The sequence below is a fragment of the Tabrizicola flagellatus genome, assembly GCF_008271465.1.
Taxonomy (GTDB): Bacteria; Pseudomonadota; Alphaproteobacteria; order Rhodobacterales; family Rhodobacteraceae; genus Tabrizicola; species Tabrizicola flagellata.
This window is the reverse complement of sequence record NZ_VMDU01000001.1, coordinates 1-56,142: the sequence shown is the minus strand read 5'-3', so window position 1 is coordinate 56,142 and position 56,142 is coordinate 1. Positions and strand designations below refer to the sequence as shown.

General features: G+C 67.9%; 53 protein-coding genes and 3 tRNA genes (1 of these 56 only partly in view). 25 read left to right on the top strand and 31 right to left on the bottom strand.

Annotation, left to right across the window (positions count from 1 at the left end):
• Positions 1-583, bottom strand: the beginning of a protein-coding gene (locus FL625_RS00270) for a helix-turn-helix domain-containing protein (RefSeq protein ID WP_149586638.1). It extends 641 nt beyond the left edge of the window; 583 of the gene's 1,224 nt are visible here — the first part of the coding sequence; its start codon is at positions 581-583; its stop codon lies beyond the left edge, outside the window.
• A gap of 119 nt (positions 584-702) precedes the next feature.
• Entirely contained in the window at positions 703-1,935 is a 1,233-nt protein-coding gene (hemA, locus tag FL625_RS00265) for a 5-aminolevulinate synthase (protein WP_149586637.1), read from the bottom strand.
• Between the two features lie 194 nt (positions 1,936-2,129).
• On the opposite strand from hemA, the gene FL625_RS00260 reads away from it, so the two are divergent.
• Together FL625_RS00260 and FL625_RS00255 are read left to right on the top strand one after the other, a co-directional pair.
• Positions 2,130-3,515, top strand: a complete 1,386-nt coding sequence (locus FL625_RS00260) for a dipeptidase (RefSeq protein WP_149586636.1) — start codon at positions 2,130-2,132, stop codon at positions 3,513-3,515.
• On the top strand, positions 3,515-3,955 hold the full coding sequence (locus tag FL625_RS00255; protein ID WP_149586635.1) for a GNAT family N-acetyltransferase: 441 nt from the start codon (positions 3,515-3,517) through the stop codon (positions 3,953-3,955). Before FL625_RS00260 ends, FL625_RS00255 begins: the two co-directional genes overlap by 1 nt.
• A 52-nt stretch (positions 3,956-4,007) precedes the next feature.
• Here the strand turns inward: FL625_RS00255 and FL625_RS00250 are convergent, their stop codons facing one another.
• From FL625_RS00250 to FL625_RS00240, 3 genes are all read right to left on the bottom strand, one after another.
• A complete protein-coding gene (locus tag FL625_RS00250; RefSeq protein WP_149586634.1) occupies positions 4,008-4,271 on the bottom strand; it encodes a DUF1344 domain-containing protein in 264 nt (87 codons plus the stop codon).
• Between the two features lie 206 nt (positions 4,272-4,477).
• A complete protein-coding gene (locus tag FL625_RS00245; protein WP_149586633.1) occupies positions 4,478-4,699 on the bottom strand; it encodes an RND transporter in 222 nt (73 codons plus the stop codon).
• A gap of 180 nt (positions 4,700-4,879) precedes the next feature.
• A tRNA-Asp gene (locus tag FL625_RS00240) sits at positions 4,880-4,956 on the bottom strand.
• 88 nt (positions 4,957-5,044) lie between these two features.
• Between FL625_RS00240 and FL625_RS18025 the strand changes: the two genes are divergently transcribed.
• A complete protein-coding gene (locus FL625_RS18025) occupies positions 5,045-5,212 on the top strand; it encodes a hypothetical protein (RefSeq protein ID WP_160147703.1) in 168 nt (55 codons plus the stop codon).
• A gap of 146 nt (positions 5,213-5,358) precedes the next feature.
• Here the strand turns inward: FL625_RS18025 and FL625_RS00235 are convergent.
• Positions 5,359-5,435, bottom strand: a tRNA-Asp gene (locus FL625_RS00235).
• A 60-nt stretch (positions 5,436-5,495) separates the two neighbouring features.
• Complete coding sequence (locus FL625_RS00230; protein ID WP_149586632.1) at positions 5,496-6,431, bottom strand: pirin family protein; 936 nt, start codon at positions 6,429-6,431, stop codon at positions 5,496-5,498.
• A 372-nt stretch (positions 6,432-6,803) separates the two neighbouring features.
• Between FL625_RS00230 and FL625_RS00225 the strand changes: the two genes are divergently transcribed.
• The 6 genes from FL625_RS00225 to FL625_RS00200 all read left to right on the top strand — a co-directional run bounded on the left by FL625_RS00225 (position 6,804) and on the right by FL625_RS00200 (position 14,809).
• Entirely contained in the window at positions 6,804-8,792 is a 1,989-nt protein-coding gene (locus tag FL625_RS00225; RefSeq protein ID WP_149586631.1) for a CocE/NonD family hydrolase, read from the top strand.
• Between the two features lie 100 nt (positions 8,793-8,892).
• Positions 8,893-10,488, top strand: coding sequence for an ABC transporter substrate-binding protein (locus tag FL625_RS00220; protein WP_149586630.1), 1,596 nt, complete (start codon positions 8,893-8,895; stop codon positions 10,486-10,488).
• A 10-nt stretch (positions 10,489-10,498) separates the two neighbouring features.
• Positions 10,499-11,455, top strand: coding sequence for an ABC transporter permease (locus tag FL625_RS00215; RefSeq protein ID WP_149586629.1), 957 nt, complete (start codon positions 10,499-10,501; stop codon positions 11,453-11,455).
• On the top strand, positions 11,452-12,267 hold the full coding sequence (locus FL625_RS00210; RefSeq protein ID WP_149586628.1) for an ABC transporter permease: 816 nt from the start codon (positions 11,452-11,454) through the stop codon (positions 12,265-12,267). Before FL625_RS00215 ends, FL625_RS00210 begins: the two co-directional genes overlap by 4 nt.
• Positions 12,260-13,894, top strand: a complete 1,635-nt coding sequence (locus FL625_RS00205; protein ID WP_149586627.1) for an ABC transporter ATP-binding protein — start codon at positions 12,260-12,262, stop codon at positions 13,892-13,894. Before FL625_RS00210 ends, FL625_RS00205 begins: the two co-directional genes overlap by 8 nt.
• 81 nt (positions 13,895-13,975) lie before the next feature.
• Positions 13,976-14,809: an alkaline phosphatase family protein gene (locus FL625_RS00200; protein ID WP_149586626.1), complete on the top strand. Its 834-nt coding sequence runs from the start codon at positions 13,976-13,978 to the stop codon at positions 14,807-14,809.
• A gap of 17 nt (positions 14,810-14,826) precedes the next feature.
• Here the strand turns inward: FL625_RS00200 and FL625_RS00195 are convergent, their stop codons facing one another.
• Complete coding sequence (locus FL625_RS00195; RefSeq protein ID WP_149586625.1) at positions 14,827-15,132, bottom strand: hypothetical protein; 306 nt, start codon at positions 15,130-15,132, stop codon at positions 14,827-14,829.
• Positions 15,133-15,375: 243 nt separating this feature from the next.
• On the opposite strand from FL625_RS00195, the gene FL625_RS00190 reads away from it, so the two are divergent.
• The gene (locus FL625_RS00190) at positions 15,376-17,394 is read left to right on the top strand and encodes an AfsR/SARP family transcriptional regulator (RefSeq protein ID WP_149586624.1); all 2,019 of its coding nucleotides are present in this window, start codon (positions 15,376-15,378) and stop codon (positions 17,392-17,394) included.
• Between the two features lie 15 nt (positions 17,395-17,409).
• Here the strand turns inward: FL625_RS00190 and FL625_RS00185 are convergent, their stop codons facing one another.
• The gene (locus tag FL625_RS00185) at positions 17,410-17,790 is read right to left on the bottom strand and encodes a hypothetical protein (RefSeq protein WP_149586623.1); all 381 of its coding nucleotides are present in this window, start codon (positions 17,788-17,790) and stop codon (positions 17,410-17,412) included.
• Between the two features lie 144 nt (positions 17,791-17,934).
• On the opposite strand from FL625_RS00185, the gene FL625_RS00180 reads away from it, so the two are divergent.
• From FL625_RS00180 to FL625_RS00170, 3 genes are all read left to right on the top strand, one after another.
• Complete coding sequence (locus FL625_RS00180) at positions 17,935-18,993, top strand: YcaO-like family protein (protein WP_149586621.1); 1,059 nt, start codon at positions 17,935-17,937, stop codon at positions 18,991-18,993.
• A gap of 13 nt (positions 18,994-19,006) precedes the next feature.
• A complete protein-coding gene (locus tag FL625_RS00175) occupies positions 19,007-20,683 on the top strand; it encodes a peroxidase family protein (protein WP_149586620.1) in 1,677 nt (558 codons plus the stop codon).
• Positions 20,684-20,820: 137 nt separating this feature from the next.
• The gene (locus FL625_RS00170; protein ID WP_149586618.1) at positions 20,821-21,306 is read left to right on the top strand and encodes a hypothetical protein; all 486 of its coding nucleotides are present in this window, start codon (positions 20,821-20,823) and stop codon (positions 21,304-21,306) included.
• A 6-nt stretch (positions 21,307-21,312) separates the two neighbouring features.
• Here FL625_RS00170 and aroB read toward each other — a convergent pair whose 3' ends face one another.
• Both aroB and FL625_RS00160 read right to left on the bottom strand, forming a co-directional pair.
• On the bottom strand, positions 21,313-22,431 hold the full coding sequence (gene aroB / locus FL625_RS00165; protein WP_149586616.1) for a 3-dehydroquinate synthase: 1,119 nt from the start codon (positions 22,429-22,431) through the stop codon (positions 21,313-21,315).
• A complete protein-coding gene (locus FL625_RS00160; protein WP_149586615.1) occupies positions 22,428-22,973 on the bottom strand; it encodes a shikimate kinase in 546 nt (181 codons plus the stop codon). The genes aroB and FL625_RS00160 overlap by 4 nt, the downstream gene beginning before the upstream one ends.
• A gap of 202 nt (positions 22,974-23,175) precedes the next feature.
• Between FL625_RS00160 and FL625_RS18175 the strand changes: the two genes are divergently transcribed.
• The 4 genes from FL625_RS18175 to FL625_RS00145 are packed head-to-tail and all read left to right on the top strand — an operon-like array spanning position 23,176 to position 27,140.
• Positions 23,176-23,313 carry a hypothetical protein gene (locus tag FL625_RS18175; RefSeq protein WP_200833842.1) on the top strand — a complete coding sequence of 46 codons (138 nt, stop codon included), beginning with the start codon at positions 23,176-23,178 and terminating at the stop codon, positions 23,311-23,313.
• Complete coding sequence (locus tag FL625_RS00155; protein ID WP_235019263.1) at positions 23,300-24,868, top strand: hypothetical protein; 1,569 nt, start codon at positions 23,300-23,302, stop codon at positions 24,866-24,868. Before FL625_RS18175 ends, FL625_RS00155 begins: the two co-directional genes overlap by 14 nt.
• 6 nt (positions 24,869-24,874) lie before the next feature.
• Complete coding sequence (locus FL625_RS00150) at positions 24,875-25,819, top strand: site-specific tyrosine recombinase XerD (protein WP_149586613.1); 945 nt, start codon at positions 24,875-24,877, stop codon at positions 25,817-25,819.
• Positions 25,820-25,835: 16 nt separating this feature from the next.
• Positions 25,836-27,140 (top strand): HlyC/CorC family transporter, encoded by a 1,305-nt coding sequence (locus tag FL625_RS00145; RefSeq protein ID WP_149586611.1) that lies wholly within the window; start codon positions 25,836-25,838, stop codon positions 27,138-27,140.
• Here FL625_RS00145 and FL625_RS00140 read toward each other — a convergent pair.
• Both FL625_RS00140 and FL625_RS00135 read right to left on the bottom strand, forming a co-directional pair.
• Positions 27,112-27,678 carry a flavodoxin domain-containing protein gene (locus FL625_RS00140; protein WP_149586609.1) on the bottom strand — a complete coding sequence of 189 codons (567 nt, stop codon included), beginning with the start codon at positions 27,676-27,678 and terminating at the stop codon, positions 27,112-27,114. The genes FL625_RS00145 and FL625_RS00140 overlap by 29 nt on opposite strands.
• Before the next feature lie 65 nt (positions 27,679-27,743).
• Positions 27,744-28,535, bottom strand: coding sequence for a gamma-glutamyl-gamma-aminobutyrate hydrolase family protein (locus FL625_RS00135; protein ID WP_200833841.1), 792 nt, complete (start codon positions 28,533-28,535; stop codon positions 27,744-27,746).
• 198 nt (positions 28,536-28,733) lie between these two features.
• On the opposite strand from FL625_RS00135, the gene copM reads away from it, so the two are divergent.
• Both copM and denD read left to right on the top strand, forming a co-directional pair.
• The gene (gene copM, locus FL625_RS00130; RefSeq protein WP_200833840.1) at positions 28,734-29,117 is read left to right on the top strand and encodes a CopM family metallochaperone; all 384 of its coding nucleotides are present in this window, start codon (positions 28,734-28,736) and stop codon (positions 29,115-29,117) included.
• Positions 29,118-29,170: 53 nt separating this feature from the next.
• Entirely contained in the window at positions 29,171-30,127 is a 957-nt protein-coding gene (gene denD / locus FL625_RS00125) for a D-erythronate dehydrogenase (protein WP_149586604.1), read from the top strand.
• Between the two features lie 17 nt (positions 30,128-30,144).
• On the opposite strand, the gene FL625_RS00120 is transcribed toward denD, so the two are convergent.
• Entirely contained in the window at positions 30,145-31,347 is a 1,203-nt protein-coding gene (locus tag FL625_RS00120; RefSeq protein ID WP_149586602.1) for a pyridoxal-phosphate-dependent aminotransferase family protein, read from the bottom strand.
• A gap of 100 nt (positions 31,348-31,447) precedes the next feature.
• Here FL625_RS00120 and FL625_RS00115 point away from each other — a divergent pair, with 100 nt between their 5' ends.
• From FL625_RS00115 to FL625_RS00105, 3 genes are all read left to right on the top strand, one after another.
• The gene (locus FL625_RS00115; protein ID WP_435532691.1) at positions 31,448-33,223 is read left to right on the top strand and encodes an ABC transporter ATP-binding protein; all 1,776 of its coding nucleotides are present in this window, start codon (positions 31,448-31,450) and stop codon (positions 33,221-33,223) included.
• Between the two features lie 39 nt (positions 33,224-33,262).
• The gene (ygfZ, locus tag FL625_RS00110) at positions 33,263-34,030 is read left to right on the top strand and encodes a CAF17-like 4Fe-4S cluster assembly/insertion protein YgfZ (protein WP_149586601.1); all 768 of its coding nucleotides are present in this window, start codon (positions 33,263-33,265) and stop codon (positions 34,028-34,030) included.
• A 235-nt stretch (positions 34,031-34,265) separates the two neighbouring features.
• Complete coding sequence (locus FL625_RS00105; RefSeq protein WP_128514362.1) at positions 34,266-34,592, top strand: DUF6280 family protein; 327 nt, start codon at positions 34,266-34,268, stop codon at positions 34,590-34,592.
• Between the two features lie 83 nt (positions 34,593-34,675).
• On the opposite strand, the gene FL625_RS00100 is transcribed toward FL625_RS00105, so the two are convergent.
• The 4 genes from FL625_RS00100 to FL625_RS00085 form a co-directional block, all read right to left on the bottom strand.
• Positions 34,676-35,680 carry a hypothetical protein gene (locus FL625_RS00100; protein ID WP_149586599.1) on the bottom strand — a complete coding sequence of 335 codons (1,005 nt, stop codon included), beginning with the start codon at positions 35,678-35,680 and terminating at the stop codon, positions 34,676-34,678.
• Between the two features lie 98 nt (positions 35,681-35,778).
• Positions 35,779-37,140: a TolC family outer membrane protein gene (locus FL625_RS00095; protein WP_149586598.1), complete on the bottom strand. Its 1,362-nt coding sequence runs from the start codon at positions 37,138-37,140 to the stop codon at positions 35,779-35,781.
• Positions 37,141-37,227: 87 nt separating this feature from the next.
• Positions 37,228-37,881, bottom strand: a complete 654-nt coding sequence (locus FL625_RS00090) for a protein-L-isoaspartate O-methyltransferase family protein (protein WP_149586597.1) — start codon at positions 37,879-37,881, stop codon at positions 37,228-37,230.
• Between the two features lie 112 nt (positions 37,882-37,993).
• The gene (locus FL625_RS00085; RefSeq protein ID WP_149586595.1) at positions 37,994-38,920 is read right to left on the bottom strand and encodes a hypothetical protein; all 927 of its coding nucleotides are present in this window, start codon (positions 38,918-38,920) and stop codon (positions 37,994-37,996) included.
• A 149-nt stretch (positions 38,921-39,069) separates the two neighbouring features.
• Here FL625_RS00085 and FL625_RS00080 point away from each other — a divergent pair, with 149 nt between their 5' ends.
• Positions 39,070-39,252, top strand: coding sequence for a hypothetical protein (locus FL625_RS00080; RefSeq protein WP_149586594.1), 183 nt, complete (start codon positions 39,070-39,072; stop codon positions 39,250-39,252).
• 4 nt (positions 39,253-39,256) lie between these two features.
• Here the strand turns inward: FL625_RS00080 and FL625_RS00075 are convergent, their stop codons facing one another.
• The 12 genes from FL625_RS00075 to FL625_RS00020 form a co-directional block, all read right to left on the bottom strand.
• On the bottom strand, positions 39,257-40,618 hold the full coding sequence (locus FL625_RS00075) for a phosphohexomutase domain-containing protein (RefSeq protein WP_149586593.1): 1,362 nt from the start codon (positions 40,616-40,618) through the stop codon (positions 39,257-39,259).
• Between the two features lie 4 nt (positions 40,619-40,622).
• The gene (locus FL625_RS00070) at positions 40,623-41,495 is read right to left on the bottom strand and encodes a dimethyl sulfoxide reductase anchor subunit family protein (RefSeq protein ID WP_149586592.1); all 873 of its coding nucleotides are present in this window, start codon (positions 41,493-41,495) and stop codon (positions 40,623-40,625) included.
• A 1-nt stretch (position 41,496) separates the two neighbouring features.
• The gene (locus FL625_RS00065) at positions 41,497-42,225 is read right to left on the bottom strand and encodes a 4Fe-4S dicluster domain-containing protein (RefSeq protein ID WP_149586591.1); all 729 of its coding nucleotides are present in this window, start codon (positions 42,223-42,225) and stop codon (positions 41,497-41,499) included.
• Positions 42,222-45,080 (bottom strand): molybdopterin-dependent oxidoreductase, encoded by a 2,859-nt coding sequence (locus FL625_RS00060; RefSeq protein ID WP_235019262.1) that lies wholly within the window; start codon positions 45,078-45,080, stop codon positions 42,222-42,224. Before FL625_RS00060 ends, FL625_RS00065 begins: the two co-directional genes overlap by 4 nt.
• Complete coding sequence (locus FL625_RS00055) at positions 45,077-46,153, bottom strand: acetate/propionate family kinase (protein WP_149586589.1); 1,077 nt, start codon at positions 46,151-46,153, stop codon at positions 45,077-45,079. The genes FL625_RS00060 and FL625_RS00055 overlap by 4 nt, the downstream gene beginning before the upstream one ends.
• Positions 46,153-46,893 (bottom strand): sulfite exporter TauE/SafE family protein, encoded by a 741-nt coding sequence (locus tag FL625_RS00050; protein ID WP_149586588.1) that lies wholly within the window; start codon positions 46,891-46,893, stop codon positions 46,153-46,155. Before FL625_RS00050 ends, FL625_RS00055 begins: the two co-directional genes overlap by 1 nt.
• Positions 46,894-46,935: 42 nt before the next feature.
• Positions 46,936-48,711, bottom strand: coding sequence for a sulfoacetaldehyde acetyltransferase (gene xsc / locus FL625_RS00045; protein ID WP_149586587.1), 1,776 nt, complete (start codon positions 48,709-48,711; stop codon positions 46,936-46,938).
• A 134-nt stretch (positions 48,712-48,845) separates the two neighbouring features.
• On the bottom strand, positions 48,846-50,297 hold the full coding sequence (gene pdxR / locus FL625_RS00040; RefSeq protein WP_149587123.1) for a MocR-like pyridoxine biosynthesis transcription factor PdxR: 1,452 nt from the start codon (positions 50,295-50,297) through the stop codon (positions 48,846-48,848).
• A gap of 81 nt (positions 50,298-50,378) precedes the next feature.
• On the bottom strand, positions 50,379-51,230 hold the full coding sequence (locus FL625_RS00035) for an SH3 domain-containing protein (protein ID WP_149586585.1): 852 nt from the start codon (positions 51,228-51,230) through the stop codon (positions 50,379-50,381).
• A gap of 600 nt (positions 51,231-51,830) precedes the next feature.
• On the bottom strand, positions 51,831-52,481 hold the full coding sequence (locus FL625_RS00030; RefSeq protein ID WP_149586584.1) for a COG3904 family protein: 651 nt from the start codon (positions 52,479-52,481) through the stop codon (positions 51,831-51,833).
• A gap of 150 nt (positions 52,482-52,631) precedes the next feature.
• Entirely contained in the window at positions 52,632-53,993 is a 1,362-nt protein-coding gene (tpa, locus tag FL625_RS00025; protein ID WP_149587122.1) for a hypotaurine--pyruvate aminotransferase Tpa, read from the bottom strand.
• Between the two features lie 109 nt (positions 53,994-54,102).
• Complete coding sequence (locus FL625_RS00020; RefSeq protein WP_149586582.1) at positions 54,103-55,116, bottom strand: NAD-dependent epimerase/dehydratase family protein; 1,014 nt, start codon at positions 55,114-55,116, stop codon at positions 54,103-54,105.
• Between the two features lie 131 nt (positions 55,117-55,247).
• Between FL625_RS00020 and FL625_RS00015 the strand changes: the two genes are divergently transcribed.
• Positions 55,248-55,321, top strand: a tRNA-Cys gene (locus FL625_RS00015).
• A 233-nt stretch (positions 55,322-55,554) separates the two neighbouring features.
• Positions 55,555-55,770, top strand: coding sequence for a helix-turn-helix domain-containing protein (locus FL625_RS00010; protein WP_149586581.1), 216 nt, complete (start codon positions 55,555-55,557; stop codon positions 55,768-55,770).
• Here FL625_RS00010 and FL625_RS00005 read toward each other — a convergent pair.
• Positions 55,765-56,142: integrase core domain-containing protein (locus tag FL625_RS00005; RefSeq protein WP_149586580.1), on the bottom strand; the 378-nt coding region annotated here is incomplete at its 5' end. The two genes, FL625_RS00010 and FL625_RS00005, sit on opposite strands and share 6 nt — an antisense overlap.

The following is a 56,142-nucleotide window of genomic DNA, read 5'->3' as shown; positions in this document are numbered from 1 at the left end:
GATCGATCTGCGCGACCACGGTCGGTGCCTGATCCACGGGGGCGAGTTGAACGCGCTGGACTTCCTGCAGCACCGACCAGCCGCCATAGCCGATGGCGCCGATCAGGGCGACCAGCACCGCGATGGACCCGACCGCACCGGGTTCGATCCGGCTCCAGATCGCTTCGCCACGCGGAATGAAGCTTGCATTCGGATCAGCAAGGGGATCGGCGACATCGCGCCGCGCCCGGGCCTTGGCGATCTGCTGCGGCGCAGCGGCGGCCGAGAGGCCGTGCGACACGGAATAGCCGGCCTCGGCGCAGAAGCGTTCGAAGGCCCATTCCGGGTCCATCGCCAGATAGCGGGCATAGGACCGGACGTAGCCCGCCACGAAACCGGGCGTCTCGAAGGCCGAGAGGTCGGCGTTCTCGATGGCCGCAATGTAGGTGGCCTTGATCTTCAGCTCTCGCTGAACATCCAGCAGCGACTTGCCCAGCGTGGCTCGCTCGCCACGCATCAGGTCGCCCAGACGCAACTCGAAGTCGTCAAAGCCCTTTGGCTTGTCCTCTTCGGTCGTCGAAGGTTTCGCCCTCCAACCGATCATGCGCGCCCTGTCCCCTTCGGTGCACCACTCTACGCGGTCGCCTTCCCCAGCGACTCACTGCCTTGTTCTATTGGGCAATCCTTACCACAGGACAAGGCCTTTTCCACGGGGCAAACAGTTCAGGCAACCGCCTCGGCGCGATTCAGCGCACATTGCGCCCAAAGCGCATCCATCGCGCGCACCAGCCGGTCGATCTCGTCCGGCCCATGCACCGGCGAGGGAGTGAAGCGCAGCCGCTCGGTCCCCCGCGGGACGGTGGGGAAATTGATCGGCTGGACGTAGATGCCGTGGTCCTCAAGGAGCATGTCCGACAGCATCTTGCAATGCACCGGGTCGCCGACATGGACCGGGACGATATGGCTGCCATGGTCGATGATCGGCAGGCCCAGCGCCTTCAGCCGGGTCTTCAGGATCCGGGCCTGGGTCTGATGCTGCGCCCGCAGCGCCCGCCCGCCCTCGCCCTTCAGGAACCGGACCGAGGCCGCCGCGCCGGCCGCCACCGCGGGCGGCAAGCTGGTGGTGAATATGAACCCCGGCGCATAGGACCGGATGGCATCCACCATCCTTGCCGAGGCGGCGATATAGCCGCCGAAGACGCCATAGGCCTTGGCCAGCGTGCCGTTGATGATGTCCACCCGGCCCATCTGGCCATCACGCTCGGCCACCCCTGCCCCGCGCGGGCCGTACATGCCCACGGCATGGACCTCGTCCAGGTAGGTCAGCGCGTCGAATTCCTGCGCCAGGTCGCAGATTTCCCTGATCGGGCCGAAGTCGCCGTCCATCGAGTAGATCGATTCGAAGGCGATCAGCTTCGGCGCCGCCGGGTCGTCCGCCGCCAAAAGCTCGCGCAGGTGGGCCAGGTCGTTGTGCCGGAAGATCCGCTTCGCCCCGCCCCCGCGCCGCACGCCCTCGATCATCGAGGCATGGTTCAGCGCGTCGGAATAGATGATGAGGCCCGGAAAGATCGTCCGCAGCGTCGAAAGCGTCGCGTCGTTGGCGATATAGGCCGAGGTAAAGACCAGCGCGGCCTCCTTGCCGTGCAGGTCGGCCAGCTCGGCCTCCAGCGCCTTGTGCCAGACCGTCGTGCCGCTGATGTTGCGCGTGCCGCCCGACCCCGCGCCGGTGGCCTCCAGCGCCGCGTGCATCGCAGCCAGCACCTCGGGATGCTGGCCCATGCCGAGGTAATCGTTGCCGCACCAGACCGTGATGTCCTTCTGCGTCCCGTCCGGGCGGGTCCAGACCGCATGGGGAAACTGGCCCTTGGCGCGCGCGATGTCGATGAAGGTGCGATAGCGCCCCTCGTCGTGCAGGCGTTGCAGGCTGGCGTCGATCGCGTCGTCGTATCTGGTCATGCGTTCCGGTTCCTTGTGCGACGGTTCTGTCCCATCCGCCGCAGGGGTGCCTTGATGTCGGTCAATTGGCGCCTCGGCGCCAGAGGGCGAATTGTCACCCCCTTCGTTCCAGCCCCTCTTAGCGCAGCCCGCCCGCTCTGGACAGTGCCAACCCCGCTGCTAGGCTGGCTTCCGATCACATCCCGGAGAACAGCATGCCCCCCGCCCCGTCGCTCGACGCCGTGCTTGCCCGCATCGACGAATCCCTGCCGCAGTCGCTCGACCGGCTGATGACGCTTCTGCGCATCCCCTCGATCTCGACCGACCCCGCCTACAAGGCCGATTGCGCCCGTGCGGCGGAACATCTGGCCGCCGACCTGTCCTCGCTCGGCTTCGACGCCCGCGCCGCCGCGACCCCCGGTCACCCGATGGTCGTGGCCCATGGCGGCGAGGGGCGCCGGCATCTGCTGTTCTACGGCCACTACGACGTGCAACCCGTTGATCCGCTTGAGCTCTGGCACCGCCCGCCCTTCGACCCCGAGGTGCAGGAAACACCGAAAGGCCGCGTGATCCGCGCGCGCGGCGCCTCGGACGACAAGGGGCAGTTGATGACCTTCATCGAGGCCTGCCGCGCCTGGAAAGAGGTCCACGGCCGCCTGCCGGGCAAGCTGACGATCTTCCTGGAAGGCGAGGAGGAATCTGGCTCGCCCTCGCTCATCCCCTTCCTCGAACAGCACCGGGACGAGCTGTCCTGCGACCTCGCGCTGATCTGCGACACCGGGCTTTACGACGAACATACCCCGGCGATCACCACCATGCTGCGCGGCCTGTGCAAGGCGGAATTCACCATCCGCGCGGCGAACCGCGACCTGCATTCCGGCATGTATGGCGGGCTGGCGCAGAACCCCTTGCACCTGATGGCGCGGCTTCTGGCGGGCCTGCATGATTCGCAGGGCCGGGTGCAGGTGCCGGGCTTCTACGACGACGTGGACGAACTTCCCGACGCGCTGCGGAGCCAATGGCAGGCGCTGGCCTTCGACCATGCCGCCTATCTGGCCGAGGTCGGCCTCTCGGTCCCCGCCGGCGAACAGGACCGCACGCCTCTGGAGCGCATCTGGTCGCGCCCGACCGCCGAGGTGAACGGCATGTGGGGCGGCTATACCGGGGCGGGGTTCAAGACCGTGCTGCCCTCGGAAGCCCATGCCAAGGTCTCGTTCCGCCTCGTCTCGCGCCAGGACCCCGAAAAGATCATCGCGGCCTTCAAGGCCTGGGCCGAAGCGCAGATGCCCGCCGATTGCGAGATCCTCTGGCACGGCGGCAGCGACGGCGCGCCTGCGAGCGTGATGGAAATCTCCGACCCCGCCTTCGAATCCGCCCGCGCCGCGCTGACCGAGGAATGGGGCAAGCCCGCCGCCTTCATCGGATCGGGCGGATCGATCCCGGTCGCGGGCTATTTCAAGACCATCCTCGGGATGGACGCGATGCTGATCGGCTTCGGCAAGGATGACGACAACATCCACAGCCCGAACGAGAAATACGACGTGGAGTCCTTCCACAAGGGCATCCGCGCCTGGGCCCGGATCCTCGCGCGGCTCGCGTGATGGTTGAAATACGCGACGCAACCCCTTCGGACGAAGGGGATTTCCTGCGACTCTGGCAGGGGTTCACCGAAGGCTACAACCTCACCCTGCCGGATGGGGTGACGGCCTTCACCTGGGCGCGGCTGATGGACCCCGCCAACCCCCTGACCGCGCGGCTGGCCTGCATCGACGGCGTGCCGCAGGGCTTTGCCATCCACCAGCACCACCCCTCGACTTGGGTGATGGGCGACGACGGCTATCTGGAAGACCTCTTCGTCGCTCCCCAGGCGCGCGGACAGGGGCTTGGCCGCGCCCTGATCGAGGATCTCATCGCCATCGGCCGGGCGCGGGGCTGGCAGCGGCTCTACTGGCTGACCGAGATCGGCAACACCACGGCGCGCAGGCTCTACGACAGCTTCTGCGCCGATGACGGGCACATCCGCTACCGGATGCGGCTCTGAACGAAAACGGGGGCCTGTCGGCCCCCGTTCCCCGTTCCGTCCCGATGGACGGTCACGATTTCTGGATGGTCACGGCGCTCGCCTCGTGCACCGCGCCCTTCATGTCCCAGATCACCGACACCTTCTCGCCCGCCTTCAGGCCGGGATCCTTGAACCCCTTGGGCAGGACGTAGCTGACCCCGTTGTCCAGCGTCAGGGTCATGGTCCTGGCGTCGAAGCTCTTGACCATGCCCACGGTCGTCGTCGGCGCCGCGATCGCGGCCGAGCCGATGGCGGTCATCAGGACAAGGGTGGCAGGAAGGATGAAGGAACGCATGTTCAGTCTCCGGTTTCGGCCCGCAGCGCGGGTCCGCAGTTCGGGTGTCATCCCGGTCCGTCGCGTCGGTGAGAGGTTTCACCCGGCGGACCCTGACGCCCGGCCCGTCAGATACACCCGACCGGATGTTGCGCACAGGGGGTCTCACAGAGGTGTTCCCGGCCGAAACTACCCGTGATCCGCGCAATTTTCTTGCGCCTGCGGCCCTAGCTCCGGACCAGCGCCATCCGCACCAGCTTGGCGATCAGCAGGAGCCATGGCGCCGCGTGCAGGGCGAGGTCGAACCAGTCGATCGGCTTCACCAGCTCGCCCGCCGCCAGCATCTTCAGCTTCTCCCAGATATGCGGCTCGGGCAGGAACGGCGCGAGGCCCAGGGTCAGGGCGGCAAGGATCAGGATCGACAGGGGGATCTGGTCAAGAAGGGCCATGGGCAGGGGTCCGGTTCGCTGAAAGGGGGCGCGGCTGGCGGGGAGACTATCCCGGTCGGCCCGTCGCCGCCAGCAGGCCCGGGCCGGGCATTCCGTCGCACGAGACAGGCCGAACGCGGCGCAGGCAGGCACCGGCCCCGGGGCTGGCGTTCCGTCTTCCCTGCATGTTCTGGGGAAAGCTGGCGCGGTGGACGGGGCTCGAACCCGCGACCCCCGGCGTGACAGGCCGGTACTCTAACCGACTGAGCTACCACCGCGCGTGGCGGGTCAGATAGTAGGTCGCGCGGTGGGCGTCAAGCGGGAAAGGTGCCGGCACCGCCGCCACGTTCCGCAGGGTTGGAGCCGATGCCTGCCGAAGCCGGCGCTCCGCCCCGACGGCGATACGCGATCAGCGTCGCCATCGACCGGGACGAGGCCGGGACCGTCTCCCGCGGCGTCAGCGTCTCCACCCGGGCGCGCCTCTTCGCCATCGGCGGGATCCAGGTCTCCGCCGCAGCACTCCCCCTGCCCTGACTCGTCTCGTGTGGACAAGAGAGGAGACGCGGAGGCGGAGGTTAAGAAACCCCTAACGTCCGCGATCAATGCACTGAAATCACGACGAAATCGCGAAATGTCCACCGTGGACACCTGCTGGGCTCGTCAACCAATCAGGGGAAGGCTGGCGCGGTGGACGGGGCTCGAACCCGCGACCCCCGGCGTGACAGGCCGGTACTCTAACCGACTGAGCTACCACCGCGCGTGGAGGGCGGGATAGACGCTTCCCCCGGGGGCGTCAATGGGGGAAGCGCGGGTTTTTCTACCGGTCGGGGGCGGGAATGAACTCCGCCTCGTCGCCGGGGGGCAGGCGGAAGCGGCCGTGCATCCAGTCGCCGGCCCGCCAGGCCTCCTTGGCGGCCTCGATCTTCTCGCGGGAAGAGGCGACGAAGTTCCACCAGATGAAGCGGGGGCCGTCCATCGTGGCGCCGCCGAGGAGCATCACCCGCGCACCCTGCGGGCCGGCCTTGACCGAGACCCGGTCTCCGGGGCGGAAGACCAGCATCCTGCCGGCCTCGAAGGTCTGGCCAGCGCAGGTCACCTCGCCGTCAAGGATGTAAACGCCCCGGTCCTCGTGGTCGTCGGGCAACGGGATCGCCGCGCCGGGGGCGAGGCGGGCGTCGGCATAGAAGACCTCGGACGGCATCTCGAGTCCCACCCGTTCACCCCAGGCGTGGCCGAGGATCAGGCGGACCTGTTTCCCCTCGCCTTCCAGTTCGGGCAGCTGGTCCTTCCCGACATGGGCGAAGGCAGTGGCATCTTCCTCGCGGTCCTTCGGCAGGGCGAGCCAGGTCTGCAGGCCCAGCATCGACATCGGCTGGCGCCGGGCCTCGCCATCGGTGCGTTCGGAATGGGTGATCCCCTGCCCCGCGAGCATCCAGTTCACGGCGCCGGGTTCGATCCAGGCGTCGGTGCCCAGGCTGTCGCGGTGGTGGAGGCGGCCCTTCAGCAGGTAGGTCACGGTGCCGAGGCCGATGTGGGGATGGGGTCGCACGTCGATGCCGTCGCCGGTCAGGAACTCGGCCGGGCCCATCTGGTCGAAGAAGATGAAGGGGCCGACCATCTGCCGCTGGGCCGAGGGGAGGGCACGCCGGACCTCGAACCCGCCGAGGTCGCGGGCGCGGGGGACGATGACGGTCTCGATGGCGTCGACCTGGGTGCCGATCGGGATCGAGGGGTCGAGAAGCGGGTTCCACATGGGGTGTCTCCTTTGCAGGGGAAGGTAGCCCCCCGGGGGTAAATTTTCATCAGGCTCGTGCCGCGCGGTCTGTGTGCGGGGGTGAACAGGCGAGGGTGTCCACGGTGGACAATCTCCGTAAAGTATTTGGAATCAATTGGTTGGTCGCGGACGTTAGGGGTTTCTTTACATCTGCGGAATTTGGAATTTGAGGCGGCTCGTCGTCGACTTCGTCGCTCCTCGCTGGGACTGCGGGCGGCTCGTGGTCGACTTCGTCGCTCCTCGCGGGCGGCACCGCGACGAGAAGCCGAAGGCGCACGAGGAGCTCACACGGCGCTTGAATTGTACGACCGGATAATATCCGATGCGGTCAGAGAATCGGAGGGGTGGCGCGTGACGGTCAGGTCTGAGTTTCCCGAGGCGATCACCGAAATCGAAGACCTGGCCATTCCGATGCCGGACGGCACACGGCTTTCGGCCCGGGTCTGGATGCCTGCCAACGCCGCAGCAAGACCCGTCCCGGCTGTGCTGGAATACATCCCCTACCGCAAGCGCGACGGGACCCTGCCGAGGGACGAGCTGATGCACCCCTATGTCGCCGGGCACGGCTATGCCTGCGTGCGGGTGGACATCCGGGGCAACGGCGACAGCGACGGGCTGATGGAGGACGAATATTCGGCGCAGGAGTTGCAGGACGCCTGCGACGTGATCGCCTGGCTGGCCCGCCAACCCTGGTGCTCGGGCAGCGTGGGGATGATGGGCAAGAGCTGGGGCGGCTTCAACTGCCTGCAGACGGCCTTCCTGCAACCGCCTGCGCTGAAGGCCGTCATCAGCGTCTATTCCACCACGGACCGTTTCGCCGACGACATCCATTTCAAGGGCGGCGCGCTTCTGGGCGAGAATTTCGGCTGGGGGTCGGTGATGCTGTCCTATTCTTCGCGTCCGCCCGACCCGCTCTTGCGCAACGACTGGCGCGAGACCTGGCTGCGGCGGCTGGAGAACCAGCCCTTCCATGCCCCCGGCTGGGCGGCGCACCAGACGCGGGACGCCTACTGGAAGCACGGCTCGATCTGCGAGGACTGGGACCGGATGACCACGCCGATCCTGTCCATCGGCGGCTGGAACGACAATTACATGAATACGGTCGCGCATCTGATGGAGCAGGCGCGCGGGCCGGTGAAAGGGATCATCGGGCCCTGGGTGCACCAGTATCCGCACACGGCGGTGCCGGGGCCGCGGATCGGCTTCCTGCAACTGGCGATCCGCTGGTGGGACCGCTGGCTGAAGGGTATCGAGAACGGGGCCGAGGATGATCCGGCCTTCCGCGCCTACCTGCTGCATTCCGCGCCGCCAAATCCGAGTGCAAAGCATCGGGATGGCCACTGGATCGCGGAGGCTGAGTGGCCGACGCCTCGGGTCGGCCGACAGGTGTTGCCGGTTTCGGACGCGGGCCTCGGGGTGGCGGGGGCGCTGTCCGCCAGCGTCTGCACACCGCAGCATCTGGGGATGGCGGCGGGCGAGTTCTTCCCGATGGGGCTGAATGCCGAGATGGCGGGCGACCAGCGCACGGATGACGCGCTGTCGGTCTGTTTCGATGGCGCGCCGCTGGCCGAACCGCTGGAGCTGCTTGGCGCGGCGAAGCTGTCGCTGCGGCTGGCGTCGGACAAGCCCATGGCCTTCCTCGTGGCGCGGCTCTGCGACGTGGCCCCGGACGGGTCCTCGGTGCGGATCGCGCATGGCATCCTGAACCTCTGCCACCGCCGCAGCGCCGAGGCGCCGGAGCCGATGGAGCCGGGCGTGCCGGAGGATGTGGTGCTGGTGCTGGACCAGATGGGCTATCGCGTTGCGGCGGGTCATCGCCTGCGGCTGGCCCTGTCCACGACCTACTGGCCCTTTGTCTGGCCCTCGCCCGAGGCCGCGACGCTGGAGATCACGCAGGCCAGTCTGGACCTGCCGGTTCATGAGGGCACGCGGACGGAATGGGAGCCGCCGCCGGCCGAGACCGCGAAGCCCTGGGCGCACCGGGTGCTGCGGCCGGGGTCGGCCAGCCGCCGGGTGGAGAGCGACCTGATCGCCGGGACCCATGCGCTGGTCGTCGCGGAGGACACGGGCGACACCGAGAACCTGGACCACGGGCTGGTCAGCGGCGAGACGACGACCGAACGCTGGGAGATCGCGGCCGATCCCTTGTCGGCGCGGGCCGAGATCACCTGGGAACAGCGGCTGTCGCGCGGCGACTGGCGGGTCAGGACCCGGGCCGAGACGGTGATGAGCGCCACAGCGTCGCATTTGCGCATGCAGGCGAGGCTCACCGCTTGGGAGGGTGAAACGGTCGTCTTCCAGCGGGACTGGGACGAGGAGGTGGCACGGAAGTTTGTGTGAGGGCGTGCGAAAAAACGTTTGTCGCAAGGGCCGGATCGCAGTCTATTGATTCAACAGTCAACAAAAGAATCCCCCAAAGCGGGGCAACAGGGAGACGAGGATGAACGACAAGGTGAACCAGCTGGACTGGATGGTGGCGCAGGCAAAGGCGGGCCGAATGAGCCGGCGCGAGTTCGTCGGGCGGACGACGGCCCTGGGCGTCTCGGCGGGGCTTGCCTCGGCGCTGTTCGGCAAGGCGGTGCAGGCCCAGGCCAAGAAGGGCGGCGTGCTGCGCGCCGGCATGCAGGGCGGGGAATCGACGAACAGCCTCGACCCGGCGCTGGCCGCGTCCGAGGTGCCCTTCGCGGTCAACATGACCTGGGGCGAGATGCTGGTGGACGTGGCACCGGACGGGTCGATCGACTACCGGATCGCCGAGGAGATCAGCTCGAACGCCGATGCGACGGAGTGGAAGTTCAAGATCCGCCAGGGGGTCGAGTTCCATGACGGCAAGACGGTGACGGCCGAGGACGTGGTGGCGACGCTGAAGCGGCACACCGACGAGAAGAGCCAGTCGGGCGCGCTGGGCATCGTGCAGGGCATCGCCGAGATGGTGGCGGAAGGCGACATGGTGACGCTGAAGCTGGCCTCGGGCAATGCCGACCTGCCCTATCTGATGGCGGACTATCACCTGGTGATCCAGCCGGGCGGCGGCATCGACAACCCGGCCGCGGGGATCGGCGCCGGGGCCTACAAGGTGACGGTGAACGAGCCCGGCGTGCGCCATGTGTTCGAGCGGCATCCGAACTACTGGGACGCGGCCAATGGCGCGCATGCCGATCAGGTCGAGATCATCGTCATCAACGACAATACCGCGCGGACGGCGGCGTTGCAGTCGGGCCAGATCCACATGATGAACCGGGTCGATCCGAAGATCGTTGCTCTTCTGCAGGGGGCCCCTGGCATCACGATCGAGCACGCACCGGGCCGCGGGCACTATGTGTTCATCATGCATTGCGACAAGCCGCCCTTCGACAACAACGATCTGCGGATGGCGCTGAAGCTGGCGATCAACCGCAAGGAGCAGGTGGAGAAGATCCTCGGCGGGCTGGGGTCGGTCGGAAACGACTTCCCGATCAACGCGGCCTATCCGCTGTTCGACGACACGATCCCGCAGCGCGAATACGATGCGGCGGCGGCGGCGGAGTATTACAAGAAGTCCGGCCACGACGGCAGCCCGATCATCCTGCGCACGGCGCCCGGGGCCTTCCCCGGCGCGGTGGATGCGGCGAACCTGTTCGCAGCCTCGGCCAACGCGGCGGGCATTCCCCTGCAGGTGCAGCTGGAACCCGACGACGGCTACTGGTCGAACGTCTGGAACGTGCAGCCCTTCTGCGCCAGCTACTGGGGCGGTCGTCCGGTGCAGGACCAGATGTATTCGACGGCCTACCTCTCCACCGCGGAATGGAACGACACCAAGTTCAAGAACGCGAGGTTCGACGAACTTCTGGTGGCGGCGCGGGCCGAGCTGGACCAGGACAAGCGCAAGGCCATGTATTCGGAAATGGCCCATATCCTGCGCGACGAGGGCGGCCTGATCCTGCCGATGTTCAACGACTGGGTCGAGGCGCGGCGCGAGGAAGTGGCGGGCTGGCAGCCCGACCCGAACGGGGAACTGATGAACGGCAAGGCGCTGATCAAGTGCTGGCTGGCCTGAGGCCCGGTCCGTGCATCCGATCCTGAAACTGGTGGTCCAGCGCATCGCGCTGGGCCTCCTCCTGCTGCTGGCGGTGTCGGCTGTGATCTTCCTGGGCGTAGAGGCGCTGCCGGGCGATACCGCGCAGGCGATCCTCGGCCAGTCGGCGACCCCGCAGGCGCTGGAGAACCTGCGCGAGAAGCTGGGGCTGAACGAGCCGCCGCTCACGCGCTATTTCACCTGGCTCGGCGGGGTCCTGACCGGGGATCTGGGCAAGTCGCTGACCAACGGCGTCGACATCGCCCAGGCGATCGGGCAGCGGCTGGGCAACACGCTGTTCCTGGCCGGATGCGCCGCCGTGATCGCCGTGCCGCTGGCGATCCTTCTGGGCCTGATCGCCGCGCGCTATGCCGGGCGCTGGCCGGACAAGCTGATCTCGGCCGTCACGCTGACCACGATCAGCCTGCCCGAATTCGTCGCGGCCTATTTCGTCATCTTCCTCCTGACCCAGCTTTTCCCCGTCTTCCAGCCGGTCGCCATGGTCTTTCCCGGCATGAGCTTCTGGGCCAAGCTGCACGCGATCGCGCTCCCCGTCATCGTGCTGGTGCTGGTCGTCCTGGCCCACATGATGCGGATGACCCGGGCGGCGATCCTGAACGTGATGCAGTCGGCCTATATCGAGACCGCCGAACTCAAGGGCCTGTCGCCGATGACCATCATCTGGAAGCACGCCTTCCCGAACGCCATCGCGCCGGTCGTGTCGGTGGTCATGCTGAACCTCGCCTACCTCGTCGTCGGGGTCGTCGTGGTCGAGGTCGTCTTCGGCTACAACGCGCTTGGCCAATACCTCGTCGATCACGTCACCAAGCGCGACCTGCCGGTGGTGCAGGCCGTGGGGCTGATCTTCGCCGCCGTCTACATCTTCCTGAACATGCTGGCCGACATCATCGGCATCCTTGCCAACCCGCGCCTGAGGCACCCGAAATGAGGATGCCGCTTTCCGCCCTGATCGGTCTGGTCCTGACCGGAACCTTCCTCTTCATCGCGATCTTCGCGCAGTGGATCGCGCCCTATCCGCTGGACGACAGTTCCGGCGGCCAGTGGGAAGGCTTCTCGGCCGCGCACTGGCTGGGCACCGACACCATCGGCCGCGATATCCTGAGCCGGCTGATCTATGGCGCGCAGGTCACGATCTTCGTGGCGCTGGCCTCATCGCTTCTGGCCTTTGCGCTGGGGGCCTTCTTCGGCTTTCTCGCCGCGGTCAAGGGCGGCTGGATCGACCAGCTTCTGTCGCGGCTGGTCGATCTGATGATGGCCATCCCCTCGCTGATCGTGGCACTGGTCATGCTGTCGGTCCTGCCCCTGAACCTGACCGTGCTGATCCTGGTCATGGGCATCCTCGATTCGACCCGCGTCTTCCGGCTGAGCCGCGCCGTCGCGGTGGACATCGCGGTGATGGACTATGTCGAGGCCGCACGGCTGCGGGGCGAGAAGGGCGGCTGGATCATATTCCGCGAGATCCTGCCCAATGCCCTGTCTCCGCTGGTGGCCGAGTTCGGCCTGCGCTTCATCTTCGCGGTCCTGTTCATCTCGACGCTCTCGTTCCTCGGCCTCGGCATCCAGCCGCCGCTGGCGGACTGGGGCGGCATGGTGAAGGAGAACAAGGATGGCCTGATCTACGGCAAGTCGGCGGCGCTGTTGCCCGCGGCCGCCATTGCGGCGCTGGCGATCAGCGTGAACCTGGTCGCCGACTGGATCCTGACCCGGACCTCGAGCCTCAAGGGAGGGCGCGGTGGCTGATCCCCTGTTGCAGATCAAGGGCCTGGTGATCGAAGCGACCTCCTATCCTCCGGGAGAGCCGCCGAAGACCGTGACGCTGGTGCATGGCGTGGACCTGACGCTGGAGAGGGGGCGCGTGCTGGGGCTGATCGGCGAATCCGGGGCGGGCAAGTCCACCATCGGCCTGTCGGCCATGGCCTACGGGCGGGGCGGCGTCCGGCTGACGGGGGGCACGATCCACCTGAACGGGCGCGAGATCCGGCTGGCCGATGCGCGCAGCCTGCGGCGCCTGCGCGGGCGCGAGGTGACCTATGTGTCGCAGTCGGCCGCCGCCAGCTTCAACCCGGCCAAGCAGATCATGGAGCAGGTGATCGAGACCTGCCTGAGCCACGGGTTGTGCAGCAAGGCCGAGGCCGAGGCCCGGGCGCGGGGGCTGTTCCGCAAGCTCGGCCTGCCGAACCCGGACACGATCGGCAACCGCTATCCGCACCAGGTCTCGGGCGGGCAGTTGCAGCGCTGCATGACGGCGATGGCGCTGTGCCCGAAGCCGGACCTGGTGATCTTCGACGAGCCGACGACCGCGCTGGACGTGACCACCCAGATCGACGTGCTGGCCGCGATCAAGGAGGCGATCCGCGATACCGGTGTGGCGGCGCTTTACATCACGCATGACCTTGCCGTCGTGGCGCAGGTCGCCGACGAGATCATGGTGCTGCGCCATGGCCGGATGGTCGAACTTGGCGAGACCGGGCAGATCATCCACCGGCCGGTGCAGGACTACACGAAGGCGCTGGTCTCGGTCCGGGGCCTCGACCATGCCGAGAAGCCCCCTGCCCCGCCGGTCCTGCAGGTGCAGAACGTCACGGCGCGTTACCGGGGCACGAATTTCGACGTGCTGAAGAACGTGTCGATCGATCTGCCGGCGGGTCAGACGCTGGCGGTGGTGGGCGAGTCGGGGTCGGGGAAATCGACGCTGGCGCGGGCGATCACCGGGCTGTTGCCGCCGTCCCAGGGCCGGATCACCTTTGCCGGGCGCGAGCTGTCAGCGGATCTGGCCGGGCGGACGAAGGACGACCTGCGCGAGATCCAGATGATCTACCAGATGGCCGACACCGCGATGAACCCGCGGCAGACGGTGGGCACGATCATCGGCCGGCCGCTGGAGTTCTACTTCGGCCTGAAGGGGGCGGAGCGCGACAGGCGGGTGCAAGAGCTTCTGGACCAGATCGAAATGGGCAAGGGCTTTGCCGACCGCTATCCGGCGGAACTGTCGGGGGGGCAGAAGCAGCGGGTCTGCATCGCGCGGGCGCTGGCGGCGAAGCCGAAGCTCATCATCTGCGACGAGGTGACGAGCGCGCTGGACCCGCTGGTGGCGGACGGGATCCTGAAGCTGCTACTGGCGCTGCAGGCACAGGAGCACGTCGCCTACCTGTTCATCACCCATGACCTGGCGACGGTGAAGGCGATTTCCGACAAGATCGCGGTGATGTTCAAGGGCGCGGTCGTGCGCTACGGCCAGAAGTCCGACGTGCTGACGCCGCCGTTCGACGATTACACCGATCTTCTCCTGTCCTCGGTGCCCGAGATGGAACTGGGCTGGCTGGAGCAGGTGATCGCGCACCGCAAGATGGAGAGCGCAGGGAACTGAACCGCCGCTCGTCGTTGGACTGCGTCCCTCCTCGCTGGGGGCCTCCCGACGAGAAGCCGAAGGCGCACGAGGAGGCTTTTCTTGACCAAGTTGCTGCTCATCATCCTGGACGGGGTGCCTTACCGCAACTGGCGGCGGCTGTTCGGCAACCTGGAAGGCTGGGTCGAACAGGGCGAGGCCCGGGTGCGGCGGATGCGCTCGGTGCTGCCCTCGACCTCGGCCTCGTGCTATGCCTCGATCCACACCGGCCTGCCGCCGCAGGTGCACCGGATCTGGGACAATGCCGACATCCGGCGGCTGGAGTTTCCCGATGTCTTCGGCGAGTTGACGAAGGCGGGCCTGAAGACCGGGGCGGTCACGCACAGCTACTGGTCGGAGTTCTTCAACCGCGCGCCCTTCGACGTGGTGCGCGACATCGAATACGACGAACCCGAAGGGCCCATCACTCATGGCCGGTTCCACACCATGCACGGCTATGGGCACGCGAACCAGATGACGCCCTCGGACTACGACCTCTTCGGCACGCTGACGCGGCTGTGCGAGGTCAAGGGCATCGACTACGGCATCCTGCACACCTGCACGCTGGACAGCATGGGGCACCGCTTCTTCCACGATTGCGTCGAGATGGACCACGCCTGCGGCCATCTCGATGCCGTGCTGGCCCCCTTCATCCACCGCTGGCGGCAGGCGGGATACGAGGTGATCGTCACCGCCGACCACGGCCAGGACGCGCGCGGGCATCATGGCGGGACGGGCGAGGAGCAGCGCGACTTCGCCTTCTACTATTTCGGCGCAAGCCCGCTGCCGCCCGAGGACCAGGTGCTGGACCAGCTGGCGCTGGCCCCGTCGATCCTGACGCGGATGGGGGTGCCGGTGCCCGCGACAATGACGGCCGCGCCTTTCCTGACCGGCTGAAAGGCGCGGCCGCAGGGCTATTTCGCGGCCAGTCCGAGCGTCAACCGGACTTCGGACGCGCAGGCCATGTAGCTGGCGCGGGCGGAATGGCCGTTGCCGGCAGAGGACCGGCCGGTCCGCTCTTCGGCGGCCACCCGGCGCAGCGCGAGGCAGGTCTGGACCTTGTCGGTGTAATCGGCCCTGAGGGCCTGGCATTCGGCCGAGGCCGAGCCGGTGGCGCCGGTCAGGGGGCAGTTTTCCAGCATCCGGGCGGCGGTCTCGGCCAGAAGGGGTGTGGCGCCTGCCGCGAACAGGGCAAGCAGCGATGCGATGAGGGTTTTCATCCCGATCTCCGTTCAAATGGATCTGTCTGAAAATGCGCTTCCCCTTCCCCGGATCGCGGCGAAGGACAGGATCTGGTCTAGGGCATCAGCGTGATTTTCGCGTGACACCAGCGCCAAATCGGTAGCGGGCCGGGCAACCCTGGCGCCGGAACGCCGGATTAGGGTGGATTTCCCGATCGTCGTCTGTTGAAAGGCCGCGTGTCTCTGTGCATCGTTAACCTCTGTAATCCCGAACGGTATCGCATGTTTCGCTTCCAGGTTGATCTCCTCGGTGCCTGCCGGGTCGCGCGTGTCGCGACCGGAGAGGAACTGGCGTTCCGGACGCGGAAGACGCGGCTGCTTCTTGGCCTTCTCCTTCTGTCGCCCGGCCAAAGGATGAACCGCGAACAGCTTGCCTCGCTGCTCTGGGACCCCGCGCCCGAATCGCTGGCGCGTTCCAGCCTGCGGCAGGCGCTGCGCGAGCTGAAGGAAGTGCTGGGCCCGGAGAACGAGGATGTGGTCGAAGCCGACCGCTTTTCCGTCGGGCTGAAGGCTCAGGCCTTCGACCTGGACGTGCGCCGGTTCCGCGAGCTGATCGCGACGGCGGTGCATGACCAGAATGCGCTCCTCTCGGCGGCGGCGCTGTGGCAGGGCGAGCTGTTCGGCCCGGCCCAGCCCAGTGCGCCGGTCTTCGAGGCCTGGTTGCAGATCGAGCGGTCGCAGCTGCGGTCGGTCCTGACCTCGGCCCTGACCGACCAGCTGGAAAAGCTGATCGCCGCCAATGCCTTCACCGATACCCGCATCGCCGAGGAACTGGTGCGGATCGAACCCAGCCACGAGTTGGCGCACCAGTTCCTCATGCGCTTTCACGCCCAGCGCGGCGACCAGTCGGCGGCCTTGCGGCAATACGGGCTGCTGGAACAGGCGCTGGCCGAGGAACTGGACAGCGAACCGAGCGAGGCCTCGAATGCGCTTCTCGTCGCGATCAAGAGCGGCGAGGTCTCGCTTCAGCGCCCTGCCACTGCACCCGCCGCCCCCGCCGCGCCCCTGACGCGCAGCGGCCCGCCGCGCATCACCATCCGCCCGCCGCTGACCCGCTACACCGACAACAGCAAGGACTACCTGGGCGAGGGCTTTGCCTTCCTGGCAAAGTCCTGCCTGTCGCGGTTCCGCTGCTGGATCGTCATCCCCTGGCCGTCGAGCGGCTTCGACTCGACCACCGCCGTTGACTTCACCGCCGTGGGCCAGGTGATCGACGCCGATTTCGCGGTGGACTGCGTGCTGGACTGGCGCACGGGCAGCGGCAAGCTGTTCGTCACCCTGATCGACTGCCGCGACGGCAGCGAGGTCTGGTCCCAGCTCTACCCGGTGGCCGAGCACGAGTTGCAGGAGGTCAGTTCGTCCGTCGCGGGTGCGGTGGCGGCGAACCTGGCCAGCCAGGTGAACCACATCACGCTCTTGCGCCATGCGCGGTCCACGCCGGGCAATCCGGTGGCCTATGACCTTTGGCTGAAGGGGCACCAGCTGTCGCGGCTGTGGTCGGCCGAGGCCGACGCCGAGGCCGAGGCGCTGTTCCTGAGAGCGATCGAACTGGATCCTGGTCTGGCCAGCGCCCATGCGAGCCTGGCGCAGATCCTGAGCACGCGCTGCATGGTCCGACCGGGCTATCCCAACCGCAAGGCCGATTGCGCAGCCGCCTTCCGCCACGCGCGCGAGGCCATCGCGCTCGACCCCTACGATCCGCGCTGCCACATCAGCATGGCCTGGAACTGGGCCATCGCGCGGTCGCCGGAACGGGCCAATTCGCATTTCCGGCTGGCGGTGGACATGAACCCGCACGATGCCGAGACGCTGATCGCGGCGGCGAGCGGGCTGGGCTTCCTCGGCCATGTCGATCTGGCGAAGGACCTGGCAGAGCAGGCCCTGCGGCTGAACCCGATCTATCCGGAATATTACATCGCCTATCTGGCCGGCATCCATTTCATGGCGGGCGACCATGAGGCGACCATCGCAACGGTCGAGAAATGCCCCGACGGCTTTCCGGACCTCGGGGTCTGGGCGGTGGCCTCCTACGCGCATCTCGGGCAGGCGCAGGAGGCGGCGCGCGCCTACGGCACCTTCCGCCGGATCGCGACGCAGATGTGGGAGGGCGGCTCTGCCCCGGCCGAGGAAGAGCTGGAGGCCTGGGTGCTGGACACCCTGCCGATCAACTGGCCCGAGGGCCGGCTTGCCCTGCAGAAGGGCATCCGGATGGCCCGGGCCATGGCCGTGGAGACCGCCTGAGCCGGATCCCGCCGCCTAGCGGCAATGCCGCATGAAATAGCGGGCCAGCAGCACCTTGAACCGGGTGGACTTGCCATTGCCGTAGGACGGTTCGTCCGCCACGTCGGGCACGGTCTTCAGCACGTCCGCAGAGGGTATGCGCACATGCATCCGGTTCGGCGTGTCGTAGACCGGCACGATCTGGACGCTGTCGGGGATCTCGCCGTTGGGTCCGGCGCCTGGCCCGTCATATCGGTAGCCGTTGGCATGCAGCCAGCCGCGCGTGTCGTCGTTGAACTTCTTCCATTCCGAGTTCGGCGTGTCCTTGAACACGCTTTTCGCAACCCGCAGGATTGCCTCGCCGGTCTCTTCCTGATCGGCGATCGAATTGCTTTTCAGGTTGAAGAATCCCACCATTCCCCTGTCTCTCCCTGTGTCCTGGCTGTTTCCGCCCCTGCTGTCGGATCACTATCCGGCCGGTTCGTGATGCCAGCGTGAAATGCGCCGGCAGCGTCCGATTCCGTCCTTGATCCTGTCCGTCATCCTGCCTTGAATACGCGCATGAAGCAAAATCCGGCCGAGATGATCGCCAAGATGGCGCGCGCCCTGGGCGAGGATTTCCACCTCATGGCCCTCGACGCACCCGAGGCACCGCTGTTCCTGGCCGTCGCCCTGCCGACGGAAGAGGGGGTGACGGGGTTGAAGCCGCGTCTGCCGGCGGGACGGGGGCTGACGCCGCAGCAGGCGATGCTGGCGGCGGGGGCCGAGGCGCTGGAACTGCGGGCAAGCCTGGCGCAGCACCACCTCCCGGACCTGCGCACCCTGCCGCGGCGCGACGGGATCGCCATGGTCGCTGCGACCGATCTGGTCAGCGGCGAGACGGTCGAGGTGCCGGCGCAGGAGGTCTATCTGGACTGCGCGGCGGTCCTGGGCGAGCCCCTGCGCGAGGATGCCGGTTCCACCGGCTGCGCGGTGGGGCCCGACCGCGACAGCGCCATTGCGCGGGGCCTCTGGGAATGTGTGGAACGCGACGCGGTGGCGCTGTGGTGGCACGGGCGGCGGCCGGGCGGGGCGGTGGCGACCGAGATCATCGATGCCCACCAGCCGAGGCTCTTCTGGTGGCTGCACCAGCGCGCCCGCGAGACCCGGCTGATCGAGGTGACGAGCGACATCGGCCTGCCGGCGGTGGTGGCGGTGGCCGCCGATCCGGACGGGCGGAGGGTCGCCATGGGCTCGGCCGCGCGGCCGGTGCTGGCGGATGCGGCACTCGCCGCGGTGACCGAGATGGTGCAGACCGAGGTCAGCCTCGACCATGCGCGCGAGGCGGGCGATCCGGAGGCGGCGGCCTGGCTGGCCGCCGCCTCGCTGACCGACCAGCCGCAGTTCCGCCCCGGTCCGGAACGGGCCACTCCGCCGCTGGAGATGGCCGGGCTGCTGGAACGGCTGGGCGGGCTGGGCCACCGGGCGCTGGGGGTCGAGATGACCCTGCCGGGCGACCCGCTGCCCGCGGTGCGGGTCCTGGTGCCCGGGCTTTGCGCGATGCGGGGCCGGACGCAGTGCCCACGCTTTGCCAGGCTCTGTCCCGACCTGCCGCCCCCGACCCTGCCCGAACCCTTCTGACCGCGAGGCCGCCATGCCGCCGATCTCGACCCCGCACAGCCTGTTCGGCGCAACGCCCGCCCCCGCAGCGCCGAGGGCCGAGGCGGCAGGGGCCTCGCAGTCGGGCTACTGCTATCTGTTCCCGGATCTGGCCCGGCGGGCCGATGTCGGCTGCTTTCGCGGCACCACTCCGGCCGAGACCTTCCGGCGGCTAAGGGCCTTCGAGAAGGACAGCCGCACCGCCCTGACCACGCCGCAGGTCCTGCCGATGCGGCTGGCGCCGGTCTATACCTATTTCGGACAGTTCGTGAACCACGACATCTCCGCCCCCGTGGGCGATGTGGTCACGCTGCCCGCACCGCCCGAGGGCACCGGCGTGATCGACGCCGGGCTGCCGCCCGGGCTGGACCGGGTCCACCGGGCCTCGCCCAGGGTGATCCTGGCGAATTTCGTCAACGAACAGGCCGAGCCCCTGGCGCTGGACAGCCTCTACGGCGACGGGCCCGACAGCGCCGACCCGGGGATCCGGGCGCTTTATGCCCCGGACGGCAAGCGGTTCCGGCTGGGCAGGACCAGGCGCGAGCCGCCGGAATTCTTCGAGGAAAAGGGCCTGAAGCCCGCGCGCATCCATCACGACACGGACGCGCCCGACATCCTGCGCCGGGACGGGCAGCCGCTGATCGCCGACCGGCGGAACGACGAGAACCTGATCATCAGCCAGCTGCACCTGGCGCTGATGCTGGTCCACAACAAGGCCGTCGCCGCGCTGGAAGGCGAGGCCCCGGATGCGGCGACCTGTTTCGCCCGCGCCCGGCAGCTGGTCACGCTGCACTACCACTGGCTGATCCTGCACGACTTCCTGGCGAACCTCCTGTCGCCTGCCACTCTGGCGACGCCCTTCGCCAACCGGGCGCAGAAGCTCCCCGGCCCGCGGCTGGTGCCGCTGGAATTCACCACCGCGGCCTTCCGCTTCGGCCATTCCATGGTCGGGGCCAGCTATGACTTCAACCGCAACTTCGGCCGCGGCGGGCCGATCGACCGCCGGGGGGCCAAGTTGCAGGACCTGTTCGACTTCACCACCCATCGCAACATGGGCCAGCCCGGGCTGGCCGAGACGCTGCAACTGCCCGACCACTGGGTGATCGACTGGAACCGGATGACCCGGACGCCGAAGGGCGCCACCGGGGCCGAGCGGATCGACCTGACCTTCGCGCCCGGGATGTTGAGCGCGATGGGCACCTCCGAGATCGCCGTGCATGGGTCGATCCTCTTCCGCAACCTGATGCGCGGCTTCCAGCGCCGGATCGCCTTCGGTCAGGTGCTGGCCGGGGCCTGCGGGCTGGAGGCGCTGGACGAGGACCAGCTGCGCGACGCCCTGCCCGACAGCCGGCCGCCGGGCGCGAAGGGCTTGCGCGAACTGGCCGAGGAGCTGGGCATGCTGGCCGAGACGCCGGCCTGGCTTTATGTGCTGGCCGAGGCGCGGCACCATGGCCAGGGCGAGCGGCTGGGTCCGGTCGCCAGCGAGATCGTCGCCGACACGATCATCGGCCTGATGCGCCACATGCCGCAGTCGATCCTGAACCACCAAGGCGGGCATTGGCATCCGCTGAAAAGCCCGCTCAGGGGCCCCGGCAAGCGGGCGCTGACCTCGCTGCGGGCCTTCCTGCGCTTTGCCGTGCAGAATTCCCACAACGCCCTCGCACCGGCGTGATCGGCGAGGCGTCGGGCTGGACAGAGGGTCAGTTTCGCTGCATAGACGCGCTCGTCGGGCCCCGGCGCAGCGCCGGTCCCGGCCCGCGACCAGAACGACGACGCGCCCGAAACGGCCGAGCAGAGACGCCCTTGCCCATGACCCCTGATCCGACCCAGTCGCGCCCGCGGTCCCCCGCCCTGGCCCGCCTTGCGCTTGCCGCGATCCTGCCGCTGGCGGCCTGCGCCGACACCAGCAGCACGATGCAGCTTTATCCGCTGTCGGGCGAGATCGCGGATGCCGATCCGACCCTGGTCATCAAGGCAGTCGCCCGGAACACCAACAGCACCTCGGGACCGCTGACCTTCCGCCTGCCCGAACGCGGAAAGTGCACCGGCACATGGTCCTCGCTGACCCCGCGTGTGGTGTCGAACTCGCAAGGCATGTCGCTGACGCTGAAGAAGACCGGCGGAGAGGTCGGCACCAAGCGCGAGACCGTGGCCGGCGTCAACAACGGCGAGATCTACGCGGTCTGCGACGACGGCACCCGGGTGCAGGGAACCTTCGTCATCGGGTCGGGCACCGCCAGCGGCTCGGGTCAGGCCAGCGACACCAACGGCAACGTCTACAAGCTTCTGTTCTGACGGCCGTCAGGTCGGCCGGCGCCCGGAGAGGGCGTCGTCCAGCACCGCGCGGACGGCCTCGGTCGGCACGTCCTCGGCCACGAAGGCCCGGCCGATCCCGTGCGCGAGGATGAAGCGCAACCGGCCGTCCACCACCTTCTTGTCCTGCCCCATCAGCGCGATCAGCGCCTCGGCCCCCGGCAGATCGCCCGGAATGTCGGCCAGATCGACCTTCATCCCCATTGCCGCCAGATGCGCCCGGACGCGCGAGGGTTCCTCCTGGCTGCACAGGCCCAGCCGCGCCGACAGCGCGAAGGCCAGCGCGCAGCCGATCGCCACGCCCTCACCGTGCAGCAGGCGGTCGGAATAGCCGGTGGCCTTTTCCAGTGCGTGACAGAAGGTGTGGCCAAGGTTCAGCAGCGCGCGCTCGCCTTCCTCTGTTTCGTCACGAGAAACGATCCCGGCCTTCATCTCGACCGACCGCGTCACCGCTCGCAGCCGTGCGGCGGCATCGCCCGCCCGGATCGCGGGGCCGTCGCGTTCCAGCCAGTCGAAGAAGGCGGCATCGCCGAGAAGGCCGTATTTCACCACCTCGCCATAGCCCGACAGGAAGTCGCGGTCGGGCAGCGTGTCGAGGACGGAAATGTCGGCGAGCACGAGGCTGGGCTGGTGGAAGGCGCCGACGAGGTTCTTGCCTTGCGCAGTGTTGATCCCGGTCTTGCCGCCGACCGAGCTGTCCACCTGCGCAAGAAGCGTCGTCGGCAACTGCACGAAACGCACCCCACGGCGCAGGATCGCGGCGGAAAAGCCCACGAGATCGCCGATCACCCCGCCGCCGAAGGCCAGTACCACGTCGCGGCGTTCGACCTTCTGCTCAAGCAGCCATTCGGTGCAGCGGGCGAGGTTTTCCCAGTTCTTCGTCCCCTCGCCCGGCGGCAGGGCCAGCGCGGACGTGGCGATGCCCGCGCCTGCAAGCGCGTCGGTCAGCGCCGGCAGGTGGCGGGCGGAGACGGTTTCCTCGGTGACGATGGCCACGCGGGGCCGGCGCAGCAAGGGCGCGATCTCCTCCCCCGCCCGCGCGATCAGGCCGGGGCCGATCCGCACCTCGTAGGACCGGTCCCCCAACTCCACCGCAACCCTGTTCACCTTGCGTCCTCCAGCACGTCCGGCCGTGATTTCAGCGCCTCGCGCACGCGCCGGGCCATGTTCTCGACGGATTGGTCCGGCTGGCTTTCCACCACGATGTCGGCCAGCGCATAGAACGGCTGGCGCGCCTCGTAAAGCGCGCGCAGCGTCTCGCGCGGGTTGGGCGTGCGCAGCAAGGGCCGCGTCGTCTTGTGCCGCACGCGCTGCCAGAGAAGGTCGAGATCGGCCTTCAGCCAGACCGAGACCCCCACATCGTGAATCAGCTTGCGGTTCGCCTCGGACAGGAAGGCGCCGCCGCCGGTGGACAGGATGCAGGGCGTGCCGCGCAGGAGGCGGGCGATGACCTCGGTCTCGCGGGCGCGGAAGAAGGGCTCGCCGTCGCGCTCGAAGATCTCGGCGATGGAGCGGTTGGCGGCGCGGACGATCTCTTCGTCGCTGTCGCGGAACTCCACCCCAAGCTGACGGGCGAGCGCGGTGCCCACGGCCGTCTTGCCCGCGCCCATCATTCCCACCAGCACCACCGTCTTCGCCAGCCCCGCCATGTCCCCCGGTTCCCGCCGACCCGCCGTTCCCGGGCAAGGACTTGCCGACGGGAAATCTTTCCCCCTCAATGGCGTGAACTCTTGCCGAATGCTATATACATTCGCACGGATACCTGCGACGGGCGCCCCGAGGGGCGGACCGGCGCGGCAACAAGCGCCCATGGGATGAAGCCCATGGCAGAAGTCGAGGAAGGGCTATCACATGGGTCGGATCATCAAGGCGGTTCTGTTGCTGGTGATTCTTGGCTTCCTCGGGCTGACCGTCTATGCCTATCTGGGCGACCTGACCCCGGTGCAGGGCGAGGTCAAGAAGCCAGTGGTGTTGAATGCGGACGGGTAGTGCCGGTGTCCTTTTCCTGATCCTGTCGCTGCAGCCGGCCCCGGCGCAGGAGGCCGGCACCACCGGCGGGCCGCTCTCGGCGATCGACTGGCTGTCGCAATCGGTGGCGACCCCGGCCGCGGCCATGCCCGAGGCAGGACCCGTCAGGCCGGACGAGCCGCCCGTGGCCGAGGCCGGCAGCGCGCTTCCCGCCACGGTGACGACCTCTTCGCTGGACGGACCGGCGCCCGACGGGGTGGGGCTGATCGCGCCGGCGGTCTCGAGCCTGCCGCACGACCTCTGGGGCGCGGGGCTGACGCGCGAGATCGCCGAAAGCCTGGTCAACCATCCCGACGAGGCGCTGCCGGCACTGCGGCAACTGTTCCTGACGATCCTTCTGGCCGAACTGGCGCCGCCGGTCGATGCCGGGGGGCGGGGCGAGCTGCTTCTGGTGCGGATCGACAAGCTTCTGGCGCTGGGGGCGCTGGAGCAGGCGGCGGCGCTGATCGAGGCGGCGGGGGTCACGACGCCCGAGCTGTTCCGCAGGGCCTTCGATGTGGCGTTGCTCACCGGGGCCGAGGACCGCGCCTGCGCGAGCATGGCCGGCGAGCCGCACCTGGCGCCGACCCTGCCGGCGCGCATCTTCTGCCTGGCCCGGTCGGGCGACTGGGACACCGCCGCGCTTACCATCCGCACCGCCAGCGCCCTGGGCCAGATCAGCGCCGACCAGGAGGCGCTGTTGTCACGCTTCCTCGACCCCGACCTCTACGAGGGCGAGCCGGTGCCGCCGGCGCCGAACCCGGTCACGCCGCTCGACTGGATGATCTATGCCGCGATCGGCGAGCCCCTGCCGACAGACGGCCTGCCGATCGCCTTCTCCTATGCCGAATTGGGGCCACGGTCGGGCTGGAAGGCCCGGATCGAGGCGGCCGAGCGGCTGACCCGCGCCGGAACCATCCCTCCGAACGTCATCCTCGGGCTCTACACCGAAAGCACCCCGGCCGCATCCGGCGGGGTCTGGGACCGGGCGGCGGCCTTCCAGGCCTTCGATGCCGCCATCGCCTCGGGCAGCGCCGAGCGCGTCGCGGCCACGCTTCCCGCTGTCTGGGCCAGGATGCAGGAGGTCGAGCTGGAGGTGCCCTTTGCCACGCTTTACGCCAAGGCGCTGCTGGACCTGCCACTGGCCGGAGAGGCAGCGGCCATCGCCTTCCGGGTCGGCCTTCTGTCGCCGCAGTCCGAGACCTGGGCGCGGCAGGCCAGCCCGGCCACGCCGGAAGAGTCCTTCCTGACCGCGATCGCGCTTGGCCGCGGGGCCGAGGCGCTGCCGCCCGACAGCATGGGGCGGGCGATCTCGGCCGCCTTCCGCGCCCCTGCCCCTTCGACCGAGGGACAACGGCTGCTGGACGAGAACCGCACCGGCGAGGCGGTCCTGGTCGCCATCGACAGCATCGGGCGCGGCGTCAAGGGCGACCTGCGCGGTGTGACAGAAGGCCTGTCGATCCTGCGGCTCGCGGGACTGGAGGCCGTGGCCCGGCGCACGGCGCTGGAGCTGATGATCCTGGAACGCAGGGGCTAGGCGGCCATGCCCGACCCCGAGTCGAGCCGGTGGATCTCGACCTTCCTGGACGCAAGGGCCGCCGACCTCGGGGCGGCGCGAAACACGCAGCTGGCCTACGGCCGGGACCTGGTGGATTTCGCCGACTGGCTGAACCGGCGCGGGTCGGACCTGGCCGGGGCCGACCGCGCGGCGGTCGAGGACTACCTCGTGCGCTGCGACGCCGAGGGCCTGTCGCAGGCCACCCGCGCGCGGCGGCTGTCCTCGATCCGCCAGCTTTACCGCTTTGCCTTCGAGGAAGGCTGGCGCGCCGACAATCCCGCGCTGCGGCTGACCGGCCCCGGCAAGGCGCAGGGCCTGCCAAAGACCCTGAGCGAGGCCGAGGTCGCGCGGCTGATGGAGGCCGCCCGGACCCGGGGCCGGACGGAAGCCGACCGGCTGCGCGACACGGCGCTGTTCGAGTTGCTCTATGCCACCGGCCTGCGCGTTAGCGAACTGGTCGGCCTGCCGGTGGCGGCGGTGCGCGGCGACCCCCGGATGATCCTGGTGCGCGGCAAGGGTGACAAGGAGCGGATGGTGCCCCTGTCCACCCCTGCCCGCGCGGCGCTGGCGTCCTGGCTCGCCCACCGCGACAGGGCCGAGGAGGCCGCGCGACAGCAAGGGCGCGCGCCGTCGCGCTTTCTCTTTCCCGGCGAAGGGCGCGAGGGGCATCTGACGCGGCAGTACTTCCACGCGCTGGTGAAGGATGTCGCGGTGCTGGCCGGGATTTCGCCGGCCCGCGTCACGCCGCATGTGCTGCGCCATGCCTTCGCAACGCATCTTCTGGCCAACGGCGCCGACCTGCGGGTGATCCAGACCCTCCTGGGCCACGCCGATGTGGCCACGACCGAGATCTACACCCATGTGCTGGACGACCATCTGAAGGACCTTGTCCTGACCCGCCACCCCCTGGCACGCAAGACCCGAGACTGACCGACCGAAGGACCCCATGCCCGACGCCTCGCTTGACACCGCCTTCTGGCTGACCACCGCCGCCATTCTGGGGCTCTTGGTCCTGTCCGCCTTCTTCTCCGGTTCCGAAACCGCGCTGACTGCGGCCTCGCGGGCCAAGCTGAAGGCGCAGGCCGACAAGGGATCGCGCGGGGCGAAGGCCGCGATGGTGGTCACCGAGGACCGCGAGCGGATGATCGGCGCGCTGCTTCTGGGCAACAACATCGTCAACATCCTGTCGGCCTCGCTGGCGACTGCGCTTCTGACGCGGCTGTTCGGCGACAGCGGCGTGGCGCTGGCGACGCTGGGAATGACGGCGCTGGTGCTGATCTTCGGCGAGGTGATGCCCAAGACAGTGGCGATCACCTTCCCCGAGCCGGTCGCGACCCGCGTCGCCCCGGTGATCGGCCTCGTGATCGTGGTCTTTTCGCCCGTCGTCGCCGTGGTCCGGGCGCTGGTGCGCGGCATCCTGCGGCTGTTCGGGCTGAAATCCGAGGAAGGCAGCGCCATGCTGGCCCTGCGCGAAGAGATCGCCGGGGCCATCGCGCTGGGACACTCCGAGGGCGCGGTGGAGAAGGAGGACCGCGACCGCCTGTTGGGCGCGCTCGACCTTGGCCACCGCACGGTGGACGAGATCATGCGGCACCGCCGCCAGATCGAGATGATCGACGCCGACCTGCCGCCGGGCGAGATCATCACCCGGGTGCTTGCCTCGCCCCACACCAGGCTGCCAATCTTCCGCGACAGCGACGACAACATCCTGGGCGTGATCCATGCCAAGGACCTTCTGCGCGAGGTGGACCGGCTGGTCCGCGGCGAGGACGGGTCGGTCGAGGGGATCGAGGCGCTTAAGATCGAGAAGGTGGCGATGAAACCCTATTTCATCCCCGACACCACCACGCTGGACGAACAGATGCGCGAGTTCCTGGCCCGGCGGACGCATTTCGCGCTGGTGGTGGACGAATACGGCGCGTTGCAGGGGCTGATCACGCTGGAGGACATCCTGGAGGAGATCGTCGGCGACATCACCGACGAGTTCGACGTGGTGAAGAAGGATTCGGGCCTGACCGAGACCGAGGACGGCGCCTATCTCGTCGATGGCGCGATGACGATCCGCGACCTGAACCGGGCGATGGACTGGCGCCTGCCGGACGACGAGGCGAACACGGTGGCGGGCCTCGTGATCCACGAGGCGCAGATGATTCCGAGCGAGGGCCAGGTGTTCAGCTTCCACGGCTTCCGCTTCACCGTGGTGCAGCGGCGCGAGAACCGGATCACGAAGCTGAAGCTGCGCCCGCTCTGAGCCGGGGGGTCAGGTTCGCCACCCAGGCGTCCAGCGTCGTCCCCAGCGCCGCCCAGTCGGTATATTCCTTGTCCTTGCCGGGTTCCACCGTCTCGCCCTTCATGTCCGCGATGCGGCGCATCGCCCAGGCGCGGAAGAAATCGTATTCGGAAAAGCGGAAGGCCCCGGCGACATGCTCCACCCGGCCGGGGGTCCAGCCGGTTTCAAGCTCGAAGTCGGCCAGGCACTTGCGCAGGCCGGCCCAGTCCTCGGCATCCTGCCCCGCGGCCGACAGCGAGACCGAGAAGAACAGCGTGGGCATCAGCGCCAGGTTCACCCTCTCGGCCGAGGCGAAGCGGGTCAGCGCCTTCTGATAGCCCCCGGCATGGAGCGAGCCGGCAAGGATCGCGGCGTCGAAGCGGGCGAGGTCCAGCCCTTCGGCATCCTCGAGGTTCAGGAGTTCGACCGCATGGCCCTGCCCCGCCAGCCGGTCGGCGGCAAAGCGGGCGATCTTGCGGGTCTGGCCGTCGGTCGTGGCATAGGCGATCAGGATCTGCATGGGGCGCCCTCCTTTCGGGATGCACCCCGCATATCAAGGGAAGGAAGGGCGCGCCCTGATCTGGCTCAAGCCGAGCGGGTCAGCGCCGCGGGGCGTTCGCCCTCCGCCCAGGCGACGGCGGCGCGGCCGAAGGCCTGGAACAGGGGCCGCGAGACCGGGTCGTTGCCGGCGTTCCATTCCGGGTGCCACTGGACCGAGAGGGTGAAGCCCGGTGCCTCCTTGACGTAGATCGCCTCGGGCGTGCCGTCGGGGGCGTAGCCGTCGATCACGATGCGGGGGCCGGGCCGCGCGATGCCCTGGCCGTGCAGCGAGTTCGTCATAACCTCGCGCGCGCCCATCAGCCGGTGGAACACCCCGCCTTCGGTAAAGGTCACGGCATGGCGCAGGGCAAAGCAGTCCTCCAGCGCGCAATCGGGCGGCATGCGGTGGTTCATCCGGCCCGGAAGCTCGCGGATCTCGGGGTGGAGCGTGCCGCCGAGTGCCACGTTCACCTCCTGGAAGCCGCGGCAGATGCCGAGGAAGGGCTGGCCGCGTTCGACGCAGGCGCGGATCAGGGGCAGCGTGATTGCGTCGCGGCAGCGGTCGAAGGCGCCATGGGCGGGGGTCTCTTCCTCGCCGTATTCGCTGGGGTGGACATTGGGGCGGCCGCCGGTCAGCAGGAACCCGTCGCAGAGGTCGAGCAGTTCCTCGACCGAGACATAGCGCGGGTCCGAAGGGATGATCAGCGGCAGACAGCCGGCCACTTCGGACACCGCGGCGGTGTTCATCGTGCCGGCGGAATGGGACGGATAGCTGCCGTTGATGAGGTAGCTGTTGCCGATGATCCCGACGACGGGCCTTTGCCCCTTACGCTTCACCCTTTGCACCGCTTGCGTGGTTACGTACTGGCAGAAATGATACGCCGAGGCGGCGGCAGCGGAAAGAGGTGCGCTGCGCACAAGTCGCCTCGGCCCGTGCACAGAAGGGTGACAATCGCGCTTCACGCCGAAATGAGTTTCCTTCCCATGCGGGAAGGTCGCACAAAGCGGCGGAGAATGAATCCGAGGAGACCGATGATGCTGAAACCCGTTACCCTCGCCCTGATGATCGCAGCGGCCGCCGCTGCGGCGACCGCGCTCGCGCAAGAGGCCTCGACCGGTCATGAGGGCCACATGATGTCAGGCGACATGATGGCGGGCGACATGGGCCCCGCCGCGATGGCCTTCATGGAGGCCAATGCCCGGATGCACGAGGGCATGGCCATCGCCTACACCGGCAATGCCGATGTCGATTTCATCCGCGGCATGATCCCGCACCATCAGGGTGCGGTCGAGATGGCGAAGATCGTGCTGGAGCACGGCAAGGATCCCGAGGTCCGCAAGCTGGCCGAGGGCATCATCGCGGCGCAGGAAGCCGAGATCCAATGGATGCAGGACTGGCTGGCGAAGAACGGCGGCTGATCCGCTTGGCATCGCGCGGCTGATGTGATCCCCTGCCGGAAACGGGAGGGACGATGCATATCCTGATCCTCGGCGCGGCGGGGATGCTCGGCCGCAAGCTGGGCGCGGCCATCACGGCCGGCGCCCTGCCCTTCACGCGCCTCACGCTCGCCGATGTCGTGGCCCCGGCGCCGGTGACGGGTGCGACGGTGAAGGTGCTGAACCTGGCCGATCCGGGGGCGGCGGCCGAGGCGGTGCGGGACCGGCCGGACCTGATCTTCCACCTTGCCGCCGTGGTCTCGGGCGAGGCCGAGGCGGACCTGGCCAAGGGCTATGCCGTCAACCTCGACGCCTCGCGGGCGCTGTTCGATGCGATTGCCGGCCTGCCCGATTACTGCCCGCGGCTGGTCTTCGCCTCGTCGCTGGCGGTGTTCGGGGCGCCCTTCCCGAAGGTCATCCCGGACGATTTCCACCTGACCCCGCACACGAGTTACGGCACTCAGAAGGCGATGACCGAACTTCTGTTGTCGGACTATTCCCGCCGGGGACTTGTGGACGGGGTCGCGCTGCGCCTGCCGACGATCTGCATCCGGCCCGGCGCGCCGAACCGGGCGGCGTCCGGCTTCTATTCCTCGATCCTGCGCGAACCCCTGAACGGCCAGCCCGCGACGCTGCCGGTGCGCGACAGCCTGCGGCACTGGTTCGCCAGCCCCCGGGCCGCGACCGGGTTCTTCCTGCAGGCGGCGAGGCTGGATACCGGGCTGCTTGGCCCCAGCCGGGCCCTGTCGATGCCGGGCCTGTCGGCCAGCATCGCCGAGATGATCGAGGCGCTGCGGCGCGTCGCAGGGCAAGAGGCCGTGGACCTGATCCGGCACGAGCCCGACCCGGTGATCCAGGCCATCGTCGAACCCTGGGCCGAGGCCTGCGAGGCCAGGACCGCCCGCGACCTGGGGTTCACGGCCGAAGAGAGCTTCGACGAGATCATCCGCATCTATCTGGAGGACGACCACCCCTCGCGCCCGCAAGCCTAGGCCCGGCGTGGCGGGTCTCAGGCCCCTTCGGCCACCATCCGCGCCGCAGCACTCAGCGCACCCGGCCCGTGCGGGATGTCGAGCGCGACGAGTCCCGCCTCCATCACCGCCAGAGCGCCAAGGGTCATGTGGGCGTTGACATGGCCCATGTGACCCACGCGCAGGAAGCCGTGATAGGCCGGGTCGGTCGAGGGCGCCATGCCGAGGCCGATCCCGAGCGTCACCCCAGCCTTCGTCTCGCACCATTCGCGCAGCCGGGTGGCATGGGGCGCGCCGAACCTTGCGGCCGTGACCGAACAGCCGCGGTGGGCCGGATCCGCCACATTCAGCGCGATGGCCGGGTTGCCCGCGCCCCAGGCATCGAAGGCGGCCCAGACCGCGCCGGCAAGCGTGCGGTGGCGGTGCCAGACCTGCGGCAGCCCCTCTTCGCGGATCATGTCCAAGGCCTCGCGCAGGCCATAAAGGTGGCTCGTGGGCGCGGTGCCGTCCCAGTACTGCCAGAACTCCTCGGGTTCGGCGCGCGGACCCCAGGCCCAGTAGGGCGTGGCAAGGTCCGACCTGCCGCAGCGCAGACGGGCGGATTCAGAGAACCAGACGAAGGCGAGGCCTGGCGGCGTCATCAGCCCCTTCTGGCAGGCCGAGACCATGACATCGGCGCCCCAGTCGTCCATGCGGAATTCGTCGCAGCCGAGGCTCGCGATGCAGTCCACCGCCAGCAGCGCCGGATGGCCCGCCGCATCCATCGCGGCCCGCAGCGCGGCGATGTCGGTCTTGATCGAACTCGCGGTATCGACATGGGTCGTCAGCACGGCCTTGATCTCGTGCCGCGCATCGGCCCGCAGCGCCGCCTCGACGCGCCCCATGTCCACAGGAGAGGATTTGCCGAAGTCCAGCACCTCGACCTCCACCCCCATGGAGCGGGCGGAATTGGCCCAGCTCAGCCCGAACTGCCCCGTGGCCAGCACAAGCGCCTTTTCCCCGCGCGAGAAGAGGTTGGCATTGGCCGCCTCCCACCCCGCATGGCCATTGCCGATGTAGATCGCCACATGGCCCGTGGTCCCGGCCAGCTGGCGCAGGTCGGGCATGAGCCCCGCAACCATGTCGATCAGCGGGCCTTCGTAGATGTTGGGCGAACCGCGGTGCATGGCGCGCAGCACGCGGTCGGGGATCACCGAGGGTCCGGGGATGGCCAGGTAGGGGCGGCCGGCGGCAAGGGTCATGGGGCACTCCTGAGCGGGTCCGCCATGGCTAGGCCCGGCCAAGCCCTTCGTCAACCGGCGCAGCTTGAGGCGGACCGTCTTTCCCGGTAAACCCCGCCTGATCCCAAGGAAGGCAGTCCAGCCCTTGCAAACCGAACGCGCCTACTCCTCTCGCCAGCTGTTCGGCCGGTTCTGGCGAGACTACCTGCGCCCGCACCTGCCGCTGATGGCGCTGGCCTTCCTGGTGATGATGGTCGAGGGATCGACCCTTGGCCTTCTGTCCTGGATGCTGAAGCCGCTGTTCGACGAGGTCTTCGCCCCCGGCGGATCGAGCCTGCTGATCTGGGTCGGTGGGGCGATCCTGGGGCTGTTCCTGCTGCGCGCGGTGACCTCTGTGGTCGGTCGCTGGCTGCTGACCAAGGTGAACCAGACGGCGGCCGGGGCGATGCAGGTGGATCTGGTGCGGCACCTGCTGACGCTGGACGCGGGCTTTTACCAGACCCATGCGCCGGGGATGCTGATCGAGCGGGTGCAGGGCGACACCATGGCCGCACAGGGAGCGGCGGTGCTGGTGATCGGCGGCGTCGGGCGCGACATCGTCTCGCTGATCGGTCTGTTCGTGGTCGCAATCTCGATCGACCCGGTCTGGACGCTGGCCGCGCTGATCGGCACGCCGCTTCTCTTGATCCCGGCGGTGCTGTTGCGCCGCTATCTCTGGCGCAAGGCCATGCTGACCCGCCAGCAATCCGGTCTGCGCGCGACGCGGCTGGACGAGATCTTCCACGGCATCCAGGCGGTCAAGCTGAACCGGATGGAGACCTATCAGGCCAGCCGGTTCGAGCGGATCATCGACACGATCCGCCGGGCCGAGATCAAGACCGCGGTGGGCCGCGCTGCGATGCCGGCGCTGGTCGATGTGATCACCGGGCTCGGCTTCTTCGCCGTCCTCATGCTGGGCGGCAGCGAGGTCGCGGCGGGCAACCGCACCACGGGCGAGTTCATGTCCTTCTTCACCGCCATGGCGCTGACCTTCCAGCCGATCCGGCGGCTGAGCGACCTGGCCGGACAATGGCAGGTCGCCGAGGCGAGCCTGGCCCGCATCTACACCCTGTTCGACACCAGACCCGAGACCCGCCGCCCGGCGGTGAGCCGCGCCCTGCCCCCGCCCGGCGCCCCCGAGATCTGTTTCGAGGATGTCAGCTTCTCCTATCCCGACCGTCCCGTGCTGGACGGGCTGAGCTTTACCGCCGAGGCCGGCAAGGTGACGGCGCTGGTCGGCGCCTCGGGTGCGGGCAAGTCCACGGTGTTCCAGCTGATCTCGGCCCTGATCGAGCCGCAGGCGGGGCGGATCCTGATCGGCGGCGTGGATGTGCAGGAAATGAGCCTCTTCGACCAGCGGGCGCTTCTGGCCTCGGTCTCGCAGGATGCCTCGCTGTTCGACGAGACCCTGCGCGAGAACCTGATCCTCGGCCGCGAGGGTATCGACCAGGCCCGGCTGGAACAGGCGCTTGCCGATGCGGAAGTCAGCGCCTTCGCCGCCTCCCTGCCGCTGGGGCTGGAGACGCCGGCGGGCACGCGCGGCTCGGCCCTGTCGGGCGGGCAGCGACAGCGCATCGCCATCGCGCGTGCTCTGTTGGCGGATGCGCCGGTCCTGCTGCTGGACGAGGCTACCTCGGCGCTCGATACCCGCACCGAGGCGGCCGTGTCGCAGGCGCTGGCGCGCGCCCGGACCGGGCGGACGACGCTGGTCATCGCGCACCGGCTGTCCACGGTGCAGGGGGCGGACAAGATCATCGTGCTGGACCGCGGCCGGCTGATCGAGGAAGGTACCCATGACAGCCTGATGGCGCGTGGCGGTCTTTATGCGCAGTTGCAGGAGGCACAACTGCGTGACTGACCCTTCCGTGCGTCGCATCGGCAGCCTAATCTTGCGGCCATGACCCGAGGAGAGACCGCCCCCGACCGCAGCGTCTGGATGCTGACCGGAAAGGACGCCCTGCGCTTCCTGCAGGGTCTGGTGACGAACGACCTGCGCCCGCTGGAGCAAGGCCCCGGCATCGTCTGGTGCGCGCTGCTGACCCCGCAAGGCAAGTATGTGGCGGATTTCTTCGTAGTCCGCCGGCCGGACGGGATGCTCCTGATCGATATCGCCGCGTCGCTTGCCGCCGACACGCTGCGCCGCCTGACCCTGTACCGGCTGCGCGCGGATGTGCAGATCTCGCCGACAGCCCTGCATGTCCTGCGCGGTCTTGGGGCGCCGCCCGAGGGCGCCCTGCCCGATCCGCGCCATCCGGCCCTGGGCTGGCGGGCGTGGTCGGAGGCCCCGGGCACCGATCCGGCGATCGACTGGGACCGGATCCGGGTGGAGCATGTCATCCCGGAAAGCGGGATCGAACTGGTGCCGGAGGACAGCTATGTCCTGGAAGCCGGGTTCGAGCGACTGCACGGGGTGGATTTCCGCAAGGGCTGCTATGTCGGCCAGGAAGTCACGGCGCGGATGAAGCACAAGACCGAACTGCGCAAGGGACTGATCCGGGTCGCCGTCGAGGGTGAGGCCCCGGTCGGCACCGAGATCACCGATGCCGACGGCAAGGCCGTGGGCCGGCTTTTCACCCAGGCGGGCGGCGCCGGCATCGCCCATCTGCGGCTGGACCGCGCCGAGGGTGCCCTTGCGGCAGGCCCGGCACGGGTGACGCTTGCCTGACCCCGCCACCGCGCGGTCATGCAAGAAAATCCTTACCAAAGCTTGAAATGCTGCCGACGGTCCCTAAATCTCGTTATCGGTCCGCCAAGGGACCGACTAGATGCTGATCCGTGCGGGTTGAGCCATGCAGTTTCTGCATGGCCGTCATTCCAAACCGGAAGCCCCCGAATCGTGTCCAAACCGTTACAAACCCCGGACGTCGCGAAAGACAAGAGCAAGAACAAAGGAATCGATCATGCGTGACACCATCGACAGCACGGCCTTCAACTTCGAGCAGGGCCAGCGCGCACGCAAGCTTTTCGCCGCCGTGGTTCTGGCGGCGTTGGACGATGCGATTGCCGACGACAAGAAGTATGGCAATGGTCCCGACCAGATCGCCCGCTGGGCGCGCTCGCGCGATGGCCGCGAGGTGCTGTCCTGCGCCGGGATCGACCCGAACGAGCGCGTGGTCAAGGGCCTGATGGAATTCGTCGCCAAGGGCGTGCGCACCTCGGTTGCGCTGAGCCGCGAGGAATCCGAGCGCCGTCATGCGCTGGAACTCGAACAGGCCGAAGCCGCCTGAGCCCCGCCGGCATCACAATGACAGACGCGCGTCCGCAAGGGCGCGCGTTTTCGTTTGCGGGGCTTTCGTTTGCGGGACCGGGATCAGTCCAGGTCGCGGGCGATGAAGGCGCGGTTGATCTCGGCGCGGACCAGCTTGCGGATACTGCGGGTGATCCGTTCGCCCAGTTCGCCCTGCAACTCCGAGCGCAGCGTCTGGCGCACGATCTCTTGCAGGGCCGCCTCGTCCAGAACGGCCAGCGGCATGCCATCGACATCCACGAACTCGGTCGGCTCTGGCCCGGACGCCTCCTGGTTGCCCGCAGCCGCACCCGGTTGACCGGCCTCTTCGTGCGGCACAGCCTCGGCCGCTGCCTGGCGTGCGGCCATCTGCTCGGCCCGGCGGTGGTGTAGCGGCACGAAGGGGACAGGCTCCTCCGGGTCCATCCGGGTATCCTCCGCCTCATGCCAGTTCTGCGCGGACGCAGGCTCCGCCTCCTGTCCCTGCGCCGAAAGTTCTGTCCCGGTCGAGCCGATCAGAACCTCGGCCTCTTCTCCCGCAAGCGCAACCTCGCCCAGAGAGGCGGGGGCCGGTTCCGCCCACAGGCCGCTCTCCCACATCGGTTCGTCCGCGTCCGGCAGCTCGCCGTCACCGGGGTCTTCGGCGACGGTGGCCGGGTCCGGCATTTCCGAAGCCGGATCGACGGCGCTCCCGGTCTCGTCATCCGAGTCCGGCAGCACAGGGGTCAGGTCCGGTTCGCTATCTGCAAGCGGTTCAGCTGCAACCTTCGTGGACGCGCCCGGTGTATCGCCCGCCCTGCCATCCGGCCCTGTCGAACCGGGATCGGAAGGCGACAGGCCGCCCGTCTCGTCCGGCTCCGGATTCGCAAGCGGATGGTCATCGCCACTCGGGGACTCGACCACCGGAGCGTCAAGCACCAGTGGCGCCAGCGGACTGGACTCGGGGACCACCCGCAGCGCCGCGGTCAGCAACAGGCGATCGGCACTGAGGTCCCGGCTGAGCGTCTTCGGCCGCAGTTCGTTCGACACCAGTCGGCGCACGGAGGACACGACATCCTCGATCTCTTCCGAGCTTAAGGGGCCGACCATAGGTAACATCCGCTCGCTTGCGCGCCTTCGGTCTTAACTTAGCGCCACAACCCCCCGAATAGCAACAGAAAACGCGGATTGTCGCCAGAGCGGCGCGATCAGTTCCCGATCTTCTCCAGAATCCGGTCCAGCTTCTTGCCCTGCACGCTGTGCGCGGGTGCATTCCTGACCGCGCCGTAATAGGCCTCGGGATCATAGGTCGGAATGCCCAGTTTCAGGTGATCGACGGTCAGGAGACCCATCGTTGCCAGCACCTGATATACCGCGACATAGCGCTGCGCCTCGGCTTCCAGCCGAGCATTGCGGGCGTCGAGCAGTTCCTGTTCGGCGTTCAGCACGTCCAGCGTCGTGCGGGTGCCCGCCGCTGCCTCTTCGCGCACCCCGTCAAAGGCGGCCTGGGCAGCGCGGATCTGCAGGTCCGACGCCTCGATCGAGGCATTGGCGACCGAGAGGTTGGCCCAGGCGACGCCGACGTTCTGCACGATGCCCACGGCGGCCTGTTGCAGCCCGGCACGCGCGGCATCCTTGCCGGCCAGGGCCTTGCGCTGCAACGCGGACAGCCGGCCACCGCCATAGAGCGTCTGGTTCATCGTCAGCCCCAGGGACTGCGACTGCACCCCGCCGTCGCTGAGACCGAGCGACGCACCCGCCCCGACCGTCGGCAACCGGTTCGCATTGGCCAGTGCGACCTGGAGATCGGCGATGGTGACCTGGTGTTGCGCCTGCTTCAGCAGCGGATGGGTCGCCCGCGCGACGGCCTGTGCCTCTTCCATCGTGCGCGGCAGGGCCGGTGCTTTCGGCAAGGCGGCGAGGCGGTGCGGATAGGCGCCCGTCGCGGCCTTGTAGGCTTCACGCGCGATCTTGAGCTGCCCCTCGGCAGCGGCCAGCGCCGCGCGCGAGGCCGCAAGCCGCGCCTCGGCGATCGAGACATCGGTGCGGGTGATTTCGCCCACGTCGAACCGGTCGCGCGCCGCGCGCAGTTCCTGGGTGATCAGCCGCAGGTTGCTTTGGCGCAGCGCCACGACGTCCTGGGCCAGCCGGACATCGACATAGGCGCTGACCGCGGCCAGCAGCACGTTCTGTTCGACATCAAGCAGCGCCTGCCGGGTGGCCAGAACGCTTTCCCTCGCGATGTCGATCCCGATCTGCCGGCGGCCGAAGTCGAGGAGCGTCATCTCGGCGCTAAGGCCGAGAGAGGCCGACAGATCCTCGGTCACCACGGGGCCGAGGTCTGTGCGCTGCCAGCCGCCCTGAAGCGTGTAGGCAACGACCGGACGCAGGCTGGAGACCGCAACTGCCACGTCCTCGTCGGCCGCCCGTAGCACGGCGCGGTTCTGGTCGAGGAGGTTCGAGTTGTTGTAGGCGGCGATCAGCGCGTCGGCCAGCGTCTCGGCCCTCCCCTCGGGCACCGCGACGACGACCGAGAGGGCAACGACCACCGAAAGAAGCCAACCGCGCATGTTCTTCTCTTTCTTCAGTCCCGGACAGGATACCGGGTATTTCGTTCGCGACCGGACCTGTGGCGGGCCGGACAGGGCCATGCAGGCCTAGAGGACAAAGGACCGGGTCGCCTGAAAGCCCGGCAGCACCGGGGCCGAGGCGTTGAACACCGGTCGCCAGGTCACCTGACCCGCGCTCTTGTAACCGATCCGCGCGGTGCCGACCGCCCCGTCCATGAAGACCGCGCCGATCCGACCGCCTTCCGCCAGTTGGGAGAGGATCGCTTCGGGAACGATCTCCACGCCACCCTCGAGCGTGATCACGTCATAGGGGGCGCATTTGACCGATCCCTCGACAAGCCGGCCCGTCACCACGACGGCGTTGTCCACGCCCTCTTCCGACAAAAGCCGCTGCGCCTCCGCAGCCAGCGTCTCGTCTTCCTCGACCGCGACGACGGTCTCGGCGAGCCGGGCGATGACGGCGGCCGAATAGCCCAGCCCGCAGCCGACATCGAGCACCAGTTCATCCGGCTGGATGTCGAGCGCGTCCAGCAGCTTGGCTAGCGTGCGCGCCTCCAGCAGGACGCGGCCCGGCCCGAGCGGCAGGTTCTCGCCCACATAGGCCGCCTCGCGCAGCGAGGCCGGCACGAAGGTCTCGCGCCGCACCGTCAGAAGGGCGTCGATGATCGGGAACTTGGTCACGTCGGACGGGCGGACCTGCGTATCCACCATCATCGTGCGTCGGCTGGCGAATTCGCTCATTCTGAACTCATCGGTCTTTTCGGCGATTGCTGATGTCTTGCCACATATGCCAGCCTGCCGCAACCGGCATCCGTTGCGATTTCATGCGCTTGGATGTCACAGTGGGGGTCGTTCAGGCCGCGTTGCGCCCCCCGGGATCCCAGGAGATCGCCCGTTCGCCCAGCGTGCGGAAGGCTTCCGAGACCTGCGTCAGCCGGCCGCGCCATTCGCCCAGCGGCGCCTGGCCCGAGGCTATGGCCCGGAAGGTCTGCAAGAAGCAGGCGGCAAGGAAGGGCTGGACCAGTGCCGCACGCAGGACCAAGGCTGCCATCGCGGCACCGACAGGGGCCGCCGCAGACCCTTCGCCGGGCCAGAGCGCGGCAAGGCCCGCCAGGGACTGCGAAAGCACCAGGAACAGGGCCGCCGTCGCGATCCAGCCAGCTGCGTTCAGCCGGGCGGCGGTCCCCAGCAGGTCGCGCGCGTTCTGGGTGGTCAGGACCAGGCCGTCATGCGCGGCTTCCCAGGCGTTTTCGGGCCGGGCGCGGTAGGCGTGGGTCAGCACGGCCTGGTCCACCAGCCCGCCCTGCATTACCCGTCCAGCGGCGGGCAAGGCAGGTAGCGCCCCGCCGTCCTCGGCGACAGCTGGAATGAGGCCGGTCACGTTGCGCACGAAGCGGCAGAGCGCCTGAAGGTCCGCGGCCGACCCGAAGCGGGCAGCCACCCGTACCCGCGCAAAACGGACCTGTCCGGGACCGACAGGAACCCGGACGCGGTCCTGGAGGTCCGACAGCAGCGCAATCTGCATCGCCCGCAGCAGGCACAGCGTGCGCCCGCGCCAGAGCACCATGGCAACCGCGGCGATGACGACGCCAGCCACGGCGCCGGCGACCGGGCCCGCGCCCCCATCGGCAAGTCCGACGGCCGCTGCACCCCATGCACCTGCGATGGCCGCGACGGCGAGACCTGCGCCGAGCGCACCAAAGGCTGCCAGGCGGACCACCAGAAGCGGCAGGATCCTGACCCAGAGGACCAGGGCTTTGACCAGGCTGAACGTCCACATGCAAGCAGATCCGGATTTGGCCGAAGTCTGCGCCCTGCGACGCGCCAGGACAAGCGGTGGATCTGGAAACAGACTGCGGCCGTTCTGGCACTTAGCAAAGTCTTCAGACTTCGAGTCGATGCTGGCGATGAAGAACAAAGGAGGACCAAATGGCTGCTTCCCGACTGACCCTCGCCGACGAACTGGCCGAGATCCGGGCCGAGATCGCCCGTCTGCAACAGCGCGAAACCCGGCTGAAGGCGCTGGCTGAAACCCTGCCGCCGATCCCCGTCTTTCGCCGTGGCTGGCCGATCCTGCGCAAGGAACCGGCCGCGTCCTCCGTTTCGGCCTGACCGTTCAGCCCTCGATCAGGGCCCTGACGCGGGCCACGCCATCGGCCACCAGACCCTCGTCCCCCCTGGCCTCGACGTTCAGCCGCAACAGCGGTTCGGTGTTGGAGGCGCGCAGGTTCATCCGCCAGTCGCCGAAATCCAGGCTTAGCCCGTCGGTGCGGTCCGTCGCCCGCGCCTCGGGTTCGAGCGCGGCCCGGACACGGGCCACCACGGCCGGCAGATCAGCGACGCGGAAATTGATCTCTCCCGAGGAAGGGAAATCCCGGCGCATCGCACCCACGAGGTCGGTCAGGCTGCGGCCGGTCTGCGATACCAGCCGGGCAACCAGAAGCCAGGGGATCATCCCGGAATCGCAGGACATGAAGCCGCGGAAATAGTGGTGCGCGCTCATCTCGCCGCCATAGACCGCGCCTTCGCGGCGCATCGCGGCCTTCAGGAAGATGTGCCCCGTGGGCGCCAGCACCGACCGCCCGCCACCCTTGCGCACCGCATCCTGAACCGCCCAGATCACGCGGGGATCGTGGATGATCGTGGCTCCCGGTTCGGCGGCCAGATGCGCCGTTGCCAGCAGTGCCACCACATGCTCGCCATCGACGAAGCCGCCTTCGCCGTCGAAGAGGAAGCAGCGGTCGAAATCGCCGTCAAAGGCCACGCCGAAATCCGCCCCCGCCGCCGTGACCGCCTGTGCGGTGACCGGGCGGTTCTCGGGCAGGAGCGGATTGGGGATGCCGTTCGGGAAGCTGCCGTCCGGTTCATGGTGCATGCGGACAAGGTCCAGCTGCGCCCCGCGCGCCGCAAGCCCCTCGGCCAGGGCATCGAGCGTCGGCCCCGCCGCGCCGTTCCCCGCATTGACCACCAGCCGCAGCGGCCCAATCCCCTGCCCCACCAGTCCCGTGACATGGGCCACATAGTCCGCCCGCACCGCTGAGCGGTCCTCGCGCGCGCCGCCGGGTGCGCCGGCAAACGCGCCGGTCCCCTCGCTCAGCGCCCGGATCCTGGCGAAATCCGCGTCGGGCAAGGGCACAGCCCCGCGCCCCACCAGCTTCATCCCGTTGTATTCGCGCGGATTGTGCGAGGCTGTGACGCAGATCCCGCCGCCCGCGCCCAGATGGGCGGTGGCGAAATACATCTCCTCGGTCCCCGCAAGGCCGAGGTCGAGCACCCGCACGCCCGAGGCGACCAGCCCCGCCGCCACCGCATCGGCCAGCACGGGTGAGCTTTCCCGGCAGTCCCGCGCCAGCACCACGGCCTCGGCCCCCGTGACGGTGGCAAAGGCCCGGGCGATCCGGTGGGCGATGGCTTCGGTCAGGTCCGTCTCGAGACGGCCGCGGATGTCGTAGGTCTTGAAGGCGCTCATGCGCGCCAAAGGATCACCCCCGCGCGCCGTAGTAAAGCCCCACGACATGTTCGGCTTCCGCGAAGAAGAGCCATCGGGCGGCAAGCGCGCCGGCGAGGTGCAGGACGGTGGCCAGCGCAATGCCGAACAGGCCAAGCGGCAGGAGGAGGACCAGCGCCGGGGCGACCGAAGCCAGCCCCAGCGCGATCTTGCGCAACCTGGCGGCATGCTTGCGGCCCACGACGAAGATCATCTCGCGTTTCAGGTAGTTCCCCGCCGTATGCGCGGGGTCGAGCACGGACGGCACGCCAAGGCGGTCGAGGCCCGTCGCGGTGCCGAGGCTCTGCCCGGCCCTGGCGAAGGCCCCGTCGCCGACCCGCCAGTGGGCAAGCAGCACCGCCCCCACCGCCAGCATCGCTAGCGGCGCCCAGGTGCGGCCCGACAGCATCGCGCCTCCGGCGATGGCGAAGGTCAGGAACATCACCGGCGTCAGCCAGTGGTGCCAGCGCGGAACCGCCTTGATCTGGGTATAGATCATCGCGGTGGTGAAGACGGTAAGGATCGCCAGCGCGCCGCCGACCTGGCCCAGGATGCGCGGCAGGCCGAGGCCGAAGATGTCGGACAGCGCCATCGGCGCCAGGAGGACCAGCGTGGCAACCGAGGCCCAGGCCTCGCGCGAGAGCCAACTGGTGCGCCACTGGGTAAAGGCCTTCAGCGCGTTCTTCGGATTGCCGAGGTGGAAGGTCGCGGCCAGAAGCCCCGCCACCGCCAGCCCGTAACCGAGACCCCAGAGGAGGAAGGCCGCCCAGCCCGAGGGCGTGAGCGCCCCCCAGCCAAGAAAGGCGAGGAAGCCGAAGCCAAGCCCCGACAGCACGGAAAACAGGATGACCGACGGCGCGGGATGCATCTCAGAGCTTCCCCAGCATCCGGTCGAGCCAGCCGGCGATGCCGCTGGCCCTGATGTCGAGAAGCGGGGCAAGCGGGCTGGCGTCCCCCGGCCCTTTCCTGCGCGGCGGCAGGTACTTGTTGGTGGGCTTCGTCCCCATGTCCGGCATCAGGTCATAGCCGCCGCGTTCGGCAACCAGGCGCGACACCGCGCTGCCCGGGTCGGCGAGATCGCCGAAGTGGCGGGCGTTGGTCGGGCAAGTGCGGACGCAGGCGGGTTCGCGGTCTTCCTCCGGCAGGGTCTCGTTGTAGATCCGGTCGACGCAGAGCGTGCATTTCTTCATCACCCCCTGCGCGGCATCCATCTCGCGCGCGCCATAGGGGCAGGCCCAGGCGCAGAGGCCGCAGCCGATGCAGGCGTCCTCGTTCACCAGCACGATCCCGTCCTCGGCCCGCTTGTAGCTGGCCCCCGTCGGGCAGACGGTGACGCAAGGGGCGTTGTCGCAATGCAGGCAGGAGCGCGGGAAGGTCACGACCTGGGCGGGGGCGCCTTCGACGACGACCTGGTAGGAATGGACCCGGTTGAGAAAGGTGCCGTGCGGCTCGGCGCCGTAGGGGTCATGGTCGGAGAGGCCGATGCCGGCGTCGTTCCAGCCCTTGCAGGCGGTGACGCAGGCCTGGCAGCCGACGCAGGTGTCGAGGTCGATCACCAGGCCGAGTTTCTTCTGGGTCGTTTGCGGGAGGGCGGTCATCGCATCACCTTTCCGTCCCGGGCCAAGAATTTTCGCCGAAAATTCTTGGCAAAATTCTTCGACGAAGAATTTTGCTGCCCCTCCCCGGCGCGCGGGGGGTCCGGAAGGCGCTCGAACATGGGCTCCACCATGCCGCGGGGATGGTCCTCGGCGGCCACCCGCTCCACCCGCACCCGCTGGTCGAACCAGGCCGCCTGGCCGGTCACCGGGTCCGAGTTCGACAGCCGCACGCCCTCGCGGTCGGGCAGAAGTTCCGAGATCAGGTGATTGAGCAGGAAGCCCGTCGTCGCCTCGGGCGCGTCCTCGTGCAGCGCCCAGGCGCCCCGGCGCTTGCCGATCGCATTCCAGGTCCAGACCGTGTTCTCGTTCAGCGCGGCCATATGCGCCACCGGCACGACGATGGTCCCGGCACGGCTTGAGACCCGCGCCCAGTCGCCGTCCCGGAACCCCTGCGCTTCCCAGAGTTTTGTGGGCAGATACAGGTAGTTGCGCCCCTTGATCTGTCGCAGCCAGGCGTTCTGGCTGCCCCATGAATGATACATGTCCATCGGGCGCTGGGTCAGGGCATGGACCGGGTAGCCGAAGGCCGCGTCTTCATCACCATAGGGCGGATACCAGATCGGCAGCGGGTGCATCGCCTGTTTCAGACGCGCGCGCAGGTGGTCGGGCGGCTGGCGCGGGCCGAAGCCCTCGGCCGCGAGCTGGAAGCGGCGCATGGGTTCGGACCAGATGTTGAACAGGTAGGGCTGCGGCGTCTCGTAAAGGCCGAGGCGCACCGCCCAGTCCTGGTAGGCCGCGTTCCACGGTTTGTAGAAGGCGGCCTCTTCCGGCACATGCGCCTGATAGAAGGCGCCGTTCTCGATGTAGCGGTTCAGCTGGTCCGGGTTTGGCGCGCCGCGCCCCTCGGCCTCGCCATTCCCGCGGAAGCCCATCAGCGGCCCGACACCGGGGCGGCGCTGGTGGTGGACGATATAGTCGGCATAGTCCTTGAACTTCGGACTGCCGTCCTCGTTCACCATGCCCGGCAGGCCCAGCCGCGCGCCGAGGTCCAGAAGCACCGACTGGAAGCAGCGCACCTCGCGGTCGGGCTCGAGCACCGGCCAGCGGATCGCGTCGCCCGCCGCGTCGGGTTCCGAGATCGGGCGGTCAAGCAGGCTGATGCAATCGTGGCGTTCGAGATAGGTCGTGTCGGGCAGGATCAGGTCGGCATAGGCCACCATCTCGCTGGCATAGGCGTCGGAGTAGATGATCCTCGGGATCACATATTCGCCGTCCCTCTGTTCCGTCAGCATCTCCATCACGCGGGCGGAATTCATCGACGAATTCCACGACATGTTGGCCATGTAGAGGAACAGCGTGTCGATCCTGTAGGGGTCGCCGGCATGGGCATTGGGGATGACCATGTGCATCAGCCCATGGGCCGAGAACGGGTTTTCCCAGGAGAAGCCCTTGTCGATCCGGGCCGGCTGGCCGTCGGGCAGCAGGCACAGATCGTCAGGCGAGCGGACATAGCCCAGATGCGGGCCGGTCAGGGGCTTGCCGGGCGAGGTCACGAAATGCGGCGTCGGGTGCGCCTCGACGGGCTTGGGATAGGGCGGCTTCAGCCGGTAGCCGCCGGGGGTCTCCACCGCGCCCAGAAGAATCTGCAACAGGTGCAGCGCCCGGGCGGTCTGGAAGCCGTTGGAGTGGGCCGATATCCCGCGCATCGCGTGGAAGCTGACCGGGCGGCCGGGCATGTTCGCGTGTTCGTTGCCGCGGAAGTCGGTCCAGGGGCGGTCGAGCGTGATGGCCTGGTTGAAGGCCACGTCCGCCAGTTCCGCCGCAAGCTGCCGGATGCGGGCCGCCGGGACGCCGCAGCGGGCGGCCACCGCCTCGGGCGCGTAATCGGGCTTGAGGTATTCCTCGACCATGTGGCGGAAGACGGTGCGGTTGCCCTGCCATTCGGCGCCGAGGTCGGGCTGGACATCCTTCCCGTCCCAGGGCGCGGGGTGGCCGGTGCGCCGGTCGATCACGAAGGGCTGGCTTTCGGCGTTACGGACGAAAAGGCCTTTCTCGGGCCCGTCGGCCTCGGTCACCAGAAGGGGCGCATTGGTCCATTGCGCAAGGTAATCGAGGTCGATCTTCCCCGCTTCCAGCAGGCAATGGATCAGCGACAGGATCAGAAGGCCATCGGTGCCGGGCGTGATCCCGATCCAGTCGTCGGCCACCGCCGAATAGCCGGTGCGGACCGGGTTCACGCTGATGACCCGCGCGCCGCGGGCCTTCAGCTTGCCGATGCCGATCTTGATGGGGTTCGAGTCATGGTCCTCGGCCACCCCGAACATCACGAACAGCTTCGTCCGCTCCCAGTCCGGCTGGCCGAATTCCCAGAAAGCGCCGCCGATGGTGTAGATGCCGCCCGCCGCCATGTTGACCGAACAGAAGCCGCCATGCGCGGCATAGTTCGGCGTGCCGAACTGTTGCGCCCACCAGCCGGTCAGGCTTTGCGACTGATCGCGGCCGGTGAAGAAGGCGAGCTTCTCGGGCGCGGTCTCGCGCAGGGGTTTCATCCAGGCGACGGCGGTTTGCAGCGCCTCTTCCCAGCTGATCTCCTCGAAGGCCCCCGAGCCTCGGGGGCCAACACGGCGCAAGGGCGCGCGGAGGCGCGAGGGCGCGGTGACCTGCTTGATCCCGCTGGCGCCCTTGGCGCAGAGGACGCCCTTGTTGATCGGGTGGTCGCGGTTGCCCTCGATGTAGGCGACCTTCCCCGATTTCAGGTGCACGTTGATCCCGCAGCGGCAGGCGCACATGTAGCACGTGGTCTTGCGGACCTCGTCGCCGACCTCTCGCTGCGTCTCGACCCTCGGCTGGTTCACGCCCCCTCCCCGGCCATGACGGCCTGCGCTTCCAGTGCAATCTGCCGTTCCTCGTCGGCTGGCACAAGAAGGATGACGGCACGCGATGTCGCAGTGTGCAGGACGCTTTCGTTCCGCTCGTTCGCGGCAAGGTCGGGAGATACTCCCAGATAGCCGAGGCCGGACAGGATTTCCTTCCGCATCCAGGGGTCATTCTCGCCGATCCCGCCGGTGAAGACCACCCCGTCGAGCCCGCCCATGGCGGCCACCATCGACCCGGCATGGCGGACCGCCCAATAGGCGAAATGCTCCAGCGCGAACCGCGCCTCGGCCGTCCCCGCCGCATGGAGCGCGCGCAGATCGCTGTGGCCGCCCAGGCCCAGAAGCCCGCTTTCGCGGTTCAGGATGCGGCCCGCCCTTTCGACCCCGTGAAGTTCTGCCAGCCGCAGCACCGCATTGCCGTCGATGGCGCCGGACCGGGTGCCCATGGTCAGCCCGTCCAGGGGCGAATAGCCCATGGTGTTTGCGACCGAACGACCGTTCACAATTGCGGCGATGGAACAGCCGTTGCCGAGGTGACAGGCCAGCAGGCGCTGGGGAAGCTGCCCTCGTTCCTGCAGGATCCGCACCAACGCCGCATAGCTGATCCCGTGAAAGCCATAGCGGCGCAGGCCCCGGTCGCGTTCGGCCTGCGGCAAGGCGTAGGTCACCGCCACCCGGGGGTTCGTCGCATGGAAGGCCGTGTCGAAGGCCGCATATTGCGGGAGCCTGGGGGCAAGTTCTGCAACAGCCTGAATTCCCGTCAGATTCGCCGGATTGTGCAAGGGGGCGAGCGGCACGCAGGCCTCGATCTGGCGCAGGACCTCGGGAGTCACGCGGCAGGTCGCGGTCAGCTCTGCCCCGCCATGGACCACGCGATGCGCCGCTGCCTTGAGCCGGTCAGGCGAAACGCCGGCGCGCGCCAGGCCCTCGGCCATGGCGGCGGCGTGACCGTCCGGTCCGATCTCGGCAATGACGGCTTTTGCGACCTCACGTTCGCCTTCGAAGACCTTCAGCTTCAACGAAGACGAACCGGCGTTCACAATCAGCCACATCAGAGCAGCGCCTTCCCGAGGCCCAGCGTGGCCAATCCCGCCAGCAAGATGATCGCAAAGCGGCGGAACTCCTGCGGGTCGGTGCCTAAGAAGTGCCGCCCGCCCAGCCAGTTTCCCAGCAGCGTCACCGGCAGCGCGATGAGCGCGGCCCAGAGCGTGTCCCAGGTCACCAGCCCCGCCAGCCAGTAAAGCGGCGCGGAATAGAGGTCGAGGAGCGGAAAGTAGGCGATCAGCGTCGCGCGGAACACCGCCGCCGGCATCGGCTGTGCGGCGAAGAAGGCCGCGACCGGCAGCCCCCCCATCCCGGGCGCATTGGCCAGCCCCGAGATCACCCCGGCCAGCCCGTTCGGCGCGCCCCGCACCTCGGAGGCGAGCCGCCAGCCCGCCAGCAGCACGACGCACATCAGAAGGACGTAGGCCGAGATCACCGCCCGCGCCGCATCCTCGGAGACCCCGGTCAGGATCCACAGACCCAGGGGCAACCCGATCGCCGCCCCGCCCAGGAGCCAGCCGACCCGGCGCCAGTCCACGTCCGGTCCGGCCCCGCGAGCATGTTGCAGCGACATGACCGTTTCCAGAATGACCACAACCGCCACGAAATTCAGCGGATTGGTCACCAGACTGGAGGCCGCGATCAGCAGCGCCGAGAAGCCGAAGCCCGAATAGCCGCGCACGAAACCCGCCACAAGACAGGCAACAGCCAGCCAGGCAAGCCCCGACGGGCCAAGATCAAAAGGCACGGGACTGGGTCCACAAGAATTTTCGTCGAAAATTCTTGTGCATCACACCACCTGCGGCCGCATGTCGGCCTTCGAGATTCCGGCGACCTCGACCGGCTTCTTCATCGCGTCGCGGCGGAAGGGCTCGCCCAGTTCCTGGTTGATCATGGCCTCGATCAGCGTCGTCTTGCCGTGCTGCATCTGGTCGTCGATAGCCTTGCGCAGGGCGGCCGTCAGCTCCTCCATCGTCCGTGCGACCACGCCCTGCAATCCGCAGGCGCGCGCGATCCCGGCATAGCTGACATCGGTGTCCAGTTCGGTTCCGACGAAATTGTCGTCATACCAGAGCGTCGAGTTCCGTTTTTCCGCCCCCCACTGGTAGTTGCGGAACACGACCATGGTGATCGCGGGCCATTCCGGGCGGCCGATGGCGGTCAGTTCCGTGACCGCGATGCCGAAGGCGCCGTCCCCGGCAAAGCCCACCACGGGCGTATCCGGGCAGGCGATCTTGGCGCCGATGATCGACGGCAGGCCATAGCCGCAGGGGCCGAAAAGGCCGGGTGCGAGGTATTTCCGTCCCGCCTCGAAGGACGGATAGGCATTGCCGATGGCGCAGTTGTTGCCGATGTCGGACGAGATGATCGCCTCGCGCGGCAGCGCGGCCTGAATCGCGCGCCAGGCCATGCGGGGGCTCATCCAGTCGGGCTTCGCCTTGCGGGCGCGTTCGTTCCAGGTGGTGCCGGGGTCGTCCTGTTCGTGGTCCATCGACGCCAGTTCCTGTGCCCAGGCCGATTTCTTCTGCGCGATCAGGGCCTTGCGCTCGGCCCGGCCAGCATCGCCGGCGGTCTTGGACAGACGCGAGAGGATCCCCTCGGCCACCTTCTTCGCATCGCCCACGATCCCCACCGTCACGGGCTTGGTCAGCCCGATCCGGTTCGGGTTGATGTCCACCTGGATCACCTTGGCCGCCTTCGGCCAGTAGTCGATCCCGTAACCCGGCAGGGTGGAGAACGGGTTGAGCCGCGTCCCCAGCGCCAGCACCACATCGGCCTGGGCAATCAGCTCCATCGCCGCCTTTGACCCGTTGTAGCCGAGCGGCCCCGCGAACAGGGGATGCGAGCCGGGGAAAGCGTCGTTGTGCTGGTAGCCGACGCAGACCGGCGCGGTCAGCCGTTCGGCCAGCGCCATCGAGGCCGGGATCGCCCCCCCGATCACCACGCCCGCGCCGTTCAGGATCACCGGGAACTTCGCGCTGGACAGAAGCTGCGCCGCCTGCGCGATGGCCTCCTCGCCGCCCGAGGGCCGTTCGAACTCCACCACCGCCGGCAGGGCGATGTCGATGACCTGGGTCCAGTAGTCCCTCGGCATGTTGATTTGCGCCGGGGCCGACTGGCGTTTCGCCTGAAGGATGACGCGGTTCAGCACTTCGGCCACGCGCGTGGGGTCGCGCACCTCTTCCTGGTAGCAGACCATGTCCTTGAACAGCGCCATCTGTTCGACTTCCTGGAAGCCGCCCTGCCCGATGGTCTTGTTCGCGGCCTGCGGCGTAACCAGAAGCAAAGGGGTGTGATTCCAGTATGCGGTTTTCACTGCCGTGACGAAGTTCGTGATCCCCGGCCCGTTCTGGGCGATCATCATCGACATCTTGCCGGAGGCCCGGGTGAACCCGTCCGCCATCATCCCGCCCGAGCCTTCATGGGCGCAGTCCCAGAAATGGATGCCGGCCTTCGGGAAGAGGTCCGAAATCGGCATGAAGGCGGACCCGATGATGCCGAAGGCGTGTTCGATGCCGTGCATTTGCAGGACTTTCACGAAGGCTTCTTCGGTGGTCATCTTCATGGCGCGTCTCCTTGGCTTTGCGCGGCACAATAGCGCCGCGATGAGTCCAACCTTAGGGCCAGTTTCTTCGGCCTGCTATGGCCAGCTCCTGCGTCACGCCTCCGGCTTCTCGTCGCGCGCGAGGGGTGACGCGGTCACAGGCGCGCGATGGCCTGCGCGATCCGCGCCACGCCTTCGGGGATGCGCTGGGGGGCGATGGAGGAATAGGCCAGACGGTAGAAATTGCGCGGCCCCTCGCCGGCAAAGAAGGCGCGGCCGGGTTCGATGAGGACACCCTCGCTACGCAAGCCGAGGGCCAGGTCCTCGGTGTCCACGCCCTCGGGCGCGCGCATCCAGAAGCTCGACCCGCCGAAACCGCCCTGCCCTGCGACCTCCAACCCCTCGGCCGCGATGGCCTCGGCCATGACCTGCCGGCGGCGGCGGTAGGCGTTCTTCATCCGGTTGACCAGGGCGTCGTAATGGCCGAGGCCCAGGAAATAGGCCATCGTCCGCTGGATATGGCCGGGCGGGTGTTTCAGCATCAGGCCCCGCAGCGCGCGCGCCTCGGCGATGAAGCCGGGGGGGCCGACGAGATAGCCGAGGCGCAGGCCGGGGAAGACGGATTTCGAGAAGCTGCCCGCGTAGATCACGCGGCCGCCGCGGTCGAGCGACTTCAGCGCCGGGGCGACGGGTTTCAGGAAGGACATCTCGAATTCGTAGTCGTCCTCGATGATGACGAAACCTTGCGCCTCGGCGGCCTCCAGTAGGGTCACGCGGCGGTCCACGGGCATGGTGGCGTTGGTGGGGCACTGGTGGGAGGGCGTGGTGAAAACCACATCAGTGTCAGGGATTTTCGGCGGGAGGCCCTGGGCATCGACATCGACGGGGACGGCCGTGGCACCTGTCGCAGCGACGATGGCGCGCCAGGCGGGGTAGCCGGGATTTTCCACCACCGCGCGGCGACCGGGGCCCAACAGCGCCGTCGCCGCGATGAACAGCGCGTTCTGGGCGCCCAGGGTCAGCAGCACCTCGTCCTCTCGCGCGGCGATACCCCGGCGGGGGAGGATGGTGCGCAGAAGCTCCTGGATCAGCAGCGGGTCGTCGCGTTCGTAATAGTCGGTGGTCAGGGCGGCGAAGTCGCGTTTGCCCAGGGCGCGCAGGGCGCATTGCCGCCAGTTCTGATGGTCGAACAGCGTTGGATCGGCCTGACCATAGATGAAGGGAAAGGGGTAGCGGTCCCAGTCCTCGGGCCGGTCCACCTTGGAGACGAGCGAGAACCGGCCTCGGGTCAGGCCCTTGAAGTCGATCGCTTCCGCGCGCGGTTCGGCCTGCGGGAACTCTGGCGCGAGGGGCGCGGTGTCCGAGACGAAATAGCCCGACCTACCCTGCGCAGTCAGGTAATCGGACGAGACGAGATCGGCGTAGGCGAGTGTCACGGTGATCCGGCTGACGCCCAGGTGTTCGGCCAGCCCCCGCGACGAGGGCATCCGTGCGCCGGGACGGAAGCGGCCGGAGAGGATGCCTTGGGTGACCATGGTGCGGATCTGCTGTTGCAGCGATCCGGTTGCGCCGGGGGTCAGGTAGAAGGCTTCGACGGGGATCGACAACATGGCTGGACTCACCGCAGGATGAGTCCAGATCAGGGCGCCCGGCCACGCGGGATGTCAAGCCTCCCGCACGCGCAAGGCTCAGCCTTCGCGCAGGTAGCGGCCGTTGACCCAGCCGGTCAGCTTGACACCGCCCGTGGTCTCGATCCGGCACCAGCGGGTCTGGCCCGAGGTCTGGCAGCCGAGGTTGCGCACCTTGGCGCCCTGCGCCAGCTGGGCGATCACCTGGCCGCTGGTCGAGGGCTTGGTCCGCACGTTCAGCGTGTCGCCGGCGGCCAGGCCGCTGACGATGTAGAAATCCGGCCCGCCGTCATCCGGCACCGGCTTCGAGGGCGCCCCGGATTCGCGCAGGTAACGGCCGTTCACCCAGCCGGTCACGTCCATGCCGGTGGTCGAGCGGATCCTGCACCAGCGCGACGAGCCGCTGGTCTGGCAGCCGAGATTGCGGACGATCTCGCCCTCGCGCAGCGTGGCCAGAAGCGTCGCGCCGGCCCGGGGTTCCACCCGCACGCCCAGCCGTTCGTTGCCCGACAGCCCACGGACGACGTAGAAATCCGGCCCGCCATCGTCCGGGATCGTCGCCCCGCCCTCGACCAGAAAGCGGGCCGCGACATAGCCCGAGATCTTGCCGTCGATCGTGGTGACCTCGCACCAGCGCGCGCTTCCGCCGCCGATGCAGAGGCCCTTGTTCACGCGGGTGCCCCAGGGCAGCGAGCCGACCGAGGGGAAGATGGCGGCCGGGCCGGAGCGGACGTTGACCCGGGCATTGGTGGCGATGTTCCCGATGGTGACGACACCGGGGCCGGTAATCGGCTCGGCGCGGGGCGCGACCTGGGCCGCGACGGGGAAGGCCAGAAACCAGGCGGCGAGGAAGGCGGCGGCGAGGGCCGCCAGCATCTGCGGGAGTTTGGGTCTGTCCAGGGTCTGGTCCATCGGGCGCCTCTCGAATCAGGCAGTCACTCGCCTTGGGCGAAGTATGACACGGAAGTCGGCAATGGCGGGAATGGCTTTGGCGTGAGCGGTTCTGCCACGCGGCCAGAAGGCCGGGAAGGTCAGGTTTCGCGGACTGCGGGCGGGTTCGGGATGAGTCCAGATGCAAGTGCCTGGGAACGCTGGATTAACCGGGCTTCTTTGTCGGGTCGGGCCGGTCTGGAAAGCGTCTGGCATCTGTCTGGCATGCGTCGGGCATCCTGTCGGGCGGTCGCGGGATTAACCATGAGGGGCGAATCGCGAGGGACGGTGCAGCGGAGGGCACCCTACGCCGCATCGTAGGGTGCGCTACAGCGCACCTATCCGGGCGCAACAGAGGGCAGCGCCCGACCGCCGAGTGGGCGAGCGACGGAGGGGTTGGGCGCTTTATGGTGCCAGGTGCATCTGACGGGGTTCTTGCAGGCTGAGGGTGCAAAGCGCCCGCCCGAGGGGGGCGGCCGCGCGCTGCCCGGCGGGCTTCGCCCTTGATTCCGGGCAAAGAACAACAAAGCATCGTGTGTTTGCACTCACCGGACGGACTACTGCGAGAATTTGCTCCCTCAATCAATTGGTAGGAGAAAGGGCTGTACTGTCCAAGCTATCTATCCAAGCACGGTCTGCGTCTGTGAGAAGGACAGCCTCAATTCCAATGTCTTTGGCTGAAGGATAATTGAGCCAATTCATTTGCTCGGGTTTTGCTGATGTGGCGAAAATGACGGTTTCGACACTTAGGCCAAGATTCGTCAAATAAGCCCCGACGAGTGCATTAGCAACGCCGCTCTCTCGAGCTTCACCACCATCGGCGATGTACGCCGCGTGAAAACCTATAAGCGAGTCCATAAACATATAGCGTTTGGTCCCACCTAACCAAGCAAGTGCACACGCCGAGGCACATGTAGCATCATAGGACACGGCCGTCTCTAGGCCCTTCTGCCTGATCAGTTCGCCAATCCTCAACCCGGCGAGCAAGTGTCCACCGTTGCTTTTGAACAGTACCCCTCCACCGCGACAGTCTGGAGTAAGAATGTCGAAGAGATTTTCATCTCCCTGCTCAATGTCGCCATAGAAGGTGATTGCGCATGAACCATCAGGTGGGAAGTTAGTGTATATCTCTGCCGCCTCTGCGGTCGCAAAACACACACACGAAGCAAGAATTGAAAGAGAAACCACCCGTCCAAAGGAGGTCAAGTCGATCATTAAAAAAATCTCCGCCATTTAGCCCTAACGTTGGCCGCCACACATGTCGCGCTAAACGAGTGTTTTATGCCGCCATATTGAGCAAGAGATCATGTGCGCGTCTGCCTGCCAAAATCAAGAGGGTGCCCCTCCCGGGACACCCCTTCACCCCGCAAAGGGCCTTAGTCCTTACCCGAACACCCGGGTCAGCGCGCCATCGATTGCCGTGGTGATCTCGTCGATGTCGTCCTTCGTCGCGATCAGCGCGGGGCTGAGGCAGAGCGTGTTGTTCAGCCCCGGCAGCGACCGGTTGGTCGCCCCGATGATGACCCCCTGCGCCATGCAATCGGCGACGACGGCCTGGACCATCTTCTCGGGCGCGGGTTCCTTGGTCGCGCGGTCGGTCACCAGTTCGGCCCCGAGGAACAGGCCCTTGCCGCGCACGTCGCCGATGATCTTGTGCTTGTCCATCAGCGCCTTGAGGCTCGACAGGCAGTAGTCGCCCATGGCGAGGGTGTTCTGCAGAAGCCCCTCTTCCTCGATGATCTTCATGTTCTCCAAGGCCGCGGCGGGGCCGGAGGTGCAGCCGCCGAAGGTGGAGATGTCGCGGAAGTAGCTGAGCGGGTCGGCGGCGTCGTCCTTGAACATCTCGAAGACGGCTTCCGTCGTCACGGTGCAGGAGATCGCGGCATAGCCCGAGGCCACGCCCTTGGCCATGGTCACGAAGTCGGGCTTGATGCCGTAGTGCTGGTAGCCGAACCAGGTGCCGGTGCGGCCGACGCCGCAGACGACCTCGTCGATGGCCAGCAGGATGTTGTATTTCTTGCAGATGTCCTGCACCCGCTCCCAATACCCTTCGGGCGGGACGATCACGCCGCCGCCGGCGGTCACGGGTTCCAGGATCAGGCAGCCGACGGTGTCGGGGCCTTCGCGGAGGATGACTTCCTCGATCGCGTCGGCGGCGCGTTCGCCGTAGTTCTCCACGTCCCACTGCTTGCGGTATTCCAGGCAATGCGGCACGCGGACGAAGCCGTCGGGGAAGGGCCCGTACTGCATCGCGCGCTGGTCCTGGCCCGAGGTGGCGAGCGCCGCGATGGTGGTGCCGTGGTAGTCGCGGTCACGATACAGGATCTTCCACTTCTTGCCGCCGTGGTGCCGGTGCGCGATCTGGCGCACCATCTTGTAGACCTTCTCGTTCGCCTCGGAGCCGGAGTTGTTGTAATAGACCCGGCTCATGCCCGGCATCTTCTCGATCAGCGCCTTGGAGAACAGGGCGCCGGGGACCGAGCCGGCGGAGCCCGCGAAATAGTTCAGCTTAAGGAGCTGATCGCGGACGGCATTGGCGATCCGTTCGCGGCCATAGCCCACGTTGACGGTCCAGACCCCGCCGGACACCGCGTCGATGTGTTCCTTGCCCTTGGCATCCCAGACCCGCATCCCCTTGCCCTCGACGATGACGCGGGGATCGACGGTTTCATACTGCTTGTGCTGGGAGAGGTGGTGCCAGACATGGGCGCGGTCGGCCTCGACCACGGCGCCGATGTCGTTCATGCCTGCATAGTCTTCCACGGGGGACGTCCTTTCGAATGGTTTCGCGCGGCAGTATAGAGGGCGTCGGCACCGGGCTTTAGGACCAGAGACCGGACGCCGATAGAGCCAGTCAGGCGCGGGTATAGTCGCGGTACCAGTCTACGAAACGGGCAAGACCGGTGGCAAGGTCGGTCTGCGGGCGAAAGCCGGTCAGGCGTTCCAGAAGCGCGCAGTCGGCCCAGGTCGCGGGCACGTCGCCTTGCTGCATGGGCATCAGGTTCAGCACCGCCTTGCGGCCGAGGAGCCGTTCCAGGGTGCGGATGAAGTCCATCAGATGCACCTTGTCGGAGTTGCCGATGTTGACGATCCGCCAGGGGGCGACGGGGCTGAGGCTGTCGCCCTCCACCGGCGCGCCGCGCGCGCCCGGTGCGGGCGGGGCCAGCGGCAGGAGGCGGGCGACGCCCTCGACCAGGTCTTCGACTGCCGTGAAGTCGCGCCAGAGCTCACCATGGTTGTAGACGTCGATCGGCTCGCCCTGCAGGATGGCCCTGGCGAACTTGAAATAGGCGAGGTCTGGCCGGCCCCAGGCACCATAGACGGTGAAGAAGCGGAACTGCGTGATCGGCAAGCCCCAGAGATGGGCATAGGAATGCGACAGCGCCTCGACCGCCTTCTTGGTGGCGGCATAGACGGTGAGCGGGTGGTCGGTGCGGTCGGTCTCGCGGAAGGGCATCTCGGGGTTGGCGCCATAGACCGAGGAGGTGGAGGCCATCATCAGGTGCTTCACACCCAGGGCCTTCGCGACCTCCAGCACGTTGAAACTGCCGGTGAAATTGGTCTCGATGTAGGAGCGGGGATGGGTCAGGCTGTAGCGCACCCCGGCCTGGGCGGCGAGGTGGATGATGGCATCGGGCGCAAAATCCGCGGCCACGCGCTCCAGCGTCGCCATGTCCTCCAGCATCGCCTCGGTGGCGGAAAACCCCGACATCCCGCCCAACAGCGCATGGCGCTGCCGCTTCAAGGCGACATCGTAATAGGGGGTCATGCCATCGTAGCCATGCACCCTGTGCCCCGCCGCCAGAAGGTGGCGGGCGAGGTGGAAGCCGATGAAACCGGCCGTCCCGGTGATGAGGACCTTCTGCACCCGAGCCTTCCCTTCCTGCCTGCGGCGGACAATCCCCGCCCCCCTCGGACAAGTCAAGCCGCGCGGGCGCAACCTCTTGCCATTGCCCTTGCAGCCGCCGTCGGGTTCCGCTATCCCAACCCCACCTTCGCGGCGGGTTGGCGGAGAGGTTACGCAGCGGATTGCAAATCCGTGTAGACCGGTTCGATTCCGGTACCCGCCTCCATTTCTTTTCAAATGGTTAGCCGAGAATCGTGCTACCTGTCGCGGAACGGTTTTCCCATCGGTTTTCCCATTTCCCGTTTTGTGCTCCTAACGTTCCTCGCGTCTCCATCTGCGGACATGCGCGCCAACGCAGGCGCCGACCGTTTAAACTACCCTTTAATGGGCATTTAGCGCTTGTTCCGGCATTGTTCGTGTGCGAGTGTGGGAAAAATATGCCCAGGGAGAGCAGCCGCCATGACCGAGTTTTCCGAGCTTCGCCGTGCCGCGGCTCTCTCGTTGAACGACGCGGCGGCCCTGCTCGGGGTCTCGAAGAGCACCGTCTACCGCTGGGAACATGGCGAGGTCGCGGCCGACGCGGATGCGCTGGCGCGGCTGCGCCGGCTGGGCGAGCCGCGCCTGCCGCTCGGCGACTTCCGGTTGACCTGCCCCCCGGTCGTCCCTCGTTCATAACGAGAGTCCTTGGGGTTGATAGTGGTCGGTTTTGGGTTGGGCAAGTGCGCCGGGCGCAGAGCCCTCAGATTGCTCAAGCGCCCGGCGCGCTTCTGCGGGCGTTTGGTTGCCCAGTGAGGAATGCGGCCTGACGTTGTTGTAGTCGTAGCGCCAGTGGGCGAGCTTCCGGCGTGCGTCTGCCAAGCTGTCGAAGATCTCCTCGTTCAGGCATTCGTCGCGCAGGCTGCCGTTGAAGCTTTCGATGTAGCCGTTCTGCTGGGGCTTTCCGGGATCGATGTAATGCCACTCGACGCCGTTCTCGTTGGCCCATTTCAGGATCGCCTTGCTGGTGAACTCGGTCCCGTTATCACTGACGATGCAGGCTGGTTTTCC

What these genes read in the sequence shown, in the direction of transcription:
- FL625_RS00065 (WP_149586591.1), bottom strand. Translation starts at nt 42,225, where the DNA reads ATGACCGCCCTCCCGCAAACGACCCAGAAGAAACTCGGCCTGGTGATC.
- hemA (WP_149586637.1), bottom strand. Translation starts at nt 1,935, where the DNA reads ATGACCAGATACGACGACGCGATCGACGCCAGCCTGCAACGCCTGCAC.
- FL625_RS00170 (WP_149586618.1), top strand. Translation starts at nt 20,821, where the DNA reads ATGACCCCTGATCCGACCCAGTCGCGCCCGCGGTCCCCCGCCCTGGCC.
- FL625_RS00180 (WP_149586621.1), top strand. Translation starts at nt 17,935, where the DNA reads ATGAAGCAAAATCCGGCCGAGATGATCGCCAAGATGGCGCGCGCCCTG.
- copM (WP_200833840.1), top strand. Translation starts at nt 28,734, where the DNA reads ATGCTGAAACCCGTTACCCTCGCCCTGATGATCGCAGCGGCCGCCGCT.
- FL625_RS00190 (WP_149586624.1), top strand. Translation starts at nt 15,376, where the DNA reads ATGTTTCGCTTCCAGGTTGATCTCCTCGGTGCCTGCCGGGTCGCGCGT.
- FL625_RS00105 (WP_128514362.1), top strand. Translation starts at nt 34,266, where the DNA reads ATGCGTGACACCATCGACAGCACGGCCTTCAACTTCGAGCAGGGCCAG.
- FL625_RS18175 (WP_200833842.1), top strand. Translation starts at nt 23,176, where the DNA reads ATGGGTCGGATCATCAAGGCGGTTCTGTTGCTGGTGATTCTTGGCTTC.
- FL625_RS00010 (WP_149586581.1), top strand. Translation starts at nt 55,555, where the DNA reads ATGACCGAGTTTTCCGAGCTTCGCCGTGCCGCGGCTCTCTCGTTGAAC.
- FL625_RS00145 (WP_149586611.1), top strand. Translation starts at nt 25,836, where the DNA reads ATGCCCGACGCCTCGCTTGACACCGCCTTCTGGCTGACCACCGCCGCC.
- FL625_RS00195 (WP_149586625.1), bottom strand. Translation starts at nt 15,132, where the DNA reads ATGAAAACCCTCATCGCATCGCTGCTTGCCCTGTTCGCGGCAGGCGCC.
- FL625_RS00080 (WP_149586594.1), top strand. Translation starts at nt 39,070, where the DNA reads ATGGCTGCTTCCCGACTGACCCTCGCCGACGAACTGGCCGAGATCCGG.
- FL625_RS00085 (WP_149586595.1), bottom strand. Translation starts at nt 38,920, where the DNA reads ATGTGGACGTTCAGCCTGGTCAAAGCCCTGGTCCTCTGGGTCAGGATC.
- FL625_RS00245 (WP_149586633.1), bottom strand. Translation starts at nt 4,699, where the DNA reads ATGGCCCTTCTTGACCAGATCCCCCTGTCGATCCTGATCCTTGCCGCC.
- FL625_RS00250 (WP_149586634.1), bottom strand. Translation starts at nt 4,271, where the DNA reads ATGCGTTCCTTCATCCTTCCTGCCACCCTTGTCCTGATGACCGCCATC.
- FL625_RS00035 (WP_149586585.1), bottom strand. Translation starts at nt 51,230, where the DNA reads ATGGACCAGACCCTGGACAGACCCAAACTCCCGCAGATGCTGGCGGCC.
- FL625_RS00210 (WP_149586628.1), top strand. Translation starts at nt 11,452, where the DNA reads ATGAGGATGCCGCTTTCCGCCCTGATCGGTCTGGTCCTGACCGGAACC.
- FL625_RS00030 (WP_149586584.1), bottom strand. Translation starts at nt 52,481, where the DNA reads ATGGCGGAGATTTTTTTAATGATCGACTTGACCTCCTTTGGACGGGTG.
- ygfZ (WP_149586601.1), top strand. Translation starts at nt 33,263, where the DNA reads ATGACCCGAGGAGAGACCGCCCCCGACCGCAGCGTCTGGATGCTGACC.
- FL625_RS00055 (WP_149586589.1), bottom strand. Translation starts at nt 46,153, where the DNA reads ATGTGGCTGATTGTGAACGCCGGTTCGTCTTCGTTGAAGCTGAAGGTC.
- tpa (WP_149587122.1), bottom strand. Translation starts at nt 53,993, where the DNA reads ATGAACGACATCGGCGCCGTGGTCGAGGCCGACCGCGCCCATGTCTGG.
- xsc (WP_149586587.1), bottom strand. Translation starts at nt 48,711, where the DNA reads ATGAAGATGACCACCGAAGAAGCCTTCGTGAAAGTCCTGCAAATGCAC.
- FL625_RS00255 (WP_149586635.1), top strand. Translation starts at nt 3,515, where the DNA reads ATGGTTGAAATACGCGACGCAACCCCTTCGGACGAAGGGGATTTCCTG.
- FL625_RS00140 (WP_149586609.1), bottom strand. Translation starts at nt 27,678, where the DNA reads ATGCAGATCCTGATCGCCTATGCCACGACCGACGGCCAGACCCGCAAG.
- FL625_RS00160 (WP_149586615.1), bottom strand. Translation starts at nt 22,973, where the DNA reads ATGGCGGGGCTGGCGAAGACGGTGGTGCTGGTGGGAATGATGGGCGCG.
- denD (WP_149586604.1), top strand. Translation starts at nt 29,171, where the DNA reads ATGCATATCCTGATCCTCGGCGCGGCGGGGATGCTCGGCCGCAAGCTG.
- FL625_RS00150 (WP_149586613.1), top strand. Translation starts at nt 24,875, where the DNA reads ATGCCCGACCCCGAGTCGAGCCGGTGGATCTCGACCTTCCTGGACGCA.
- FL625_RS00175 (WP_149586620.1), top strand. Translation starts at nt 19,007, where the DNA reads ATGCCGCCGATCTCGACCCCGCACAGCCTGTTCGGCGCAACGCCCGCC.
- FL625_RS00185 (WP_149586623.1), bottom strand. Translation starts at nt 17,790, where the DNA reads ATGGTGGGATTCTTCAACCTGAAAAGCAATTCGATCGCCGATCAGGAA.
- FL625_RS00100 (WP_149586599.1), bottom strand. Translation starts at nt 35,680, where the DNA reads ATGGTCGGCCCCTTAAGCTCGGAAGAGATCGAGGATGTCGTGTCCTCC.
- FL625_RS00260 (WP_149586636.1), top strand. Translation starts at nt 2,130, where the DNA reads ATGCCCCCCGCCCCGTCGCTCGACGCCGTGCTTGCCCGCATCGACGAA.
- FL625_RS00090 (WP_149586597.1), bottom strand. Translation starts at nt 37,881, where the DNA reads ATGAGCGAATTCGCCAGCCGACGCACGATGATGGTGGATACGCAGGTC.
- FL625_RS00095 (WP_149586598.1), bottom strand. Translation starts at nt 37,140, where the DNA reads ATGCGCGGTTGGCTTCTTTCGGTGGTCGTTGCCCTCTCGGTCGTCGTC.
- FL625_RS00120 (WP_149586602.1), bottom strand. Translation starts at nt 31,347, where the DNA reads ATGACCCTTGCCGCCGGCCGCCCCTACCTGGCCATCCCCGGACCCTCG.
- FL625_RS00155 (WP_235019263.1), top strand. Translation starts at nt 23,300, where the DNA reads ATGCGGACGGGTAGTGCCGGTGTCCTTTTCCTGATCCTGTCGCTGCAG.
- FL625_RS00070 (WP_149586592.1), bottom strand. Translation starts at nt 41,495, where the DNA reads ATGCATCCCGCGCCGTCGGTCATCCTGTTTTCCGTGCTGTCGGGGCTT.
- FL625_RS00230 (WP_149586632.1), bottom strand. Translation starts at nt 6,431, where the DNA reads ATGTGGAACCCGCTTCTCGACCCCTCGATCCCGATCGGCACCCAGGTC.
- FL625_RS00220 (WP_149586630.1), top strand. Translation starts at nt 8,893, where the DNA reads ATGAACGACAAGGTGAACCAGCTGGACTGGATGGTGGCGCAGGCAAAG.
- FL625_RS18025 (WP_160147703.1), top strand. Translation starts at nt 5,045, where the DNA reads ATGCCTGCCGAAGCCGGCGCTCCGCCCCGACGGCGATACGCGATCAGC.